Source organism: Mesorhizobium sp. LNHC209A00 (assembly GCF_000502915.1).
GTDB lineage: Bacteria > Pseudomonadota > Alphaproteobacteria > Rhizobiales > Rhizobiaceae > Mesorhizobium.
In genome coordinates this window covers 1-54,676 of record NZ_AYWT01000033.1, presented here as the reverse complement: position 1 = coordinate 54,676, position 54,676 = coordinate 1, and the positions used below count along the sequence as shown (strand labels likewise).

49 protein-coding genes, 10 pseudogenes and 2 riboswitches are annotated in these 54,676 nt (G+C 59.1%); of the genes and pseudogenes, 41 read left to right on the top strand and 18 right to left on the bottom strand.

The window, feature by feature from the left end; genetic code table 11:
* Window positions 1-274, bottom strand: a pseudogene (locus X739_RS1000000168925) (IS110 family transposase); the annotation flags it as partial.
* 519 nt (window positions 275-793) lie between these two features.
* Here X739_RS1000000168925 and X739_RS137305 point away from each other — a divergent pair.
* Window positions 794-1,201, top strand: coding sequence for a hypothetical protein (locus tag X739_RS137305; RefSeq protein WP_023796550.1), 408 nt, complete (start codon window positions 794-796; stop codon window positions 1,199-1,201).
* 229 nt (window positions 1,202-1,430) lie between these two features.
* The gene (locus X739_RS137310; RefSeq protein WP_023796549.1) at window positions 1,431-3,167 is read left to right on the top strand and encodes a DNA methyltransferase; all 1,737 of its coding nucleotides are present in this window, start codon (window positions 1,431-1,433) and stop codon (window positions 3,165-3,167) included.
* Window positions 3,168-3,169: 2 nt separating this feature from the next.
* Here the strand turns inward: X739_RS137310 and X739_RS137315 are convergent, their stop codons facing one another.
* Window positions 3,170-3,379: a hypothetical protein gene (locus X739_RS137315; protein ID WP_023796548.1), complete on the bottom strand. Its 210-nt coding sequence runs from the start codon at window positions 3,377-3,379 to the stop codon at window positions 3,170-3,172.
* 1,051 nt (window positions 3,380-4,430) lie between these two features.
* The gene (locus X739_RS137320) at window positions 4,431-5,396 is read right to left on the bottom strand and encodes an IS1595 family transposase (RefSeq protein ID WP_023796547.1); all 966 of its coding nucleotides are present in this window, start codon (window positions 5,394-5,396) and stop codon (window positions 4,431-4,433) included.
* A 762-nt stretch (window positions 5,397-6,158) separates the two neighbouring features.
* On the opposite strand from X739_RS137320, the gene X739_RS0136245 reads away from it, so the two are divergent.
* Both X739_RS0136245 and X739_RS1000000167430 read left to right on the top strand, forming a co-directional pair.
* Window positions 6,159-6,362 (top strand): hypothetical protein, encoded by a 204-nt coding sequence (locus X739_RS0136245; RefSeq protein WP_023796545.1) that lies wholly within the window; start codon window positions 6,159-6,161, stop codon window positions 6,360-6,362.
* An 81-nt stretch (window positions 6,363-6,443) separates the two neighbouring features.
* Window positions 6,444-7,109 carry an HNH endonuclease gene (locus tag X739_RS1000000167430; RefSeq protein ID WP_023796544.1) on the top strand — a complete coding sequence of 222 codons (666 nt, stop codon included), beginning with the start codon at window positions 6,444-6,446 and terminating at the stop codon, window positions 7,107-7,109.
* Window positions 7,110-7,151: 42 nt separating this feature from the next.
* On the opposite strand, the gene X739_RS137325 is transcribed toward X739_RS1000000167430, so the two are convergent.
* On the bottom strand, window positions 7,152-7,850 hold the full coding sequence (locus X739_RS137325) for an IS110 family transposase (protein ID WP_023796543.1): 699 nt from the start codon (window positions 7,848-7,850) through the stop codon (window positions 7,152-7,154).
* A 443-nt stretch (window positions 7,851-8,293) separates the two neighbouring features.
* Here X739_RS137325 and X739_RS137330 point away from each other — a divergent pair, with 443 nt between their 5' ends.
* The 9 genes and pseudogenes from X739_RS137330 (at window position 8,294) to X739_RS1000000171020 (ending at window position 15,735) form a co-directional block, all read left to right on the top strand.
* Entirely contained in the window at window positions 8,294-9,259 is a 966-nt protein-coding gene (locus X739_RS137330) for a membrane protein (RefSeq protein WP_023796542.1), read from the top strand.
* Between the two features lie 65 nt (window positions 9,260-9,324).
* Window positions 9,325-10,299 carry a quinolinate synthase NadA gene (gene nadA / locus X739_RS137335; protein WP_023796541.1) on the top strand — a complete coding sequence of 325 codons (975 nt, stop codon included), beginning with the start codon at window positions 9,325-9,327 and terminating at the stop codon, window positions 10,297-10,299.
* A complete protein-coding gene (locus X739_RS137340; RefSeq protein WP_023796540.1) occupies window positions 10,296-11,837 on the top strand; it encodes an L-aspartate oxidase in 1,542 nt (513 codons plus the stop codon). The genes nadA and X739_RS137340 overlap by 4 nt, the downstream gene beginning before the upstream one ends.
* The gene (gene nadC, locus X739_RS137345; protein ID WP_023796539.1) at window positions 11,837-12,718 is read left to right on the top strand and encodes a carboxylating nicotinate-nucleotide diphosphorylase; all 882 of its coding nucleotides are present in this window, start codon (window positions 11,837-11,839) and stop codon (window positions 12,716-12,718) included. Before X739_RS137340 ends, nadC begins: the two co-directional genes overlap by 1 nt.
* Window positions 12,719-12,766: 48 nt before the next feature.
* Window positions 12,767-12,967, top strand: a complete 201-nt coding sequence (locus tag X739_RS137350) for a hypothetical protein (protein ID WP_023693535.1) — start codon at window positions 12,767-12,769, stop codon at window positions 12,965-12,967.
* Between the two features lie 354 nt (window positions 12,968-13,321).
* A complete protein-coding gene (locus X739_RS137355) occupies window positions 13,322-14,797 on the top strand; it encodes an NAD-dependent succinate-semialdehyde dehydrogenase (RefSeq protein ID WP_023796538.1) in 1,476 nt (491 codons plus the stop codon).
* A gap of 96 nt (window positions 14,798-14,893) precedes the next feature.
* Window positions 14,894-15,277 (top strand): annotated as a pseudogene (locus X739_RS1000000168915) (MFS transporter); the annotation flags it as partial.
* Between the two features lie 40 nt (window positions 15,278-15,317).
* A pseudogene (locus X739_RS1000000171025) lies at window positions 15,318-15,518 on the top strand (MFS transporter); the annotation flags it as partial.
* A gap of 79 nt (window positions 15,519-15,597) precedes the next feature.
* Entirely contained in the window at window positions 15,598-15,735 is a 138-nt protein-coding gene (locus X739_RS1000000171020) for a hypothetical protein (RefSeq protein ID WP_245273987.1), read from the top strand.
* A 206-nt stretch (window positions 15,736-15,941) separates the two neighbouring features.
* On the opposite strand, the gene X739_RS1000000167425 is transcribed toward X739_RS1000000171020, so the two are convergent.
* Entirely contained in the window at window positions 15,942-16,466 is a 525-nt protein-coding gene (locus tag X739_RS1000000167425; protein ID WP_245271035.1) for a DUF309 domain-containing protein, read from the bottom strand.
* Between the two features lie 174 nt (window positions 16,467-16,640).
* Between X739_RS1000000167425 and pmtA the strand changes: the two genes are divergently transcribed.
* From pmtA to X739_RS137395, 7 genes are all read left to right on the top strand, one after another.
* Entirely contained in the window at window positions 16,641-17,237 is a 597-nt protein-coding gene (gene pmtA, locus X739_RS137365; protein ID WP_023796535.1) for a phospholipid N-methyltransferase PmtA, read from the top strand.
* A 178-nt stretch (window positions 17,238-17,415) separates the two neighbouring features.
* Window positions 17,416-17,532: riboswitch (TPP riboswitch) on the top strand.
* A 102-nt stretch (window positions 17,533-17,634) separates the two neighbouring features.
* Window positions 17,635-19,470, top strand: coding sequence for a phosphomethylpyrimidine synthase ThiC (thiC, locus tag X739_RS137370; RefSeq protein ID WP_023796534.1), 1,836 nt, complete (start codon window positions 17,635-17,637; stop codon window positions 19,468-19,470).
* The gene (gene thiO / locus X739_RS137375) at window positions 19,467-20,468 is read left to right on the top strand and encodes a glycine oxidase ThiO (RefSeq protein WP_023796533.1); all 1,002 of its coding nucleotides are present in this window, start codon (window positions 19,467-19,469) and stop codon (window positions 20,466-20,468) included. Before thiC ends, thiO begins: the two co-directional genes overlap by 4 nt.
* Entirely contained in the window at window positions 20,437-20,634 is a 198-nt protein-coding gene (gene thiS, locus X739_RS137380) for a sulfur carrier protein ThiS (RefSeq protein WP_023768632.1), read from the top strand. Before thiO ends, thiS begins: the two co-directional genes overlap by 32 nt.
* A gap of 3 nt (window positions 20,635-20,637) precedes the next feature.
* Window positions 20,638-21,411 carry a thiazole synthase gene (locus X739_RS137385; RefSeq protein WP_023796532.1) on the top strand — a complete coding sequence of 258 codons (774 nt, stop codon included), beginning with the start codon at window positions 20,638-20,640 and terminating at the stop codon, window positions 21,409-21,411.
* Entirely contained in the window at window positions 21,408-22,013 is a 606-nt protein-coding gene (locus tag X739_RS137390; RefSeq protein ID WP_023796531.1) for a thiamine phosphate synthase, read from the top strand. The genes X739_RS137385 and X739_RS137390 overlap by 4 nt, the downstream gene beginning before the upstream one ends.
* Complete coding sequence (locus tag X739_RS137395) at window positions 22,004-22,765, top strand: hydroxymethylpyrimidine/phosphomethylpyrimidine kinase (protein WP_023796530.1); 762 nt, start codon at window positions 22,004-22,006, stop codon at window positions 22,763-22,765. The genes X739_RS137390 and X739_RS137395 overlap by 10 nt, the downstream gene beginning before the upstream one ends.
* Window positions 22,766-22,786: 21 nt before the next feature.
* Here the strand turns inward: X739_RS137395 and X739_RS1000000169775 are convergent, their stop codons facing one another.
* On the bottom strand, window positions 22,787-22,960 hold the full coding sequence (locus tag X739_RS1000000169775; RefSeq protein WP_023737084.1) for a hypothetical protein: 174 nt from the start codon (window positions 22,958-22,960) through the stop codon (window positions 22,787-22,789).
* A 151-nt stretch (window positions 22,961-23,111) separates the two neighbouring features.
* A pseudogene (locus X739_RS01000000166885) lies at window positions 23,112-23,692 on the bottom strand (IS1595 family transposase); the annotation flags it as partial.
* 103 nt (window positions 23,693-23,795) lie between these two features.
* Here X739_RS01000000166885 and X739_RS137400 point away from each other — a divergent pair.
* Both X739_RS137400 and X739_RS137405 read left to right on the top strand, forming a co-directional pair.
* Complete coding sequence (locus X739_RS137400) at window positions 23,796-24,038, top strand: DUF6471 domain-containing protein (RefSeq protein WP_023796528.1); 243 nt, start codon at window positions 23,796-23,798, stop codon at window positions 24,036-24,038.
* Between the two features lie 236 nt (window positions 24,039-24,274).
* Entirely contained in the window at window positions 24,275-24,958 is a 684-nt protein-coding gene (locus tag X739_RS137405) for a hypothetical protein (RefSeq protein ID WP_023796526.1), read from the top strand.
* A 525-nt stretch (window positions 24,959-25,483) separates the two neighbouring features.
* On the opposite strand, the gene X739_RS137410 is transcribed toward X739_RS137405, so the two are convergent.
* The 3 genes from X739_RS137410 to X739_RS1000000169770 form a co-directional block, all read right to left on the bottom strand.
* Complete coding sequence (locus X739_RS137410) at window positions 25,484-26,176, bottom strand: hypothetical protein (RefSeq protein WP_023747646.1); 693 nt, start codon at window positions 26,174-26,176, stop codon at window positions 25,484-25,486.
* Window positions 26,177-26,419: 243 nt separating this feature from the next.
* The gene (locus tag X739_RS1000000168905) at window positions 26,420-26,707 is read right to left on the bottom strand and encodes a hypothetical protein (RefSeq protein WP_084056619.1); all 288 of its coding nucleotides are present in this window, start codon (window positions 26,705-26,707) and stop codon (window positions 26,420-26,422) included.
* Window positions 26,708-27,029: 322 nt separating this feature from the next.
* On the bottom strand, window positions 27,030-27,359 hold the full coding sequence (locus tag X739_RS1000000169770) for a hypothetical protein (protein ID WP_051410664.1): 330 nt from the start codon (window positions 27,357-27,359) through the stop codon (window positions 27,030-27,032).
* Window positions 27,360-27,690: 331 nt separating this feature from the next.
* On the opposite strand from X739_RS1000000169770, the gene X739_RS137420 reads away from it, so the two are divergent.
* Window positions 27,691-29,283: an MFS transporter gene (locus tag X739_RS137420; RefSeq protein WP_023796525.1), complete on the top strand. Its 1,593-nt coding sequence runs from the start codon at window positions 27,691-27,693 to the stop codon at window positions 29,281-29,283.
* Window positions 29,284-29,354: 71 nt separating this feature from the next.
* Here X739_RS137420 and X739_RS1000000169765 read toward each other — a convergent pair whose 3' ends face one another.
* Entirely contained in the window at window positions 29,355-29,825 is a 471-nt protein-coding gene (locus X739_RS1000000169765; RefSeq protein ID WP_156940066.1) for a hypothetical protein, read from the bottom strand.
* Window positions 29,826-30,706: 881 nt separating this feature from the next.
* Between X739_RS1000000169765 and X739_RS1000000171015 the strand changes: the two genes are divergently transcribed.
* Window positions 30,707-30,898 carry a hypothetical protein gene (locus X739_RS1000000171015; protein ID WP_023727257.1) on the top strand — a complete coding sequence of 64 codons (192 nt, stop codon included), beginning with the start codon at window positions 30,707-30,709 and terminating at the stop codon, window positions 30,896-30,898.
* A gap of 176 nt (window positions 30,899-31,074) precedes the next feature.
* Here the strand turns inward: X739_RS1000000171015 and hemN are convergent, their stop codons facing one another.
* Window positions 31,075-32,436, bottom strand: coding sequence for an oxygen-independent coproporphyrinogen III oxidase (gene hemN / locus X739_RS137430; RefSeq protein WP_023796524.1), 1,362 nt, complete (start codon window positions 32,434-32,436; stop codon window positions 31,075-31,077).
* Between the two features lie 984 nt (window positions 32,437-33,420).
* On the opposite strand from hemN, the gene X739_RS137435 reads away from it, so the two are divergent.
* The 5 genes and pseudogenes from X739_RS137435 (at window position 33,421) to X739_RS137440 (ending at window position 36,814) form a co-directional block, all read left to right on the top strand.
* Entirely contained in the window at window positions 33,421-34,578 is a 1,158-nt protein-coding gene (locus X739_RS137435) for a porin (protein WP_023796523.1), read from the top strand.
* 24 nt (window positions 34,579-34,602) lie between these two features.
* Window positions 34,603-34,858 (top strand): annotated as a pseudogene (locus tag X739_RS1000000171275) (thiazole synthase); the annotation flags it as partial.
* Window positions 34,855-35,438: pseudogene (locus X739_RS01000000166870) on the top strand (thiamine phosphate synthase); the annotation flags it as partial. The pseudogenes X739_RS1000000171275 and X739_RS01000000166870, both read left to right, overlap by 4 nt.
* 7 nt (window positions 35,439-35,445) lie before the next feature.
* Window positions 35,446-35,910 carry a bifunctional hydroxymethylpyrimidine kinase/phosphomethylpyrimidine kinase gene (locus X739_RS1000000168890; RefSeq protein ID WP_245273986.1) on the top strand — a complete coding sequence of 155 codons (465 nt, stop codon included), beginning with the start codon at window positions 35,446-35,448 and terminating at the stop codon, window positions 35,908-35,910.
* Between the two features lie 409 nt (window positions 35,911-36,319).
* The gene (locus tag X739_RS137440) at window positions 36,320-36,814 is read left to right on the top strand and encodes a MaoC family dehydratase (protein WP_031252639.1); all 495 of its coding nucleotides are present in this window, start codon (window positions 36,320-36,322) and stop codon (window positions 36,812-36,814) included.
* An 800-nt stretch (window positions 36,815-37,614) separates the two neighbouring features.
* Here X739_RS137440 and X739_RS137450 read toward each other — a convergent pair.
* On the bottom strand, window positions 37,615-38,091 hold the full coding sequence (locus X739_RS137450; protein ID WP_023796519.1) for a type II toxin-antitoxin system VapC family toxin: 477 nt from the start codon (window positions 38,089-38,091) through the stop codon (window positions 37,615-37,617).
* On the bottom strand, window positions 38,088-38,390 hold the full coding sequence (locus tag X739_RS137455) for a hypothetical protein (protein WP_023774921.1): 303 nt from the start codon (window positions 38,388-38,390) through the stop codon (window positions 38,088-38,090). The genes X739_RS137450 and X739_RS137455 overlap by 4 nt, the downstream gene beginning before the upstream one ends.
* Before the next feature lie 399 nt (window positions 38,391-38,789).
* On the opposite strand from X739_RS137455, the gene X739_RS137465 reads away from it, so the two are divergent.
* From X739_RS137465 to metE, 7 genes and pseudogenes are all read left to right on the top strand, one after another.
* Entirely contained in the window at window positions 38,790-39,026 is a 237-nt protein-coding gene (locus tag X739_RS137465; protein ID WP_023774919.1) for a recombinase family protein, read from the top strand.
* A gap of 345 nt (window positions 39,027-39,371) precedes the next feature.
* Complete coding sequence (locus tag X739_RS0136205; protein WP_031252637.1) at window positions 39,372-39,728, top strand: winged helix-turn-helix domain-containing protein; 357 nt, start codon at window positions 39,372-39,374, stop codon at window positions 39,726-39,728.
* 28 nt (window positions 39,729-39,756) lie between these two features.
* Window positions 39,757-41,094: a serine hydroxymethyltransferase gene (glyA, locus tag X739_RS137470; RefSeq protein WP_023796517.1), complete on the top strand. Its 1,338-nt coding sequence runs from the start codon at window positions 39,757-39,759 to the stop codon at window positions 41,092-41,094.
* Between the two features lie 49 nt (window positions 41,095-41,143).
* Window positions 41,144-42,319 (top strand): methionine adenosyltransferase, encoded by a 1,176-nt coding sequence (gene metK, locus X739_RS137475; RefSeq protein ID WP_023796516.1) that lies wholly within the window; start codon window positions 41,144-41,146, stop codon window positions 42,317-42,319.
* Between the two features lie 105 nt (window positions 42,320-42,424).
* Window positions 42,425-43,042, top strand: a pseudogene (locus tag X739_RS0136200) (adenosine kinase); the annotation flags it as partial.
* Window positions 43,043-43,062: 20 nt separating this feature from the next.
* Window positions 43,063-43,542 (top strand): annotated as a pseudogene (locus tag X739_RS0136195) (adenosine kinase); the annotation flags it as partial.
* A gap of 524 nt (window positions 43,543-44,066) precedes the next feature.
* Window positions 44,067-44,269, top strand: a riboswitch (cobalamin riboswitch).
* 94 nt (window positions 44,270-44,363) lie between these two features.
* Window positions 44,364-46,715, top strand: coding sequence for a 5-methyltetrahydropteroyltriglutamate--homocysteine S-methyltransferase (gene metE, locus X739_RS137480; RefSeq protein ID WP_031252634.1), 2,352 nt, complete (start codon window positions 44,364-44,366; stop codon window positions 46,713-46,715).
* A gap of 444 nt (window positions 46,716-47,159) precedes the next feature.
* Here the strand turns inward: metE and X739_RS137485 are convergent, their stop codons facing one another.
* Window positions 47,160-48,215, bottom strand: a complete 1,056-nt coding sequence (locus X739_RS137485) for a cytochrome-c peroxidase (RefSeq protein WP_023796514.1) — start codon at window positions 48,213-48,215, stop codon at window positions 47,160-47,162.
* 956 nt (window positions 48,216-49,171) lie between these two features.
* On the opposite strand from X739_RS137485, the gene X739_RS137490 reads away from it, so the two are divergent.
* Window positions 49,172-49,525, top strand: coding sequence for a hypothetical protein (locus X739_RS137490; protein WP_023783327.1), 354 nt, complete (start codon window positions 49,172-49,174; stop codon window positions 49,523-49,525).
* Between the two features lie 136 nt (window positions 49,526-49,661).
* On the opposite strand, the gene X739_RS1000000167415 is transcribed toward X739_RS137490, so the two are convergent.
* Together X739_RS1000000167415 and X739_RS1000000171005 are read right to left on the bottom strand one after the other, a co-directional pair.
* On the bottom strand, window positions 49,662-50,630 hold the full coding sequence (locus X739_RS1000000167415; RefSeq protein WP_084056615.1) for a glycosyltransferase family 10: 969 nt from the start codon (window positions 50,628-50,630) through the stop codon (window positions 49,662-49,664).
* Window positions 50,631-50,789: 159 nt separating this feature from the next.
* Window positions 50,790-51,404, bottom strand: a pseudogene (locus X739_RS1000000171005) (ISL3 family transposase); the annotation flags it as partial.
* 413 nt (window positions 51,405-51,817) lie between these two features.
* On the opposite strand from X739_RS1000000171005, the gene X739_RS137495 reads away from it, so the two are divergent.
* Window positions 51,818-52,288 carry a MucR family transcriptional regulator gene (locus X739_RS137495; RefSeq protein ID WP_023796512.1) on the top strand — a complete coding sequence of 157 codons (471 nt, stop codon included), beginning with the start codon at window positions 51,818-51,820 and terminating at the stop codon, window positions 52,286-52,288.
* A 219-nt stretch (window positions 52,289-52,507) separates the two neighbouring features.
* On the opposite strand, the gene X739_RS137500 is transcribed toward X739_RS137495, so the two are convergent.
* The gene (locus X739_RS137500; protein WP_023679670.1) at window positions 52,508-52,720 is read right to left on the bottom strand and encodes a cold-shock protein; all 213 of its coding nucleotides are present in this window, start codon (window positions 52,718-52,720) and stop codon (window positions 52,508-52,510) included.
* A gap of 452 nt (window positions 52,721-53,172) precedes the next feature.
* On the opposite strand from X739_RS137500, the pseudogene X739_RS1000000169760 reads away from it, so the two are divergent.
* The 3 genes and pseudogenes from X739_RS1000000169760 to X739_RS137510 form a co-directional block, all read left to right on the top strand.
* A pseudogene (locus tag X739_RS1000000169760) lies at window positions 53,173-53,490 on the top strand (insulinase family protein); the annotation flags it as partial.
* Between the two features lie 258 nt (window positions 53,491-53,748).
* Entirely contained in the window at window positions 53,749-54,099 is a 351-nt protein-coding gene (locus X739_RS137505; RefSeq protein ID WP_023796511.1) for a transposase, read from the top strand.
* The coding region (locus X739_RS137510; RefSeq protein ID WP_156940068.1) for an IS3 family transposase at window positions 54,048-54,676 on the top strand (629 nt) is incomplete at its 3' end. The genes X739_RS137505 and X739_RS137510, both read left to right, overlap by 52 nt.

Sequence of the window (54,676 nt, the reverse complement as noted above, 5' to 3'; positions counted from 1 at the left end):
GAAGCATCATTCTTCTGCCGCTTCACGTATGGCTTGACGTATGACGCAGGCATCAGGCGAACCTCATGCCCCAAAGCCGTGAGGATACGAGCCCAGTGATGGCTCGTTGCGCAGGCTTCGATGCCGATCAAGCACGCCGGCAAGGATGTAGAGAATGCGACTACATCCTAGGACGCAACTTCCGGCGGACAACCACTGCGCCCTGCGCGTCAACGCAGTGCACCTGAAACACGTGCTTGACGACATCCAGACCGGTGGTGCTAACCTTCTCCATGGACGGCTCTCCCTCATGTGACTTTCGACAGCCACACTTTGGCACACTGCGATGCCGGGAGCGGAGGCCGTCCACCTCATCAGGTCACCTTACGGCGCACATTTTTGATTGGGTTGACGCGCGATACGGGCGCAAGCCCCGCGGAATGTATTCGCCATCGAGCGGCGGGCTGCTGCTCAGTTTGCGAGGGTGATGATGGCCCAGGATGAAATGCTGACACATCACCAAAACCGATTGGTAGCCGAGGCCTCGGTAGATCTAGACGCGGCATCAAGGCTCTTTTGGACGGCATATCATTTGGGCATGCTCGCTGGTGCTTTGAGCAGATGGTCGAAAAGTGCCTAAAAGCTATTGTCCAGTGGGAAGGCGATTATATCGTAGACAAACCTAGATTGAAAATAGGAATATGGTCCTGACAGGCCGGCCCCCGCTCCCATTAGATAAAATTGTACGTTGATTCCCTTTGAGACGGCATCCCGAAGGGTGTAAAAAACTCTCTTCGCTGGAAGGGAGGCCGCGATGGCACAATCACATTTAGAGATTGCACAGTCGGTCATTGAAACCAGCTTCAGGTTGCGACATCATTACATAGCAGGAAGAGCCGCACTTCGCCGGGACATGGATCAATCTCGGAAGGCTATCCAAGCGTCACGCGAACTGCTGACTCGCCTTCGTCAACGTCATCGCGAGGACGTGGCGCACGGTTGGGAAGATGCCGACCCGGCTCCTGTTGCCGTCTCAGCGTTCGATGCCGACATTATCCGCAAGGTCTTCCACGTTCTGGTTTTGGAAACGGGTGCGCCTGAGTGTCAATGGCGCGAACTGGCTACGAGCCTGGTACATGAATTCACCGGATGCGAGCGGATCGAGGCTGGCTTGGTGGATTGGATCATCGGCAGTAGCTACCAGCCGGTATGGAGTAGATAAAATTGTAGGGAACTAATTCTGCCCGCCATTGGTTATTTCCCCGTGGACGCAGCCGCAGCTCCTTAACCAGGTCCGCAAAAGCCCGCTGTCGAATAGGCAGCGGGCTTCCCTTTATGGCGCTATCCAGCCGTAGGCGAATGGCCGGCTAGGCTGCCGTCATTCGTTAACAAACCCTTAATTCTCAAATAGTTAACCGCAACCTGCAACTCTGTTGCCGGGGGCAAAAGCTATGAATGAGCTTCACTTCGGCGATAACCTTGATGTTCTGCGAGCCATGCCAGCAGAGTCGGTAGATCTGATCTATCTGGACCCGCCGTTCAATTCCAACGCAAACTACAATGTTCTGTACGGCACGAAACGAGGTGGTCCATCGCCAGCTCAGTCGCATGCGTTTGAAGACACATGGAAATGGGGACGCGATGCGCAGCGCGCTATTGACGAAACGGCAGATAGACATCTTGAAGCCGGCGCTCTTCTAGACGCGTTCCAGAAGGTTTTTGGAAATAGCAATATGATGGCGTATCTGGCCATGATGACCGTGCGATTGATCGAGATGCGTCGCGTATTGAATTCGACAGGTTCGCTTTATTTGCATTGTGATCCGACAGCCAGCCATTACCTGAAATTGATCCTTGACTCGATTTTTGGGCCAGACCGATTCCAGAACGAAATTATCTGGAAGAGACACAGCGCACACAACAGCGCGAAACGCTATGGTCCTGTCCATGACGTGCTATTTTTCTACAGTAAGAGCAACGTGTTTACGTGGACGAATCCGCGCACCAATTACGCCGAAGATTACCTAGATAAATATTACAAATATCAGGATGGCGACGGTCGCCTGTATTGGCGCAACAGCATGACTGCTGCCGGTACGCGACAAGGCTCATCTGGTCAAGCTTGGCGTGGGTTTGACCCGGCAGCCAAGGGTGCGCACTGGAAGTTTACCGCCGACAACCTTGAGGCTCTTGATGCTGCTGGCAAGCTCTATTGGCCGCCCGGTGGCGGCTGGCCGCAGATCAAGAGATATCGCGACGAATTGAAGGGTTTGGTGGTCAGCGACATTTGGGATGACATCGACAAAATCAACCCCGCCGGCAACGAACGTCTCGGCTACTCGACACAGAAGCCGCTGGCGCTGCTGGAACGCATAATCCTGGCATCATCCAATAAGGGTGACGTTGTTCTAGATCCATTTTGCGGGTGCGGGACAGCCATTGAAGCCTCGCAAAACTTAGGTCGCAGGTGGATTGGGATAGACGTTACCTATCTAGCAATTCACGTTATCGAAGGGCGCTTGGTCAAAGCATTCGGTCCACCAATTAAGGACAGTTACAAAATCTTCGGACGCCCAAGGGACGCTGACGACGCGAGAGCACTCGCAGGCCGAGATTGGTTGGAGTTTCAAAAGTGGGCCGTCTTTTCGCTCGGCGGCATTCCCAAAGATCGCCCCGGTGCAGATGGAGGGATTGATGGCATCATACGCTATCACCGCGTCGGTCTTGAGCAGCCAAATCGAGCCGTTGTTTCCGTGAAGGGTGGGTTGCATGTCGGCGTCGACGCCATCCACAAACTTAAGTCTGTCGTACAGCGCGAAGGTGCAGAGATTGGCGTTCTGGTGTGTCTTGACACTCCAACCCCAGCAATGGTCAAGGAAGCCGCGTCGGAAAGAGATGTCGGTCCACCTTCCAAGCGCGTCCCGAAGCTTCAAATTCTTACCGTTGATATGCTCTTTCGAGCCAATCCTGTAGATTTGCCGGGCATGATCGATATGCCTGAGGCAGGACGTCAACCGGCATTTTCATCGCCAAAGCGGTCGCGCAAAAAAGCTGAAGGGCAAACAGAAATGTTGTTCCCGATTGATGGAAAGCTAACAGGCGAACCATCCAGCCGGTCACCGAAGAACCGGCCAATTAGAACCGTAGAGGTCGAGGTAACTCGCTCGGATAGCCGAAAAGCAAAATAACTTTACGTTTTTTGCTTCTCATCCTTGGGCGGCGGCGCCTTCACCACCTTCTCCAACGCGCGGTCAAAGACTTCCTCTGACTCGTCGGTTTCCAGTTCGCGCGCCTTTTCGACAAACTTTTGATACTGTCTGTCCTTCGCTGACTGGTCGGTTTCGAGCTCGCGCGCACCCCGCTTGAACTTGCCGAGTTGTTGGTTAGGTTGTTTGTTCATTTCAACACCACCTCGGTTCGAGCATGCCTAAAAGGCACTACACCATATACTGCCGTGAATCTTCGAAGAAAGGCCCGCACTTTTCCAATTTTTATGGAAGCGCTCTGATCCAGTCCGCTGATCGCCAGGCTATCGAAAAAGTCCTTCGTGAGAAGAAAGAGGAACTCAATAGTTTTGGGGAGATGAAGTGGACAAAGGTTAGAAGGAATACCAACAGAAATACATCGGGTACATTCGCCTGTTTTCGACTTTTGTCGCGAGCGGCCGGATAAATATCCGCATATGTTCATCCATAATTATCACAAACCGAAAAATCTAACTAATGAGCATAGGGATAACCAGTATTGTCTTTTGTACTTAGATCTCGCGCGTTCATTACAACGTTGCTCGACGATATGCCGGACAATAAAGAAAAGATAGAGCGCTTTCGCAATTACATATGTAGTATTTCTCAGACTAGCGCCTTCGCAGGTTGCGGCGTTTTTTTCCAAAAGCTCAAATTGCTCATGTTAACTCCCATGAGCACGACATCCTACAAGGTTTGGACATAGTTCTTGGATCTATGTACTTCAGACTGAACGACCTGCATATGGCAAAACCGGACGGGGCGAAAAGGCGAGGCAAGCGCACCTTGGCGAAAGAAGCAGTTTACAAAGAGATCAACCGGCTTATTCGCGGGATTTACCCGAATTTCAACATTGGGGCGAACACAGGAACGCCAAACGGGCACCTTGACCGATGGGAGCAGCCATATCGGCACTAGCGGTTTGTGCCCAAAGAATGATTCGATGAGGAAGCGGTAAAGCCCCGCTAGGGCCTACATCAGTACTCCTAGTGGAACTAGAAGCTTCGACCAAAGCAGGGCTCACGAATCAAGATATAGCGTTTTAGGCCGTTTCAACTCCATTAGGCTTGACATAGTAAAGAAATTTCCTATATGGACGCGCCGTCCACAGGTTTCGTTACGTTACCGAAACTTCCTCCTTTGTTTCGCCATCGCACTTCATATTTCCATAACGGTAGCGTCAGTTGGACCGGCTTCCGGTAGTGATCATGCTTCGCTGTAACGAGGCCCATGAAAGGTCAGGCGCTTGCCAGCGGCACCCTTCAAGGCGATCAGCGAGCGAACATTGTCTTCAACGCCCAAGGCCGAACGGTTCGAGTAGCGGAAATCGAACTCGGCAAGGTAGCGGTGCAGGTGGTGTTCGCCGCAATGCTGGTAGACGCCTTTCATGCCGCGCTTGAAATTCGAATAGTTGCCTTCCACGGTATTGGTGTGGACGGTCTTTTCGCCTTCGTAGCGGACATACTCGTCCTTGGAGTGCGTGACGACATCGTGCGAGGAGAATTCCTGGCCGACGCGGCGGTACATGCCAGCTTCGTCAGTCATCAACGCGCTTTCCTTGGCGATGTTGGCGCGAACGATAGGCATCACGGTGCCAATGCGCGCCGTATCGACGTGGAACGAACGGGAGCGGCCACCACGCTCAACCAGCGTGACGACAGAGTTCTTGTGTGCGCCACCGCCGCGCTTAACCGGAGTGCCAGCCAGACGGCCGATATACGTCTCGTCAACTTCCACGGTCTTGCCGTTGCCGCCCATGGGCGAGAAATCGCCAGAGCGCATGGCCTCGCGAATGCGGTGTGCCAGAAACCAAGCCGCCTTGTAGCCGATTTCCAAGGTGCGGTGCAGCTGATGGGCGCTGATACCTTTCTTGGACGAACACATTAGATGGATTGCCTGTAGCCATGTAGTGAGCGGCAAGTGGCTTTCTTCCAAGACCGTGCCCATGCGGACAGTGAACTGGCCTTTGCAGTCGCGGCATTTATAGAGGCCGTGGCGCTCGACACCATGCGGGTTTTTCTTCGAAGGCTTGGTGCGAACGCCTACCAGCTTGTAGGGCTTTTCCATTGAACCACAGTGATGGCAGACCGGGCCATACGGCCAAAGCATACCCTCGACATGCTCGAAAGCAGCGGCTTCGTCGCGGAAGTGAGGGCGGGAGAGAACGGGCATGGCGAAAGTTCTTAAGTTATTGGAATCTTTCTACCTTATGCCGCTTGGTTTGTCAAGGATATAATCGCCAGTGGGAAACGGGAACATATCCCAAACAAGGGCATAAACTGGATGAACTCGTAAGGCAGTCACCCAAACTGATCAGCTGCAACCTTTCGGGCAAGTCCCTGATCGATGCAAGTTGCAGCCCAGAAGCCCGTTTCGGTGAAATCGCGACGTTGCGCGACGAGGCTCTGGCGGCATATACTGCGGCGCTAGAGATCGTTGCCAGAGTTCTAAAGCTGATGCCGGGCAAAAGGCGAATGACGGGATTGGTCATCTATCCCGGGCCTTTTCCAGAAAATGCCTTTGACCCGGTCCAGGATGAAGCCGCCGTCTAGTCGAGGGCTACGGCATCCGAAGAACACGCTGGCCCTTCCGACCTCAGCTTGTCGGCGATTGCATCCCCGGTCGCTATAAGCCTGTGATCCATCCTCTACGTTCTACTGCCACAGTGCAAGATCACCCCCCTGGACATAACCGATCTTCGCATGAAGGTTGCGTGCGCTCGCACGATCCCCGGTTTTGAAGCGCCGAGGTGGCTTTAACTTCGTCAGAGACCAGACCAAAGCGAGACAATTGATACAGGCAACTGGCATTGACGTTTTGCTGGATGAGCCGCCGTGGCTTTTAGGGGAAATTTGATAGCCAGAGTTTGTGAGCTTCTTGTCGGTCAGCGCCACGTGTGGTTACTTCCGGTCGGGTTACAAACGGGAGGTCTCGATGGATATCATGAAGCTCAGTGACAACGGGCTAAAATCTTTCCATTTGTCTGTTCAGAAAGTTGCGGAAGCCGATGCCGCTAACCCGCAAAAAACCGACCCATACTACGGGGTAGCTGAATACGCTGACTGGGCACAACACCGCGATGAAATCGAGGCTGAGCTGGAACGCCGCGGAATCCCTTTCGGCCCTGTCGAATGGTAGCAGGGGATTCTTTGCTCGGGGCTGCTGACACCGTGTGGCGCCGGATGAGCGCCGTGATCGATTTTTGCAAAGGAACGCATTTTGGCAGCAGATATCACGGGACATGAATTCCATGACGTTCTCGAGCATCTCACCCAACGCCCTTTTTCCACACTGCAGTTCATCAAGAAATTGGCCCAACGTCATCCAAGCAAGTGGAGGGCGATTGAGGAAGAATATGGGGCTGGCGGCATTGGCGCGAAAACCCACTTCAGTGCCTATTCCCGTGTAGCGCACACACTGGCGAAATTTGCCCGGAAAGGTTTGCTGGCGAAGTTGGATTACCAACCGGCTCCAAGAGGCTGGGGAAGCCCTAACATTCGATATTGGACCGATCAGCCAGGATCAGTCGGTCAGCTTTTCCCTGATGAAGTCGGCGATGAAGACGGGTTTTGGGAGGGCGCTAGAACAAAGGTCTTCGTCAACGCGTATGAACGAAACGTCGAAGCCCGAGCTGCGTGTCTGCGGCACTTTGGGCTTGCTTGCGTCGCCTGTGGAGAGGATTTCGGCAGGAAATACGGAGCGCACGGGCAGGGGTTTATCCATGTACACCATCTCGTGCCACTGAAGAAGATCGGGAGGGAGTATCAGGTTAAACCAACGAAGCACTTGCGGCCGGTATGCGCGAACTGCCACGCGATGATCCACCGACGCGAGCCCATGCTGACAATCGAGCAACTCAAGGAGTTGCTCGACAGATCCCGCTAGAGTGTCGAATTCAGGCTCGGGACAGTTCAGCTAGGCGACCGGCTATCCCACAAACGTTTTCATGGGCGAAGGGGAAGAGATGCCGGGGACTGTCATTAGCCAGCGTGTGGTTTCGTCTTCACGAGCGAGATGCCGGACCTGCCGATCAAGCTTCTCTTGTTCACAGCAGGCCTGCTCGTGGACAGACAGAAGCGCCTCAACCAAAGGGCGAAGCGGATGGCCGTCGGCAACCAGTTCCCAAACCTTTCGCCGGAACTGTGACCCAATCGATCGACTGAACTGCAGCCCATATTCCTTCAGCATGGACCGTGTCTGATTTTCGAGATCGCGACGGATCTCGACAAGTCTCGACCGGGCGACGAGCATGGACCGGGTGGCCTGACTCTCTGCGCTCTTGACCTTCACTTCTCGATACCAGCCGACGCGAACCAGTTCGGCCAGTCCGCGGGCATCATTCTCATCACTCTTGTTCATTCGCACTGAAAGCGCTGCCTTTGCATGCCGAGCATCAAGGCAGACGACCGGCAACCCGACCCTTTTCAGCTCGTGCCATAGCCAGCTGGACATGGCGCCCGTCTCAAATCCGATGCGCTCGGCTTGAGGCGCACGTTTGCGGAGTAACTCGGTCAGTGCTCCCGGATCGGACTTCGCCTTTCCCTGGAACACCGTCTTTCCAGTATCGTCGACCACACAGACGCTCGTCTCCCTCTGCGACACATCCAGCCCGACATATTGCTTCACTGCGGCCTCCTCGATCTCAATGGTTGGCGGCTTTTGCCGTCAGCCGAATCTTCGTTCAAAGGAGCGACGGCAGCAATTACGTCATCGTTTCCAAAACTGACCCTCGATCGGCGTCCAATTTAAGCTCTATCTCTGCCAATAATACGTGGGGTCGAGCCACGTAGCCGGCGCCCGCTATCTTCGAGGATTCCCGCCCCCGTGCAGGGTTACTTGAGGCCCCGGTCACTCCACAATGGCAGAGCCTCTCGGACCGCCGAGCGCGGCTTACTTGCGCTGCCCCAGGGTCAGGTGCCGCGAACGTCGCTTCTGAAACATGCCGGGTGTAGACCGAAGGTCTAAGCCTTTCATAGAGCAGCCGAGTTGACAGGCGAAATGGCCTGTTACACGCTGGTTAAATCGATTAGGATGCTTCGCAGGGAAAACTCTGCCCAACCCAGGCAACCATGGAAGATCGCCCAAAAGCAACACGCAACGGTAGGGCCGCCGCCAAGGCCAAGCAAGTCGAAGCGGAGCTGATTGCCGTTGTCGTGTCCGTCAATGACGGTGAACCAGCGGTCCTCACCATCGGGCAGGGGGATTGCCTGCCCTCGGGGCCGTTCGCGCTGGAGCATCGATCGCTGCAGTCAGGTCTAAGGGCGTGGGTCGAGAAGCAGACTGGTCATCCCCTCGGCTATATTGAGCAGCTCTATACGTTCGCTGATGCCGACCGCGCCGACGGGCGCCAGCAGCGCGTCATTTCCATCAGCTATCTCGCTTTGACCCGGAAGGAACATGCCACCGGCGCATCCACCTGTGCCTGGCGGAGCTGGTACGATTATTTTCCGTGGGAGGACCACCGCCTCGGAACACCGAAACTGATTGCGGATGTTCTGAAGCCGCGTCTGCTTGCCTGGGCGGCCGATGCCAAGCAAACTGCGACGCACAGTGAGCGGCGGCGGCGGGCTGCCATTGCTTTCGGGCTCGACGAGCGCCCCTGGAATGAAGAGCTGGCGCTTCAGCGCTATGAGCTGCTTTACGAGGCGGGTCTGGTGGCAGAGGCCACCCGCGACGAACGGTCGATCGCATCCGACTCAACAGCCGGGACAACGATGGTTGCCGACCATCGCCGCATCCTGGCCACGGGCCTTGCGCGCTTGCGCTCGAAGATCAAATACCGGCCAGTCGTCTTCGAGCTGATGCCGCCGGTGTTTACGCTGCTGCAGCTGCAACGGACCGTGGAAGCCCTGGCAGGCCGGCTGATCAACAAGCCTAACTTTCGCCGGCTCATCGAGCAGCAAGAACTGGTCGAGGAGACTGGCGAGACGTCTCTGGATACGGGCGGGCGCCCGGCCAAGCTCTATCAGTTTCGCCATGTCGTGCTGGATGAAACTGCCGTTGCGGGGACAAAATTGCCTCTGGCCCGGGGTTGACACGCTTATAGTCAACCTAGATATATACCCCTTATAGTCGAATGGATTATAAACGGGAGGCGCCGGTGAGCGGGACGATACCTTCGGCCGCGTCCCTGTATCAGCGCGTCCAGCACGTCATCCCCCGAGTGGAATGGGCGGCTTTCAGCGACGACGTCGAGGCCATTCTGGCGCTAAAGCGCGAGCGCAACGCCGTTATCCTGGCGCACAACTATCAAACCCCGGAGATCTTCCACTGCGTGGCCGACATCGTCGGCGACAGCCTGGCGCTGGCCCGCAAGGCAATGACCGTCGATGCAGACATCATCGTGCTCGCCGGCGTGCATTTCATGGCTGAGACGGCGAAGCTCCTCAATCCGGACAAGACGGTGCTCATTCCAGATCTCGGCGCAGGCTGCTCGCTGGCTGACTCGATCGCTGCGAACGATGTGCGGCTGATGCGGCAACGCTATCCTGGCGTGCCGGTCGTGACCTACGTCAATACGTCCGCTGCCGTGAAGCCCGAGTCGGACATCTGCTGCACCTCCGGCAACGCTTTGGCTGTGGTGGAGTCGCTTGGCGTTGAGCGGGTGATCATGCTGCCCGATGAATACCTGGCCAGGAACATCGCGGCACAGACTTCGGTCGAGATCATCGCCTGGAACGGTCATTGCGAAGTGCATGAGCGCTTCACGCCAGCCGACATTCGCGAGCTGCGGGATGCCTACCCTGGCGTTACCGTGCTTGCCCATCCTGAATGCCCGCCGGAACTTGTCGCGGTTGCCGATTTCGCCGGCTCAACTGCGGCGATGTCGGATTTCGTCGGACGGCACAAGCCTGCGCGCGTCGTGTTGATGACCGAATGCTCAATGAGCGACAACGTGGCCATCGACCACCCCGACGTCGAGTTCGTGCGCCCCTGCAATCTCTGTCCGCATATGAAGCGTATCACGCTCGCCAACATTCGCACGGCGCTGCAAGAAACCCGCCACATCGTGATCATCGATGCTCGAGTGGTTGATGGTGCTCGGCGTGCGGTCGAGCGGATGCTTGCCGTATGACGCCAGACGTCGGCGACATCAGGGGAGCGCCCGTGATCATCGGCGCTGGCGTTGCAGGGCTGATGACCGCGCTTCATCTGGCGCCGCATCCCGTTTACCTTCTGTCCCCGACGCGGCTCGGGACCGAAACCTCCAGCACACTCGCGCAAGGCGGGCTGGCGGCAAGCCTCGGCGCTGACGACAGTCCAGACCTCCATCTTGCAGACACGCTTGCTGCAGGTGATGGCCTCTGCGACGAGAGTGTGGTCAGACGCGTTGCGAATGCGGCGGACCGAGCCATCGAGAATTTGATGGACTTGGGCGTCGCCTTCGACTGCTCGTGGGACGGGACACTGCGGCTCTGGCTCGAGGCAGCGCATTCCCGTCGCCGGATCGTCCATGCCGGGGGTGACTCTACGGGCCGCGAGCTTGTACGCGCGCTCATCATCGCTGTGAAGCGAACGCCTTCGATCACAATTCTGGAAGGCATGGAAGCCCGCCGGCTCATTGTGGAAAATGGGGCGGTCAGCGGCGTTGTGGCGGCAAAAGGTGGACAGGCGATTATATTTCCGACGCGCCGCGTGGTTCTTGCGAGCGGCGGTATCGGCGCCCTGTTCAGAGACACGACCAATCCGGCCGGCTCATTCGGGCACGGCCTGGCGCTCGCCGCATGCGCCGGTGCGGAACTCGCCGATCTGGAATTCATCCAGTTCCACCCGACGGCGCTCGACGTTTCGCAGCGGCCGATGCCGTTGGTGAGCGAAGCGGTTCGCGGCGAAGGCGCAGTGCTGATCGACGAGTGCGGGCACCGCTTTCTGTGCGACACGCCTGGCGGCGAGCTGGCATCGCGCGACGTCGTGGCACGGGCCGTATGGCAGCAGCTTGGCACCGGACATCGTGTTTACCTTGATGCCCGGCAGTCCCTCGGCCAGAAGTTCGCCAAGCGCTTCCCAGTTGTGACCCGGCATTGCCGGGACGCCGGAATCGATCCTGCCGTTGAGCCGCTTCCGGTTCGCCCGGCGGCACATTATCACATGGGCGGCGTGGCAGTGGATGCCGCGGGCCGCAGCACGGTGTCGGGCTTGTGGGCTTGCGGTGAGGTTGCCTGCACCGGTCTGCACGGGGCGAACCGGCTTGCCAGCAACTCGCAAACCGAGGCCGTGACGACCTCGTTGTGGGTCGCGCAAAGCGTAGCTGCCGCTCCTGCAGGCTGGCAGTGGCCAAGGCTTGTCGCAACGTCACCCCCGCAGCCCGACCCCTCCTCCGTCTGCCACGCGGTCTCCAATGGGCTCGGTGTTATACGGGACGGGCAAGCACTATCCGACACCGTGGAAACGCTGCTGCCGATCGCGGTTCGCAACACTGGCGCTTCCGACCCTGCTTTGATCGCGCTGATGATCGCCATTGCAGCGCTTCGGCGCGAGGAAAGCCGCGGCTCGCATTGTAGGTCGGACTTCCCCACACGCAGGGCGCAGGCCCGGTCTTCGCGCTTGACCTTCGCCTCAGCAATGACGGTTGCGGCCGAACTTATTCTGCGGCCCGCGGAACGAGGTGCCTGATGACGTCACCTCCACCCCTTCCCGGGATCGTGATCGAGCCGATCGTGCGTAGCGCTCTACTTGAGGATCTGGGCAAAGCCGGTGACCTTACCAGCGATGCGATTATACCCTTTGACTGCAAGGCCGCCTTTGCGTTCAGAGCCAGGCAGTCTGGCGTTGTTGCCGGTCTTGATCTGGTAGCCTACGCTTTCATGCTTGTTGATCCGTCGATCGACATACGTTTTGGACGTCTGGACGGCAGCAGGATCGCGGCGGGTGAAACCATTGCAAGGGTGAGTGGACCGGCGCGGGGAATGCTTGCGGCCGAGCGTACAGCGCTCAATTTTCTCAGCCATCTCAGCGGCATTGCGACGGCAACGGCCGAGATCGTCGAGGCGGTGCGCGGTCAGAAAGCACGGATCGTCTGCACGCGAAAGACGACGCCCGGCCTACGCGCGCTGGAAAAATACGCCGTGCGCGCCGGCGGCGGCGCCAACCACCGCTTCGGGCTGGATGATGCCGTGCTCATCAAGGACAAACACATTGCCATTGCCGGCGACATCCGCACGGCCATTGAGCGGGCGCGCGCCGCGGTCGGCCATATGGTCAAGGTCGAGGTCGAGGTCGACACGCTCGACCAGCTCGAGATCGCGCTAGGCGCCGAGGTCGACGCCATCCTGCTGGACAATATGTCCGTCAAGCAACTGACCCGAGCGGTGGCAATGGTCGACGGCCGCGCGACCACCGAGGCCTCGGGTCGCATAACGCCGGCAACGGCACCAGCCGTAGCGGCAACCGGGGTCGACCTCATTTCTATTGGGTGGCTTACGCACAGCGCGCCAATCCTCGACATCGGCATGGACGTGCCTATCGAAGCATGCATCCACAAGCATCTGAACTGAATAGAGCGCGCTCCATATAGGAGCAATCTGCGGAAGTGGGGACGTACGATGATCGACAAGGGATTGAGATCCGACCGGGCCAAGGCGCTTGCCTTCATCAGCGCAATGCTCAGCGAACTGAATCAGATCGCGGGGTCTCACAGGCTGCAGTTCCTAGGATACCTCCTGGAGATGGCGTATATCGAGTCGTACGACATGGTCCGCAAAGAGCGCTCCCACCATCAAAGCAAGGCCATAGATCAGGGATAGCCCTGCTGAACTGAGCGCTGCGGCAGCTTTAAATCTGACCTCGGCACTTCTATTTCCGCAAAAAAGACGCGCAGTGCTCCAGCGCGTTCAGGGGCGGTTGGACTGCAAAAACCAGTTGGAATATTTGACAGCGCGGCAGGACACGATTTGCCCTCCAGTGCGCGAGCAACGACATGGATTCGATCTCCTTGTTTCGAGAAATGGTCGGACTGTTTCGCACAACTGACATCAGTTTCGGTTGAGTGGATTCGAGTGGGTCTAGTGGCCCCTCACTGAGGCCCTATGCGAAATCCTAGGCCAGCGGATAAACCAAAAAGTCGTGTGACACGCCAATTGCATCGAGGAGGATTCGCGTTGCCCTTGTACGAGCCAATGCTTCGCCACCTGAAATCGCGCGAGCTGTTCGGAGCCATTGACCGGGTGCCGGCTCTTGGCATGCCAGTAAGCGAGCGGACCTTCGAGGTATCAAACCCTTCGACCGGCGAGGTGCTCGGGGAACTGCCCGACATGGGTGTTGAGGAGACGCGCGCGGCGATCGACAAAGCTCATGTGGCGCAACCTGAATGGGCCGCACTGACCGCGCGCGAGCGCAGCGACATCCTCTGGCGTTGGCACCAACTGATCGTCGACCACACCGACGATCTTGCAGCGATCCTCACTGCGGAGATGGGCAAGCCGCTGGCCGAAGCGAAGTCTGAGGTGGCGCATGCGGCCGCATATCTGCAATGGTACGCCGAAGAGGCTAATCGCATCTATGGTGAGACGATCTCGCCGCCCTCTACAGACCGTCGCATGCTGGTGATCAAACAGCCGATCGGCGTCGTTGGAACGATCACGCCCTGGAACTTCCCCGCCTCAATGGTTGCGCGCAAGATCTCGCCGGCTCTCGCCGCCGGCTGCACCATCGTGCTCAAACCTGCTGAACAGACGCCGCTGGTGGCGGGTGCAATGTTTGCTCTGGCCCATCTTGCCGGCTTTCCCGAAGGCGTCGTCAACCTCATCTACGCCTCCGAAGGCAATACGGTCGGCCGCGAACTCTGCTCCAACCCCAAGGTCCGCAAGATCAGTTTCACCGGTTCGACCGAGGTCGGCCGATTGCTCATGCGCCAGTGCTCGGACCAGATAAAGAAAGTCGGTCTAGAGTTGGGTGGCAATGCGCCTTTCATTGTCTTTGATGATGCCGACGTCGATGCTGCCGTCGACGGTGCGATCCAGGCCAAGTTTCGCAATGCCGGCCAGACCTGCGTTTCCGCCAACCGGCTTTACGTCCAGTCGGGCGTTCATGACGAATTCGTCGCCAAATTCGTGGAGCGTGTCCGTGAGCTTCAGGTCGGCGACGGCTTCGATCCAGGTGCCGCCATCGGTCCGCTGATCGACGGGCATGCACTGGCCAAGATCGAACTTCACATTGCCGATGCCTTGGCCAAAGGTGGCGCGATCCGATGTGGCGGCGGCCGGATCGGCAGCGATGGCAACTTTTTCCAGCCGACGATCCTCAGCAACGTCTCAAGGCAAATGATGGTGGCGCAAGAAGAGACCTTTGGACCCTTGGCGCCGATCATTCGCTTTGAGGATGCCGATCAGGCCGTGCGTGAGGCCAACGACACGATCTACGGCCTCGCCGCCTACTTCTATGCTTCGAACCTGAAGCGTGTCTGGCGTGTGGCCGAGGCGCTGGAATATGGCATGGTGGGGATCAACACAGGACGCATGTCCTCAGAAGCCGCGCCCTTCGGTGGGATAAAACAGTCCGGCATCGGGCGGGAAGGTTCCCGCCACGGCCTCGAAGACTATCTTGAAATGAAGTACCTCTGCATGGGCGGCATCTGAGGCGGCGGGCGGCGACTGCCGCGATGAAGGCCAGCGGTCGGCCGTACGCCACGGATGGACCCCATAGTTTTCAGATTCGCGGAACAATCCGCACCCACGGTGGCCGAAAACCATTCGTTGACCTGGGCGCTGGAGGGCTCCGCTGGAGCCCTGTTGATCGTCGCTGCAGCCGGCGTTCTCTTTCCTCTTCGAGAGCGCCGCGACTCCGAGCCCGATCCCTTGGAGGAATTCGATGCCCCAGCTGTCTCTCTCAACTTGAAGCCGAGGAGCGGCCCGATCGTGGTCAAGATCGAATATCTGATAGCCGAGAGAAATCTCGAGGCCTTCCTCGACCTCATGCGGCAGCGGCGCCATGTACACAGCCGCGTCGGTGCCCGGAACTGGACGCTCCAGCGGAACTTGCAGAAGCCTATGCATTGGACAGAAACGTTTCGCACGCCGACCTGGACGGACTACCTTCGCCTCAATCATCGTCTGACGGAAGTNGACGTGTGCTCTTCCGATCTGGAGCGGCCCGATCGTGGTCAAGATCGAATATCTGATAGCCGAGAGAAATCTCGAGGCCTTCCTCGACCTCATGCGGCAGCGGCGCCATGTACACAGCCGCGTCGGTGCTCGGAACTGGACGCTCCAGCGGAACCTGCAGAAGCCTATGCATTGGACAGAGACGTTTCGCACGCCGACCTGGACGGACTACCTTCGCCTCAATCATCGTCTGACGGAAGTGGACAAGGAACTGGACGAGCGTNCGCACGCCGACCTGGACGGACTACCTTCGCCTCAATCATCGTCTGACGGAAGTGGACAAGGAACTGGACGAGCGTGTCTTTCAGCTGCACGCGGCCGAGACCCCACCTCAAATGACCCTTTCCATCGAGCGGCCGACAAGCTCGGCCCGCAAGCCCGAGCACTCAGCTTTTCGCCATCCCCGTCATTGAAGCCCGGCCGGCATCTCTGCCATCAATCGATTGGCTACGAGCGCCACCGGTCAGCCCCGACCCTCAGACCATCGACATCGAAGCGGCCGCGAGTTGCCTATAAACATTACTGCACTCTTATTGTTTGTGACGCATGCGGGTGGTGAGCGGTTTTCAAAGGCCCCGTTTCCTGCTGACAAAGTTAGCTTGGACCACTGAATTGCCGATCAAACGCTCTCGGATACTGGTGCGAGTATGAAATCAAAGACGGGCTCAGGCTGGGCAGGCTTTGGCTCCCGCAGAACAACCGGGTAAGCTACGATCGCTTGGGCATGTTCAGCGAGCGCGGCGGGTGTCATTCCCAGTGCTTTCTCAAACAGGCCGCCCGGCACTCTCACCACCTGACGAAAAAGCCCTGCAGCTCTTGTCGCATGGCGCGCCGCAGCGACCCGCTTTCCCTCACGGATCTTCACGCCGGCCGCCGCCAACAGGATCAGTCCCTTGAAGAACAGGCGGTGCTGAGCGCTTTGTTTCGCAGCCTGCCAGAGAGGCTCCCAGGCTTCATGGGCTTCCCAGTAGTAACCGTGGTTGAAAAGGTCGATTCCCCAGAGAAACACATCTGAGCCGAGCGCTTCGCCAACGGCGACGGTCACCGGATCTGATCGGTAACTGTGGCCCAAAGGATCACGCACCGGATGCGGATATTTGCCGGGCAGATACGCATAGCTCGGGAAACTTTTTTCGGGCAGCAAGCGAGGGCGAGACATAGGCCCAGCAAACATGAAAGTGCGTTAAGGGGCAATTCATGCTGACCGCGTCGTGACACGCAAGCAGTCTTAACGGGCTTGTAAAGGGTGTCGAGATTGGCCAAAACGCGCTTTGCCAAATTCATGACGTTGGGTAAGCGGCTGACGCAAGGAGAAGATATGATTTTGCGACTGAAGGAGCGGCTCGGCAAAAGGTTTGAGGAAGAAGTTGAATTCTTCAAAGGCTGGCAGAAGGACAAGAAGGGCGTGGGAGCCCTTATTCCCACTTCGGTTTATGCGGCACGCCGGATGGCAAGCGTGGTGAACCCACGGTCAGGATTGCCAATTCTGGAGCTTGGCGCGGGAACCGGTGTCATCACAAAGGCGATCCTGGCTAGGGGAATCAAGCCGCACCAGCTGGTTTCAGTCGAATATTCCAGGATTTTCTACGACGGCCTGGTGCAACGCTTCCCGAATGTGGACTTCAGATTGGGCGACGCATTTGCGCTGGACGAAGCTCTGGGTGAGCGCAAAGGTGAACAGTTCGATTGCGTTATAAGTGCAGTCCCGCTGTTGAGCTTTCCAATGCAACAGCGTGTCGCGCTGGTTGAGGATCTGCTCGCCCGTATTCCTGCCGGCCGGCCCGTGATTCAGATCACATACGGACCTCTGTCGCCGGTGATCAAGATGCCAGACCGTTACGTGGTTTCCCACTATGACTTCGTCGTCCGCAACATACCGCCGGCACAGCTCTGGACTTATCGTCGAGCAGTCTAGCCAAATCTGGACGGTTTCCTTCTCTGAGGGTTCCGCTGAGTGGTGGCCTTGCACCCAAATAGGATGTGGAACAGAGCAGGGGCAGATGCCTGATTGCCAAGAAGACGACGCGGTCCTTGATTTGACAGTGGGCGGGCCAAATGCGCTTGACAAAGCCGCGCCGGCCCGTTCAACCTGAGGCATTCACCAGGGGAGTCCCGGCAAGGGGCTGAGATACTGCTGGCTTTCGCGGCGCAGTGACCCGTTGAACCTGATCCAGTTCATACTGGCGTAGGGACGGTGCAAGCGCTTTGCGGGAGTTTACGCCCGAGGTCCTGTTTCGGCAGGTCTACAGAAGCGTCTTTTCATCCTTCCGGCACAGAACTGGGTCTCCAATGCATGAGCAAAGGAGCTCAAGATGAATGCCCTCACCCCCGCAGTGTCGACGGGACCGCTGCCCGCCTCCCGGAAAATCCACAAGCTCGGTACCATCCACTCGCAGATCAGGGTGCCGATGCGCGAAATCTCCGTCCATCCGACGGCGGGCGAACCGCCCGTCATCGTCTACGATCCGTCCGGCCCCTATACCGACCCGACAGTCGAAACCAGCATCGAAAAGGGCCTCGCGCGGATTCGCCATAAATGGGTTATCGCGCGGGGCGATGTCGAAGCCTATGACGGCCGCCATGTCCGGCCGGAAGACAACGGATTCGCGGTGGGCGAACGCCTGACACCGGAGTTTCCCGTTCGCAACCGGCCGCTCAGAGCCAAGGCCGGCAAGGCGGTGACACAGCTTGCCTATGCGCGCGCCGGCGTCATCACACCCGAAATGGAGTTCGTCGCCATCCGCGAGAACCTTGGTCGCGAGATCCTGCGCGGAAAGCTTGAGCGCGACGGCGAGGCTTTCGGCGCGACGCTGCCCGATTTCGTCACACCCGAATTCGTGCGCGACGAGGTGGCGCGCGGACGCGCGATCATTCCCGCCAACATCAATCATCCCGAGAGCGAGCCGATGATCATCGGTCGCAATTTTCTGGTCAAGATCAACGCCAACATCGGCAACTCCGCCGTCACATCGTCGATGGCCGAAGAGGTCGAAAAGATGGTGTGGGCGATCCGCTGGGGCGCCGATACGGTGATGGACCTGTCGACCGGCCGCAACATCCACAACATCCGCGAATGGATCGTTCGCAACTCGCCGGTGCCGATCGGCACGGTGCCGCTCTACCAGGCGCTCGAGAAGGTTGGCGGCATTGCCGAGGATCTGACCTGGGAGGTGTACCGCGACACGCTGATCGAACAGGCCGAGCAAGGCGTCGACTATTTCACCATCCACGCCGGCGTGCGGCTGCATTACATCCCGCTGACCGTCAACCGGGTGACGGGTATCGTCTCGCGCGGCGGCTCGATCATGGCCAAATGGTGCCTGCACCATCACCGGGAAAGCTTCCTCTACGAGCACTTCGCGGAGATCTGCGACATCTGCCGCGCTTATGACGTCTCCTTCTCGCTCGGCGACGGCCTTCGTCCCGGCTCGATCGCCGATGCCAACGACGCGGCGCAGTTCGCCGAGCTGGAAACGCTTGGCGAGCTGACGCAGATCGCCTGGGCGAAGGATTGCCAGGTGATGATCGAGGGGCCTGGCCACGTGCCGATGCACAAAATCAAGGCGAACATGGACAAGCAACTCGCCGTCTGCGGCGAGGCGCCTTTCTATACGCTCGGACCGCTGACGACCGACATCGCGCCGGGCTACGACCACATCACCTCAGGCATCGGCGCCGCGATGATCGGCTGGTTCGGCACCGCCATGCTCTGCTACGTCACGCCCAAGGAGCATCTCGGCCTTCCCGATCGCAACGACGTCAAGATCGGCGTGATCACCTACAAGATAGCCGCCCACGCCGCCGACCTGGCGAAGGGCCATCCGGCAGCGAAAGTCAGGGATGATGCGCTTTCCCGCGCGCGCTTCGAGTTCCGCTGGGAGGACCAGTTCAACCTGTCGCTCGATCCCGAAACGGCGCGGTCCTTCCATGACCAGACCTTGCCCAAGGAGGCGCACAAGGTGGCGCATTTCTGCTCGATGTGCGGGCCGAAATTCTGCTCGATGCGTATCTCCCACGACATCCGCGCCGAGGCACAGAAAGAGGGCATGGCGGCGATGGCGGCGAAATACCGCGAGGGCGGCGATCTCTACCTGCCGGCGGACGAGACCGGCGCACCGCTCATACCTCAGCCACGTGAGCCATCATGAAGGTCTTGGTCAAAGGGGCCGGCATTGCCGGCCTCACCGCCGCCTTCGAGTTCGCCGCACGCGGCGCGGCGGTTACCGTTGCCGAGACAAGGCCTGCCCTTGGGGGCAATGCGTCGTGGTTCGCCGGTGGCATGCTGGCGCCGTGGTGCGAGCGTGAAAGCGCCGAGCAGCCGGTGCTGGATCTCGGACGTGACGCCGCCGACTGGTGGGACGCCGCAACGCCCGGCTTGGTAGCACGACGGGGAACGCTGGTCTTGGCCGCGCCGCGCGATGTGGGCGAGCTCGACCGGTTCGCCAGCCGCACGACGGGCTATCGGCGCGTCGAGGAAGATGAAATTGCCTTGCTGGAGCCCGACTTAGCCGGCCGCTTCCGCCGCGGATTGCTCTTCCCCGCTGAGGGCCATCTTGATCCGCGCCAGGCGATGGCAGCACTTCATGACAAGCTCGCGGCCACGGGTGTTGAATTCCACTTCGGCGCCGACGCCCAGCATGTTTTTGGTTTCGATCGTCAGATCGACTGTACGGGAATGGCGGCACAAAATGACTGGCTGCGCGGCGTTCGCGGCGAAATGCTCACCCTGCGTACCCCTGATATGTCGCTGTCGCGCCCTGTCAGGCTGCTGCATCCGCGCTTTCCACTGTACGCAGTGCCGCGCACCGACCACCGTTTCATGATTGGTGCGACGATGATTGAAAGCCAGTCCGGCGGACCGGTCACGGCGCGCTCCATGATGGAGCTGCTGGGTACCGCCTATGCCCTCCACCCGGCCTTTGGGGAGGCCGAGATCGTTGAAACCGGTGTCGGCGTCCGCGCAGCCTTTCCCGACAATTTGCCGCGCGTCGAAACGAACGGTGAAATCATCGCGATCAACGGGCTCTATCGTCACGGTTTTCTCCTGGCTCCCGCCATGGCGCGCCAGGCTGCCGACCTGGTTTTCAGTCAAGACAGAACCAAGGAGCTTGCTCATGAAACTGATGGTCAACGGCGAAGCGCATGAGGTTGCCGCCACAACGCTGGAGGCGCTGCTTGCCGCGCTTGACTATGAGGGCGATTGGCTCGCGACCGCCGTCAACAACGACCTCGTGCACAAATCCAACCGGGCGGAATTCCAGTTGAACGACGGCGACCGGATTGAAATCCTCTCGCCCATGCAGGGCGGCTAGGCCATGATCGAGCTTTATGGAGCCGAGCTTCCGTCGCGCCTGCTTCTTGGCACGGCTCAATATCCTTCGCCGGCCATCCTTGCCTATGCAGTCAGGGCTTCGGGCACGGCGGTGGTGACCGTCTCGTTGCGCCGTGAAATGGCAGGCGGCAGGGCTGGCGAAGAATTCTGGTCGTTGATCCGCTCGCTTGGTGTCAGAATCCTGCCCAACACTGCTGGCTGCCACTCCGTCAAGGAAGCGGTCACGACCGCACAAATGGCGCGCGAAGTCTTCGGTACGAACTGGGTAAAGCTCGAAGTGATCGGCAACCATGACACGCTGCAGCCGGATGTTTTCGGTCTGGTCGAAGCCGCCCGCATCCTGTGCGAGGACGGTTTTGCTGTATTCCCCTATACCACCGCCGACCTTGTCGTTGCCGAGCGGCTGCTTGCGGCGGGCTGCAAGGTCTTGATGCCGTGGTGCGCACCGATCGGTTCCGCTCTCGGACCGATCAACATCACGGCGCTGCGCTCGATGCGCGGACATTTCCCTGATGTTCCGCTGATCGTGGATGCGGGGCTCGGACGGCCATCGCACGCGGCAGCCGTCATGGAGCTCGGCTTTGACGCCGTACTCCTGAACACCGCGGTCGCCAAGGCGGCCGATCCGGTCGGCATGGCGCGTGCGTTCGGCAAGGCGGTCGAGGCCGGTCGTGAAGCTTTCAGCTCGGGAATGCTCGAACCGCGCGACGTCGCCGTGCCGTCGACGCCGACAATTGGCAGGGCGGTTTTTTCATGAAGCTCGATCCGTTCTACCTGATCGTCGACAGCGCCGCCTGGATCGAACGCCTGGTGCCGCTTGGCGTCAAGCTGGTTCAGTTGCGCATCAAGGATAGGGACGAGGCCACGCTGCGGACGGAAATCCGCCGCGCGAACGGCGTCTGCGCGGTCCATGGTTGCCAACTGATCGTCAACGACTATTGGCGCACGGCAATTGAGGAAGGCTGCGACTTCGTCCATCTCGGCCAGGAGGATTTGGCTGCGGCCGACCTGCTGGCGATTAAGTACGCCGGATTGAAGCTCGGGCTTTCCACGCACGATCATCTAGAACTGGAAACGGCCATCGCTGCCGAGCCCGACTATATCGCGCTCGGCCCCATCTATCCCACCGTCCTGAAGCAGATGAAATGGGCGCCGCAAGGGCTCGAGCGGATCAGCGAGTGGAAGCATCGGGTGGCGCCGATCCCATTGGTCGCCATTGGCGGCCTCAACCCCGACCGGCTCGACGGTGTCTTCGAGGCTGGTGCGGACAGCGCGGCGGTGGTCACCGACATCACGTTGAATGCCGATCCCGAAGCGCGCACGCGAGAATGGATCGAAAAGACAAAGCCATGGCGCTGAGGCGAGAACCGCATGTGCTCGTGGTCGGCGGATCTGACTCCAGCGGTGGAGGCGGAATAGCACGCGATATCGAGACGATCTCTTCCATTGGCGTGCGCACCTGCCTTGCTGTCACCGCGCTAACGGTGCAGACGCACCATGCGGTCATGGAAATCCACTCTATGCAACCCGGTCTGGTGGCCGGTCAGATGCGTGCGGGGTTGCAGGCCAACAAAGTGGCGGCCATCAAGATCGGGATGCTCGCCACGGTGGAGATCGTCATTGCGGTTGCCGGAGTGCTGCGCGAAAACCCGCAGGTGCCGGCAGTGCTCGACCCGGTGCTGGCGTCGACGTCAGGCCGGGCGCTCCTGGAAGCCGGCGCCATCGCCGCCATGAAACGCGACCTGATGCCCCTTTGCCGTCTGGTCACCCCCAATCTCTTCGAGCTGGCACTCCTTGTTGGCTCGGAGCGGGCAGTGGATGAGGACGGCGTAGTGTGGCAAGGCCAGGAATTTCTGACAGCCGGCGCGCGGGCTCTGCTGATCAAGGGCGGCCATGCATCGGGACCGCAATCAACCGATATTCTGTTGCGCCCCGATCACGAACCAGTCCGCTTTGACACGCCGCGTCTTGCCGCATCGATGCGCGGGACGGGCTGCATGCTGGCCAGCTCGATTGCGGCACATCTGGCGAAGGCGCAATCAATCGAGTACGCCGTGCGCCAGGGCAAGCTCTTTGTGTTAGAAAAGCTTCGGAAAACCCCAGCCGAATAGCCGTAGAGCCGGCTCAAGCGTTCAGCGGCTGACGCTGAAATGGAAGCCGTAGCCCTCCTGCCCTTTTTTCACAGGGCGTGACGGGATGAGGCCGCTTTGCAGATCGGAATTCAGCGGCGCCGAGACAAGCTGCCCTGCCAGGCCGGGAAAGTAACGGGACTCTTCCTGCGGCGAAGCGCACTGCCAGTCAGGCATGGGGATGCACTTGTGCGGTCTTATGTAGCAAAAGCACCAACTTCCCGCGCGCTCTTTTTGGTGGGTTCCCATAAAATCCGGGGATGCCGAGAGTTGCCCCTATCCTTCGCTCGACCGATACGAACACGCCATCAACACGCTCTTCGCGATGACGGATGAACGTCAAAGTGCGGCCGGCGCGCTCGCGAAGGGCGATTACAACGCGGCGGCGGTCTGACTGGTTCTCCTTCATGCGGCGGTCCTTGCGGTCCTCTACGCGGTTCTCAGGGCGCACCACGCCACCAAAGTATGCGCCATCAACCTCGACCTCGCCTTTGAGGGTTTCGTTCTTGGTTTCAGCCGACAGGGCTTCGCGCAGCTTGTAAGCCAGCACGAACGCGGTCTTGTATTGAACGTCCAGATCGCGAGAGAACTGGACCGCCGACATGCCCCTTGGCTCCGTTGACGAACAGGCAGATCGCGGCGAGCAGATCAACAAACGACAGCTTGCGCGAGGCGAAGATTGTGCCGCTCGTAACCGAGAACTGCGCACCGCAAGCGGCGCACTTGAACTTGCGACGGGTCGGAATGTCGTAATGATCCAGGCATCCGCATTTCGGGCAAACAGGCTCGCCTTGCGCCGAAGCCCAACGAAGGCGCTTGAACGTGTCGTAAGCCTTTTCCTCGCCGCCCTTGAAATCTCTTTTGAGAAAGGGTGCGGCTTTCGGCGGAAAGGAGGAAGTGTTGGGCCATTGTCATCATATCCGGTGATATTGTTCACCGTATATGCGACTTTCATCAATCAAATACAAGGGCATATATCATCGAATGTGATGGTATTTTTTGAGGCGAGGATATGGCACGCAAGGAGGACCCGCAGACCGTCGAATACGAGACGAAAGCCAAGAACCTTTTGAAGTCAGAATTGAAGCGGAAGGGCGTCACCTATGCCCAGCTCGCGGAAAAATTGGCGACTATGGACATTCACGAGACGGAGCGTAACTTAAACAACAAAATAAGCCGGGGGGGCTTTAGTGCTGCGTTTTTACTGCAATGCTTAGAGGCTATCGGGGCATCCTCATTGCGGCTATGGGAGTAGTTTTACTCGGAGCCGCTTCACCACCAGAAAGCGGCGGGCAGGCAGAACAGGCTAAGCCCGAACAACACAAGCAGACCGCGCCCAGTCCGCCGCCAGTAAGTCAGCCTCCAGTCGAGAGCGCCAACAAACCCGAAAACCCCAATCCACCCTGCGAGGCCGGACAAGACAATCGCAATTCCGACCTTTGCGCCCAATGGAAGGCTGCCGATGCCGCCAAGGAGTCGGCGGATTGGACCATGCGCTCCTACTGGCTGATCTTCGCCGGTACCGTTGTGGGAGCTTTCACTCTGTTCGCCGCTATAGCCGCTGCCCTGTATCCGAGAGAGGCCGCCAAGCATACCGAAACTGGTGCCATTCAGGCCGAACGAAGCGCCAAGGCGGCGGAAGACGCTATCGGCATCACTCGCGAAATGGGCGAGGCTCAAACCCGCGCCTATCTCTCCGTAATTAGCGGGAAAGCCATTTTCAAAGGCGGAATAGACCCGGAACTGATCCTTAGGATTAGAAACGCTGGCAATAGTCCGGCATTCGATGTCACGGCTGATTTCCACAGATCCACAGGCGTTGTGTTCGATGAAAAACCAACTGGTGACATCTCTGGCATGAGCGTTGCCAAAGTACGCATTGCGAAACTGATCGGCGCAGGCAGCGAGGACGACTTTTCGCTTGGAGTTGTTAGCAGCCCCCCAAAGGCCAAGGACGAAGGCGGCTTGGGGTTTGTTCTGGAAGGCATCCTTGAATATCAAACCGTCTTCGACGTTAAGACCGGCAACATCGATATGGACACGCCGTTCTTGTTCATGTTTGGACCATCCAGACCCGTTGTAGAGACCGCCGTGCGTGTGGGGAAAATCTTGACGGTCGAGATGAAGCGGTTCCCGGCCTTCAGTCCGGATGGATTGTCGATTACCGCCGCATAGTTCGGTCCGCTCGCGATAAAGAGCGACGCGAAAAGCAGGACAAGCAGACCTAGCCCCGGCATCAGCGGGGGGCCTTTGGTGCGTTTGCTACATAAGACCGCACTTGTGCCTCCTGGCGAGTGTGAGGCCGCAGGAGCGAGGCATTTCAACGCGGCGGGGGCCGCCGGATCTGGCCCCGCAGTGCTGGAGCAAAGCAAAGGCCGGTTTGAGTGGGTGGGGAGAGAGGGCCGCGCGCCTCTCTTCCCGCTACATAGGAAAGGTGCCGCTAGGCACATCCATGTCGGCGCAGCCGTGCCGCGAAGCGGCCAAAGAAAGAAGAGCGTACAAAACGGAAGCACCGAAATGCCCGCCAGCGGGACCAAGTCAGATCGGTGCAGGAGAAAGACCGTGGCCCTGAGACCGGCTCAACAGGGCGGCCGTAGGAGCATCAGCAACGCGCCGCCGTCAGGCGGGATGCGGAACGGACGGCCCCCGGCGAAGGGCGCCGTTCTCTTTGAGCTGCGACCCTGGTGAGCGCCTTCGTGCCTAAAGCTGTGCCGTCGGGCTAAGCTTCAGCTTCAGATCGTTCTGAAAAGCCGAACATGGTTCGTCGAGGTAACCTTTGAGGGAAGGATCCTTGTCGGGTTCCCTGTTTTTCGACAAAATCGCCCTGCAGAATTTATATTGCGATTTGGCGGCATCGCACTGCTGGGTGTCCGCCTTATAGCAAGCGTGGACCAAAACGGCTCCCACGTAATCATGCTCGACGTTGTTGGAAGAAAGGTGGGTCTGAATGTCTTGGAGAATGGCAACTCCATGGGACATCCCATCTGCTCCGGAGTAGGTCATTACGAGTTGACCGGGTCGTTCAAAGCCGCTTACCGAGCCGCTCCCTGCAACGTTCTCGTAGGTGCCAGACAAATCCGGGGCCGACGTGAATGTCACCTTGAAGGGGTGCCCCAGGCCGACGGGGGTGACATCCGTAAAGTCGGGACCGTAGTACACCGAGAGATACCACTCGCCCTCTGTAAGAGCGTTGGGGGCTTGCCCGAGCCCAAGGCGCTGCATGCTCTTGTCGATGACAGTCCGAACGACGTTGGACGTGCCCTGCTGGATGCCTTCGCCGAAGCCGGTCCAGATGAAGGCGCCTACGGCCAACACAGCCACACCCAGCAGGCCGAACCTCGCACCTGTTGACTTCGTTTCACGCCCGGGCTCGATTTCCGGCTGGTCCTGCATCCGCCCCTCGCAACGCTCGTCGGGAACAACTTGGGACCCGATTATGGGCCCCAAGGCATCGGTCAGCAGGCTTCCAGATGAACTTTCTTCTTCATGTGCATTCCTCCTCGACTCAAGGGCACTTGCCGTGCGGAGCCGAACATACGCAGTATGGAGATGATAACCCGATTGCGGCTTTCAAGTGTCCTCGCATCCCCCGAGGGCGCCACCTGATCTCTCGGGCAACCTTGTTCGGCGCCGCAGTTATTGAGGCGGTCGGCTTGGAAGCAGTTCCTTATGGCCCTCATGCATAAACCAGAGCACCCGTTTGAGATGACTGCGAAGGGCCTTACGGGCGCGGATTGGCTCTTTGACCGGATCGATACCCAGTACATCCAGCGCCATCTCCTCTTCGCTGGCACTGTCGGCGCAAGCGTCCATGAGCTTCAAATAGAGCTCGAAATGCTTGTCATCATATGCGGTTAGGCTTTCCGACCAGGGGACTTCCGTTGCAAAGGTTGGATCAGGCGTTGGGCGCGATCTGCTTTTCATCCATGTCTCGCTTTGGCGATGAACCAGGCCCCCGTTCCGATTCAGAATATCTCCATCTAGCGCACTTTCAACAGTTCTCGGCCTTCTTTCGGACAGTGCCCAATCGTCGCATATGGTCGTGGGTTCCAAATTGGCGCGCGGCTGCTCGCGACCAATACATCCTCAGCTTGGCGAGGCGATGTAACGCCCGGCTGAACCAGAATGGCGCGGCTATTGAGCATCGCCCTGGATCGAACCTCTTATTTTAGCTTCGCGATAATCTAGTCTGGATGCTTGCAAGCGTCCATCATGCCGCCGTACATACGCTTAAGGATCTCGCCCATCACCGTACGAGCAGCAAACATTTCCAAACTCGATCTTGCAACTTGAGGCTTTGCGGTGGAACCCGTTCTGCCCGGCCGACCCCTCCCGACAACAGTCTGACCTTCGCCAGCCTTCTACGGGCAAGCGTTCGCGCCAAAAGTTCAAAGCCGCGTCCGTAACATTCGACGATGAAAGCCAATGTCATGAGGTCGAGCAGAAACTCGTCGATCGCATGTGTGAGCGCATCAGACTTTTGTCCGAACTGAAGGAGCAGGGCGCGCGCGTCTTCGATCGCGGCCTGGCAATCGTGTGCATCTATCAGGGAACTGATCCTGTCAAAGATCTGCAAGCGTCCTCACTTTTCGGAAGCCACACTCAGCATCGAACGCCGCTGATGAGTGAGTTTCCAACAAAAGAACAGGGTAGCGTTTCGCGAAAAATCGCTCGGCAGCGCGTCGAACGAGCATGATGCCTCAAATGACATGTGAATTCCGGCTCAGCAACATGTCGCCGAAGGCGAGTGAGCCGGCCCATTTCTGCGTCTCGGCCGCCAGACCACTGGTCAGGAGGAACTGTGGCCACATCGTCGGAGACAAATGGGTCCATCTATTCTTCCATCCGCCACGGTTCAGCCTAGATTACATGGGAATCGACAATAACGGAAAGCAAAGGATCGCAAAATGAGTAGGGTGGCTGGATCAAACGAAGATTTGGCTGCACCAACGACCTTTGGGCCACTTCTGCAGCCCACCTTTCGCTCGATCTGGCTCGCCACGCAGGTTTCAAGCCTCGGCTGGTTGATGCAGACTGTTGCCATCAGCTGGCTGATGGCAACGATCTCAACTTCCGATCTGATGGTTGCGCTGGTGCAGGCTTCATCGAACCTCCCCGCCTTCGTCCTGTCCGTTTTTGCCGGAGCTCTCGCCGACAATTTCAGCCGGCGCCGGGTCATGTTCGCCGGTCGGTGCCTTATGATGATTGCGTCCGCGATGCTGACCGCGTCCGTGGCGCTGGGCTTTGTCAGTCCGTGGATGATCCTCGGCTTCAGCTTCTTGATCGCAAGCGGCGGTGCTCTCAATGATCCGGCCTGGCAAGCGTCGGTTGGCGATATCGTGGATCGACGCGATGTTCCCGCTGCCGTCACCCTGCTTTCTGTTGGCTTCAACACCGTCCGGACTGTGGGTCCGGCGCTCGGCGGCATTGTGGTTGCCTCATTTGGCCTTATGGCGGCATTCGCCGTAACCACGCTCACCTATTTCGTACCCTTGGCCACTATTTGGCGCTGCAAGTGGAAGGTTCGCTCGTCGCCTCTTCCCCGCGAGTCGATGAGGACGGCGATCTATGACGGGCTGCGCTTCACGGCGATGTCATCGGAAATCAAGGCAGCGATCGCGCGCGGAACCCTCTTTGGCCTGGCGAGCATTGCCATACTCGCGCTGCTGCCGGTGGTTGTCCGCGACCAGCTGGGAGGAGGCCCGCTTGCCTATGGCGCGCTCATGGCTGGCTTCGGGACCGGTGCCGTTTTCGCCGGCCTCTCCAACAGCCTGTTCAGACGGAGATTGTCGCAAGAAAGGCTGATGAGGCTCTCCTGCGTCGCCTGTGCGGCGTGTTCTCTCTCCCTGGCACTGACATCTTCGATCGGGGTGGCGGCAATTGCACTCGCCTTGGGCGGCGCGGGCTGGGTGACCGCCTGGTCCGGGGTTGGTGTGAGCGTGCAGCTGGCGAGCCCGCGCTGGGTCGTGGGGCGCACCATCTCGATCTACTATGCTTTGATAGACGGCGGCATCGCGCTCGGCAGCTGGGTGTGGGGCACGGTGGCCGAAAACCATTCGTTGACCTGGGCGCTGGAGGGCTCCGCTGGAGCCCTGCTGCTCGTCGCTACAGCCGGCGTTCTCTTTCCGCTTCGAGAGCGCCGCGACTCCGAGCCCGATCCTCTGGAGGAATTCGATGCCCCAGCTGTCGCTCTCAATCTGAAGCCGAGAAGCGGCCCGATCGTGGTCAAGGTCGAATATCTGATAGCCGAGAGAAATCTCGAGGCCTTCCTCGACCTCATGCGGCAGCGGCGCCATGTACACAGCNCCTCAAATGACCCTTTCCATCGAGCGGCCGACAAGCTCGGCCCGCAAGCCCGAGCACTCAGCTTTTCGCCATCTCCGTCATTGAAGCCCGGCCGGCACAGAAAACGCGATTTGTCTATCGCGCTCAAACCGGTGCGGGAGACGGACAATCCACCAAAATTCGATGATGGGTGGCAGAGAAGAACCCCAGGCTGAGAGTGCGACCGATCGGTCCCCACGGTGAAGCGGAGCCTGGGGCTACAGCGGCACGCGACTATTGCCGCGTGTCACCTTTTGAATTTAAAGTCTTCCTCAGTCCGCCTCGCTGATCCGGCCAACGCTATCTTGAGGTTGGCATTTTGTCCCGCCAGCTCGCTGAGACGATCACGTTCGGCGGCGACCACATCCGGACTGGCGTTGGCAACGATGCACCCGCGCGGAGCGTGCTGTTGCTGGAAGCAGGAAGGCATGATCGGCCAAAGCCGGGAGAGGTGCTGCCGGCAGTAGCGAATGGGCTGCTGCGTCAGCTTGGTGTCTGGACGCCGTTCGCCGAGGCCGGCTTCGTTGAAAATCGTGCGCTTGTTTCGGTGTGGGCCAATGAAGTTCCCAGCGAGCGGCACGGCATGTTTTCCGCTTACGGTGCCGGCTGGCAGCTCGACCGGACGCGATTCGACCGGCTGATGGTACAGGCGGCCAAGGCGGCAGGTGTGGACACGCGGTTTGGCTCGGCCGTGGGTTCGGCAGTGCGCGACGATCAAGGCTGGCTGCTCAAGCTGGCCGATGAAGCTATCGTTGCCCGCGCCGTGGTTTGGGCGACCGGTCCAGTTGGAGGCTGGCCCGATGTTTCGGCGCCAAGCTCACCATGCACGGACATCTTGCCGCCTACACACGCTTTTTCGACCGCGCACCGGGCGATTGCAGCATGGTCGTCGAGGCGCGTCCCGAAGGCTGGTGGTACAGCGCCGACTTGCGCGTGCCTCACCGATCCGGATCTGGGCAGCGAACTGCGCAAAGCCGGACATTGGTACCGCGCTTTAGCCGCAACGCAGTCCGTCGCGCCGCTCGTGCCGCCCAACGCAATCGAGACCGCCAGCAATGATCAAGGCGGCGGGAACCGCAACGATCGATCCCGCCGCCGGTGACCGCTGCGTCGCGGCGGGCGACTGCCTGTTCTGTGCCGATCCACTGTCATCACGCGGGATCGTGCATGCACTCCGCTCAGGGATCCTGGCGGCCTACGCGGCATCGGACATGCTGGACGGGCGTGGCGATTCGCCTGCGCGCTATGCAAAATCGCCACACGCGGCTTTGCCGATTAGCTCCCGGCGCTCGCTGCCCACTATGCAGCCGCCGCGCGACGGGACACCCCTTTCTCGCAGCGGCGGCGCAGCCATGTCTTCCACGCGTCTAGCATCGAAGGAGGGAGGTCAGAGGTGGTCTCGGGACGGGGTGCTCGGCATTTATGAAGCGACCGAGCGCCAGCGAGTGGTCGTCGGCGGGCTCGATGGCGGCATCAGGTCAGGGAACTCGGCCTCCATGATCATCTCCGATTTGCTTCAAATTTTTCTGTATATATTGACGATTGCACTACCTTCACCTCGTAGACGGCAATGCGGGCGGGTAGAGAGGGTTCTATGATATGACAAGCGATTTTTCCGCCGCCCGAGTGCATTTAGATCGAGCGTATGACTACCTTTGTGGGGATGACCCGATGAGTCAAAGGGGCCGCGAAGCCTTGGACCTGCTAATTGAGGCGGTTGCCGTCGAAGAGTTCAAGCAGCCACGCCAAAGCGCTGAGGTACTAAGGTTTCCGATCGGGCGCCGCTGCTGAGGTAATCTCCACGGCCGCCATGTAGCCTCGCGGGTGAGGCGCTCACGGCAGGGACTCGCCGCCCCGTGAGGGCCGGGAACGAACGCATTGGCAAACGGAAAGCCCACTTGCCAGACCAGCGCCCGGCCGGCGTGGCAAGTAGGCCGGCGGTTCCAAGCGGAGACATTGATGCCGGACTATGTCGTGCTTTGCATCGCATTAAGCTGCTGCGGGATATACGTAACGCCATCCCTAAACACATCGAATGCGGCAGCGACAGCGCGAATCCCAAAGCGATGCTCCCGCCGTACGCGGACAAAGCCGTTTTCGAAGTCCACTATCCCGTCCTTGGCCAGCATGGCCAAGCGCTCAGCCGAATCGCGAAGACGGATCGGATCAGATCCGTGGGCGACACAGATTGCCGGCACGTCAGCCTCGAAATCGCACATTAATCGCTCGATAATTGCGGCTCGCACGCGGTCGTCGTCTGTGAGGCGATGGCCCTTCGATGTAGCCAGTCGGCCAGCTGCGATGTGCTGGATGTAGGAATCCCGTGTAGCTTCGTTTTGAACGTATCCCTGGCCGATGCGGCCGATAGCCGACGCGCCGAAACCGATCAGGGTTCTGCAGGTATCGGCCGAGTAGCCCAACGAGTTACGTCGCAGGCGACCTGTTTCCTGTGCCAGCGCGAGCTCGTCGTCCGGCAAGGCGAAATGGTCGAGCCCGATCTGTCGGTAGCCGGCGGCAATCAGCGTCACGGCGACAGCCGCATACTGTTCAGCGCGGGCAGCGCTGTCGGGAAGAAATTCCGCCTCGATGAGGCGCTGATTCTTTACTTGGGATGGGATGTGCGAGTAGCCGAACAAGGCAAGCCGGTCGGGGCGCATGGCGACCGCCGCCCTCACTGTTTCGACGCACGACTCCACCGTTTGACGCGGCAGGCCGTAGATGAGGTCGAAGTTGATGCGGCTTACTCCATGCCGGCGCAGCACTTCCACGGCAGCCGACGTCTGGGCCTCGCTCTGGATTCGGTTGATCGCTTTTTGAACAATGGGATCGAAGCTCTGTACGCCCAGGCTCGCGCGGTTCACGCCGGCCGCTCCCAAGCCTTCCGCCATCTCGGGCGTGAGTGTTCGTGGATCGATCTCGATGGCGACCGTAGCTGTTTTCGAGATGGCGAAGCGGCATCGCAGGAACTCCATCAGAGCGAGGAACTCGGCTGGTCCGATGAGAGACGGCGTTCCGCCGCCGAAATGTATGTCGCTCACGGGCAACGTCTTCGGCACTCGCTCCGAAACCAGACGGATCTCGTCTCGCAGCGCCGCCAGATAGTTGAGGATGGGCGCATCACGGCGGGTGATGGTGGTTGGGAAGCCGCAATACCAGCAGGCTGATCGGCAGAACGGAACGTGCAGATAGAGTGACACCGGATCATCAGCCGGCAGGTTCCTGAGCCATTCCTCATAAGCCTCGGCGCCGACCGCCCCAGAGAACTCCGACACAGCCGGATAGATAGTGTACCAAGGCAGCCGGGCCTCTCGAAATTTCGTGGTCTGCAACGGTTACCGTCCCATGCTGATAACATCCAACCTTACCGCTGCGCTCGCCTGCGTCTTTGCGCTATGTCAGTCCGTTCCGCTTTGGGCTCGAAATTTTTAGCAATGGGCGCCGTTCAGTCTTGGCTGGACAGCGATGGTCTGAGCGCACTCGGTCAGCGACTGACGATGGTGTTCCCGCCGAAACCCTCACGCGCACCGTTTTGTTCGACGTCCCTTCCCTTCATCTGCGCGTGGGAGACTCTTCTGAGCGCAGATGCCGCATCCGATGAGACAATACGGTGTTGGGTCCAGACTTTGCACGCCAGCTATCGCCGCCCATAATGATCTCTGCCGTCTCGATGAGCTCGTTGTGTGAATTGCTGGCAAGAAGCATTAGCTGTGCCGCGCCGCTTTCAGCACGAAAACCTTCTCGACGCGACCGTCAGGTCCGCCGCAATGCCAAGGCTGGCGCCTACCGACTCAGTGGTGCAAGGCTGCGGCGCGTGGTTATCGACCATCAGCTCGCCAAAGTGACGGCGTCGTACCGAGCGGTGGCCGCCGCATGATGCCTCAACGGCGGGGCTCACAGCAAACAATGCCGTCGCCATTAAGCCAAACTGTCGCCAAGCGAACAGACGAACCGTTTGCCGTTCGTGCTTGGGTGGATCCGCAAGGCAAAAAGAACAGAAGCGCGAACCAAGGTCCGCCCGCACATTTGAGCTTCAAGCCGCAGCTGGGTCGTCAGGGTGGCACGTCATTTGCAGTAGCACCCTTTGTGAAGCCCGCCGCGGAGTGAAAAGGGTGATTGTACAAAAATGTTGTATGATCGTCTGGAGTGATAACTACTCAATAAATGTGACAGCAAGTCTCAACCACATTCTAAATTCTCCTAAGTGGCAGATGCAGCAACATTCCTAGATTAAGATTGATTCGCTATCAATCGTTTGCTTAGCAAAAATCAGTTATCGGTCTCGATTCCTTTTACTATTTAGGCGGAGATCAACAATGACCATTGGGAGCCTCCTCCTCGGCTCAACTGCGGCACTGATCGCCGCTTCCGACGCTCGCGCCGTGATCATCGTCCCCGAGCCTGATCCCACTGAGTACCTCAAGATCTGCGACGTCTACGGCTCCAGCTACGTCTATATTTCAGGCACCGAGACCTGCCTGCGCATCGGCGGCTATCTTAGCTACTACGTGGGCTTGGGCGATGTCGGATTGTTTTACCACGCAAGAACCTCAGATGTGAGGACTGGTGAGGATCAGGGTACATGGCAAAACAACACGCGCTTCACACTGAAAGCTTGGACCGGCCAGGAGACCGAACTCGGCACGCTGAAGACCTACACCGAAACCCGCGTGAATTTCGGTAGCCGCCACACTTCGGTTTCGGACAGTTCTCGGTCCTATGCCTTCAACGGAGACAGCATCTTGACTTTCGCCTGGATTCAGCTTGGTGGCCTCCGAGTTGGTAAGGACTGGTCGGCCTTCGACATGTTTATTGGCGGCGCGGGTGACGTACTCAACCAGACGCCGGTTCCGTACGGCGCTTTGGATACCAATGTGGTCCAGTACTACTTCGACGCCGCGAACGGCTTTTCCGCCGTGGTTTCGCTCGAAGAAGGCTCAGGCGTGGTGGGCACAATCGACAACTACGCTCCGCACATAGTCGGCGGCTTGAAATACACACATGGCTGGGGAGCGATCACCGGCGTTGCTGGTTATGATAGCAACTACGAATCGGTGGCCTCTAAGGTCCGTGTCGACATCAATGTCACCGACGAACTGTTGCTGTTCGGAATGTTCGGCTACGGTTCCAATGGCAAGCTCAACGACGACTCCATCAACGCGATCGACGCTCATGGTCGCGGCTTCTATAAGATTTGGGGCGGGAACTGGGCTTTCTGGGCTGGCGCCACTTACGAGCTCAACGAGACAACTTCGTTCAACCTTCAGCTCTCGGGTGATCAGCTCAAGAACTATGGTGTCGCTGCGAACGTCGCCTATGCTATTCTTCCAGATTTCACAGTTACGGCTGAACTCGACTACGACCGCTACGGAGGCTCCGCCGTCGGAAAGGTGAAAGCTTCCGAAGTGAACTGGGTCAATGCCAACAAGAAGAGCAGTGTCGGCGGTGTCCTTCGTTTCGAACGCTCATTCTAATGCGATGAAGCGTTGAGCTCCGAGGTCCAGTTGATGCGCGGACATTTCCCCTACATTCCGTTTGATTGTGGATGCGTGGCTCGGACGGCCCTCGTACGCGGCTACGTCATGGAGCTCGGGTTTGACGCCGTGCTCCTGAACACGGCGATCCCGAGGGCGGCCGATCCGGTCGGCATGGCGCGTGCGTTCGGCAAGGGCGGTCGATGCCATTCGTGAAGCTAGCACTGGAATGCTCCAACCGCGCTACTCACCGACGGTCGGCAGGGCTGTCTTCTCATGAAGCTCGATCCCTTCTATCTGAATTTCGACGTGCCGGCTGGGTTGACCGGCTGGCGCCGCTCGGCGTGAGTCTGCTGCAGCTCCGGATAAAGGATATGGACGAGAAGGGACTGCAGACGGAAATCCGCCGCGCGAACGACGCCTGCGCGGTCCATGGTTGCCAAGTGAGCGTCAACGACAATTGGCGCACGGCAATCGAGGAAGGCTGCGACTTCGTCCATCTTGGTCAAAAGGATTTGGCTGCCGCCGATGCTGACGATTAAATACGCCGGATTGAAGCTCGGCCTTTCGATCCACGATCACACCGAACTGGAAACGGCGCCAGTGGCCGAGCCGGAGTATGTGGCGCTCGGCCCAGTCTATCCAACTAGCCTCAAGAAGATGAATGGGCGTCGCAAGGGCTCGAGCGGATCAGCGAGTGGAAGCACCAGGTCGCGCCGATCCCATTGGTCTCCATCGGCGGCCTCAACCTGACCGGCTCGAAGGCGTTTTTCGAGGCTGGCGCGGAAAGCGCAGCCGAGGTCACCGACTTTGCGCTGAGCGACGCCCCAGAAGCGCGCACGCGAGAATGGATCGAAAGACAGAACAATGGCGCTGGGGCGAGAACCGCATCTGCTCGTTGTTGTCGGGTCAGATTCCCGCGGTGGGGCTGGAATTGCCCGCGAGATCGAGACGATCGCTTGCCTTGACGTGCGCACCTGCCTTGCTGTCAGCGCGCTGACGGTGCAAACCCAGGAAGACGCCTTGGAAATCCAAGTTACGCAACCCGGTCTGGTGACGGATCAGATGCGCGCTGCGCTTCAGGCTAACAGAGTGGCCGGCACCAAGGTTGGCATGCTCGCAACGGCTGAGATCATCGTCGCTGCGGTTGCCGCTGTGCTGCGCGAATATCGGGCGCATATCGACAGTCCAGATCCGGTGCTGGCTTCCACGTCAGGCCGAGCGCTTCTTGAAGCAAGCGCCATCCCGGATCATGAAGTAGCATCTGATGCCGCTTTGCCGTGTGGACACCCAATGTCATTGAACTGGCGCTTCTTGCCGGCTCAGAGCTAGCGGCCAATGAGGTCGGCGAGCTTCAAAAAGGACCACAAGCCACCCCGTCTGCTGGACTACTCCTCCACCATTCGAGACACGGATGGTTCCTATCCAGACAATTGATTTTATCAATCTGCGACAATACCGCATAGCGGCGCCGGCGGAATGATCATCCGTAGCAAGACGAGCTGCTTTCGGCGGCCTGCAGGACGCGCACCGCGACCGAGTACAAGCCGGCTCGTCTGCAGCCATGTTCGGATCGGCCGCATCGGTGCGCCGAATGAGATGCCGGCGGAACGCTCTATTCGTGCAGCTGTGACGGCAGTCATCTCACCGGGGCCAGCCTGCCGATGGACGGCCGGCAGTCGGTGCAGCATGGGCTGACACTGTTCACGGAATGAAGCCGCTCGCGCTTCGGACGGTTGAAATGGAGGACATTAGCTTGGAACCGATCAGTCTCGACGAGCTTCTGGCCAGCGTCGGCAAGGAAGTCGGCGTGTCGCCGTGGCGGGTGGTCTCGCAGCGGATGATCGACCAGTTCGCCGAGTCCACCGATGACAACCAGTTCATCCACTGCGATCCGGAGCGCGCCAAGCGCGAGACGCCGTTCGGCGGCACCATCGCACATGGCTTCCTGTCGCTTTCGCTTTTGTCGGCGATGACTTTCGAGACCATGCGGCCGCTCGAAAACTGCAAGATGGGTGTCAACTATGGCTTCGAATCGCTTCGCTTCCTGGCGCCGGTGAAAACCGGATCGCGCATCCGCACCCGTTTCGTACTGGCCGACGTCAAGGTCAGGCCGTCGGGCTGGGTGCAGACGGCGCTGGGCGTGACGATTGAGATCGAGGGCTCGAAAAAGCCGGCGCTGACCGCGCGCTGGTTGACGCTGACGCTGATCAAACGCCAGCCGGAGGCGGCCTGAATTGTCAACGAGCGTCAGCAGAGACGATCTTCACGTGCCGGGGCGATGTAGGCGACCAGTGCGCACCGATCGGCAACGCGGCCACGGGGGTCGGCTAGATAGAGTGGCAGGAATGCCTAATCGGGGCTCCGTCTCGGAAGGGGCGTCGATGGATCGGAAGCGCTTCTGGCTTTCGGCGCTGCATTCCTTCTTCACGAAGTCCATGGAGAATTCCCGACCACGGGGTCGAAAGATCGGCTTGTGATCGGAGTGGGCAGATCCTCCCGACTGAATCTGCCAATAGGGTGTTATCGAGTTAACCGGGTCGAACTTGAGGTCGCGGGTGTCGCTGATCGGCTGCTCGTCGAGCTCGAGAGCTGCCAGCTAAAGGCAGAACACGGCGATGCCAAGAGCTCCGCAGTTGATGTGGACGCCCAGAGCTGGGCGTACAGACCGACGAGTTCCCGGCGGGCGAACTTGCCATTGGTAGCGCGCCAGACCAGTCGCGAGAAAGCCTCGATGAGAAGGCCCCGAGCCGCGCGCGGCATCGACTACAGTGGCGTTTGGCGAGAGGCCTTCGAAGACGAGATCGAGTGTAAGATGGACGAGCTCGACACGCATATCGCGCAGTCCCTGCAATCGCGCCTTGTCCGCGGCGCTCGTGCGTGCGAACTGTTGGTAGATCGAGCTGACTAGATGAACCGGGATGGCATTAAAGCGGAACTGGAAGAGACGCCCCTGGCCGAACTAAGCAAGATCAATCCAGCCATCGCTAAAGGTAGGCGAACACGAGACGTTCGGACTCCGTGCCGCTGAAATCCTCAAATTGAATCGGCCGGACCGTTGGAGCTATCATCACCCGCTTGGCTTCCAGAGCTACGGAGCGGGTTGATTATCTGAACGTCCTCGAAGTCCTTTTCATTGTCGGTCACTACGACACACTCGTTGGCTTCAGCTATAGCGGCAATGATTGTGTCTAGGGCGCTCCGCGAACGGCCTCTGGCTTTGCCGTTGGCCATCAGCCGCGCCCACACGAGGCCGGCTTTCTCGCCGAACGATAGCACGCGGCCAGCGAACAGCGCTTGCGGGCCTTCGGAGCCCTCGAACCAAGTTTCAAGGCTGCTGCGCTTCTTCCCCTTCGGCTTCTCTAGGATGCCTCGGCGAATTTCGGCGACAGTAAGCGAAGCAATGAAGAGGTCTTCGTCCTTCTGCGCGCCCATCCAGGCCAGCAACGAGCCCGAAGGCTCCGGCTTTATGACGTTGCTGATGATATTGGTATCAAGAAGGTAGCGCGTCACAGGTCGATCTCGCGCCCCTCTTCGCGCGGCCGGCTGAGGTCGAGGTTGGAGCCAACCAGAGGCGAGCGACGCAATGCGGCGAGAATGCTGCCCGCTTTCGGTGGCTCACCCGCCACGGCTTGCTGTATGGTCCGACGAAGCTGTCGGGCATCCGGCCCGCTCTCCGTTAATTTTCGGGCAAGAGTTCGCAGTAGATCGCGGTCTGCGTCGAACGCCTGGATCTCGAACCGCGCGATGCCGCGCTCAGCCAGGCGAGAGCGATAATTCTCGATGGCTCTCTTCTGTGCAGTGTTGCCCATCGCGTGCCTCCGTTCTCTATCCGGATATATAGCCATGGCTTTTTCGGAGCACAAGGTGCCCCGTCATCGGCCAGCACTGGCTCCTGCGCGACGCGCGTTATTGATCACAAAGAATTTCCATCTTGTCGAAGCACTGTGACTCGGCATCCTTGTCGCGAAAAGGAGTATTTCGCGTCAGGACAGGAACGCGATCATAGCGCGACCGAAACGTGCAACAGCCGAAATGCTTCGTGTGGTCGCCGGCGCCGCCCGCGAATCGGCTGTGCCTGCGTCGCCGAAGCCCGATCGACGCTTCGTCAATCTGGTCCATTTGCTGGCGCGACAGGCCCCACGGGATTTCGTTCAAGCCGAAACGGATAGCCAAACGCGAGACCGGGTCCCGGAGTAAGGGGCCGCCTCATGAAGGTCGCGCTTGGCGCTCGCTACTCAACTGACAATCACCGAGACGCCTCGATCGAGGATCAGTTGCAGCTCTGCTGCTTGCGTGCTGAAAAGCAAGGCTGGACAGTCGTCGACAGCAATACCCACCGCGCGATCTGCGGCGCGTCGCTGTTGCGTCCCGGCCTTCAGGAGCTGATCAGCGATGCGATGCAGGGCAAATTCCTGATCGTGCTCGCAGAGGCGATGGATCGCTGACCATGACCGCTGCAAACCGGGAGCAGGCCAGGCTGGGCAAACGTTGCAACAGATCCTTCAAGGAAATTCATAGACTCTTAGCAACTCCGGCTCGCTGTGAATGGTAGGCTTTCGCAACGTCTGAGGTCAGTGGTTCCAAACCGTGGCCCCGCTTATCTTCGACTCGCCGAACTGCTTGCAATTTCGGCTAAAGGCCCAAGAAGAGCGCCCATTTGTTTGTTCGACACAGGATATCGCCGGTCGTCACGGCCACCGAGATTTGTCCGGTCGTTGGACACCCTTCGAAATCTGCAACTTCTGTGGAGAACGCGAAATGAGAAATTCGGTAGGACTTGGTCCTGAGCCATGATGACACTGGTTAGTCGCCTACGCATGGCAGCGCATCCTGACCGCCTTCGGATCCTGGGCCTTTGTGCGCATGCGGACCTAACTGTCTGCGAGCTAGCGGAGATTCTGGGCGTGTGTCGAGAGCGGGTTGCGCGACACGTCCGGCTGCTCGCCAGAGCCGACTTTCTTTGCTGCAACGGACAGCCTCCGTGGCGCTCGTACCGTCTCAACGCAGGATCCAACGACGGCGGGCTGGTCCAATTATTGGTCGATCTCCTGCCCCATCGCGACGGCTATCATAAACAGGACCTGCAGCGGCTCGAAGCGGCACGAGACACGCGGCCGAAGGGGACCGCGTGCTTGATCGTGAAATAGGTCAATCCAATTGGAGCGCGAAGCGACCATGGACAACTCCGCCGACGGCGCGATCGCACAGCCCGACACCCACGGGCGGTCTTCCTTGGCCGCGGTTGATTGCCGCGTTCACGAGCTGCTTCTGAAACAGGAGCGGCAGGAGCGGACGACCCTCAAGCTCATCGCCTCAGAGAACTTTGCGTCCTCGGCCGTTCTGGAAGCGAACGGCTCGATTTTCACGAACAAGTACGCCGAGGGGTACCCCGGTGCGCGCTACTACGCTGGAAACGAGATCGTTGATGAGCTTGAGAATCTGGCCATTGAGCGCCTGAAAACACTATTTGGCAGCGAGCATGCCAACGTCCAGCCTTATTCCGGCTCGCCGGCCAACCAGGCTGTCTATCGTGCGCTTTTGAGTCCCGGTGACAAAGTCATGGGCTTGCCCCTTCCGGAAGGGGGCCATCTGACTCATGGTTGGGCCATCAACTTTTCCGGAACTGACTATCAACGCGTGCCCTATGGACTAGATGAAAAGACACAGCAGATTGACTATGACCGCTTGCGCGAGATAGCCAAGCGGGAACGGCCGCGGCTCATTTGGGTCGGCGGAACTGCTTACCCGCGTGTCTTTGACTACGCGGCAATGGCAGAAATCGCCCTGGAAGCGAACTCCTATCTCGTAGCCGACATTGCGCACATCAGCGGCCTGATTGCCGCGGGAGCGCACCCGAATCCCGTGGGCCATTGCGACGTGGTCAGCAGCACGTCGCACAAGTCGATCCGCGGTCCCCGCGGTGGCTTCATTTTGTCAAGGAACGAAGATCGCTATCAGGCCCTGTATCATACAAAGAGCAAATACAATCTCGCCAGACGAATAGACCGGGCGGTCTTCCCTCACCTGCAAGGCGGGCCCCACATGAATGCCATCGCTGCGCTAGCGGTTGCCTTGCACGAAGCCGCGAACCCGTCCTTCCGAAGCTACGGCCAACAGACGGTCAAGAATGCCAAGGCTCTGGCGCATGCACTGCTTGAGCGAGGTTATGACCTGGTGACCGGGGGGACGGACAATCACATGCTGATCCTTGATCTTCGCGATCGGCCACTATCGGGCAAGGCCTATGCCGAGCGACTAGCAAAGGCAGGAATCATCACAAACTTTAATATGGTGCCTGGCGACCCGCGGAATCCGGCGGTCACAAGCGGAATTCGCCTGGGGGCGCCAGCAGTGACGTCAATGGGCATGCGCGATGTGGAAATGATGCAGATTGCTGGCTTCATTGACTCCGTCCTCCAGCGGCCAGACGACGAAGATCTCCATGCCTGCGTGCGAAGAGACGTTGCCGACTTGTGCGCTGCGTTCGAGGTCCCGGGCATCTGCGACAAGTAAGGTGGGTCAAAATGCCCATACCACATCCAACACCCGAAGCGAGGTATTCATGGCTAGGCAGTTCGTGTTCTCTTCCGAATCGGTTGGCGCGGGGCACCCGGATAAGTTGGCCGACAACATCTCGGATGCCATCCTCGATGCCATCCTCCGCACAGATCCCAAGGCGCGCGTCGCCTGTGAAGCGTTGGTAAAATCAGGGATAGTCGTTCTGGCTGGCGAGATTACCAGCGATGCCCAGGTGGATTACAGCCAAGTTGCGCGCGATACGATTCTCGACATTGGGTACGACGACGAGGCCGTCGGCTTTGACGGCCGGCGTTGCTCCGTCGTTCATGCCCTCACCGAGCAGTCGCCCGACATCAGCCAAGGCGTTGACGAGGGAAGAGGGCAAGACCTCCAGCAGGGAGCGGGAGATCAGGGCCTCATGTTCGGCTACGCATGCCGCGAAACCGATACCCTGATGCCTTTGCCGATCCAGCTCGCTCATCGCTTGACGAAACGGCAGGCGTATGTCCGGAAGGCACAACAGCTTGGCTGGTTGCGTCCTGACATGAAATCCCAAGTCTCAGTGAGGTATGAGGGGTTGCGCCCGGTCGCGCTGGATACCATCGTCGTGTCGACGCAACATGACGAGCAGGTCTCGCAAGAGACTGTCCGCGAGGGCGTCATTGAGGAAATCATAAAGCCTGTCCTGCCGACCCACCTGGAGACGGAAGGCATCAGAATTCTGGTCAACCCGACGGGGCGGTTTGTAGTCGGCGGGCCGCGCGGCGACTGCGGTCTCACTGGACGCAAGATCATCGTCGATTCCTATGGCGGGATGGGTCGTCATGGCGGCGGCGCCTTCTCGGGCAAGGACCCGTCCAAGGTTGACCGCTCAGCTGCCTATGCGGCCCGCTATGTCGCAAAGAACATCGTCGCTAGCGGACTTGCGGACGTGTGCGAGGTGCAGCTTGCTTACGCAATCGGCGTGGCCAGTCCGGTTTCCGTCATGGTCAACACGTTCGGGACAGCCAGGGTTGAGGAAAGCAGGATCGAGAGCCTCATTCTCGAGTTGTTCGATCTCAGACCGAAAGGCATTATCAAGATGCTTGATCTCTTACGCCCTATATACCGCAATACAGCGACCTATGGCCATTTCGGCCGTGAAGAGCCTGATTTCACTTGGGAGAAGACAGACAGGGCGGACGAATTGCGTCGCGAGGCAGGACTCGCCGCCCCGTGAGAGCCGCCGGCGAACGGATTGGCAAGCGGAAAGCCCATTTCCACCGGGCAGACCCGCGCCCGGCCGGCGTGGCAAGAAGCCGGCTGGTTTTTGGCGGAGACTTCGATGCCGGATTATGACGTGCTTTGCATCGGCAATGCCATTGTCGACATCATCGCCCAGTGCGACGAGGAATTCCTCGAGACCAACGGTATCATTAAGGGTGCGATGAACCTCATCGATACCCATCGCGCCGAACTGCTCTACAGCCGCATGGGCCCGGCGATCGAAGCGTCTGGCGGCAGTGCCGGCAACACGGCGGCCGGCGTCGCCAGCTTCGGCGGCCGCGCCGCCTTCTTCGGCAAGGTCTCCGACGATGCGCTCGGCGAGATCTACGTCCACGACATTCATGCGCAAGGCGTCGCCTTCGACACCAGGCCGCTCAAGGGCGAGCCGCCGACGGCACGTTCGATGATCTTCGTCACACCCGACGGCGAGCGCTCGATGAACACCTATCTCGGCGCCTGCATCGAACTCGGGCCGGAGGATGTCGAGGCCGACAAGGCTTCCGGCGCCAAGGTGACCTATTTCGAGGGCTATCTGTGGGACCCGCCGCGCGCCAAGGAAGCCATCCGGCAGACGGCGAAACTGGCGCACGCGGCCGGTCGCGAAGTATCGATGACCTTGTCGGATTCGTTCTGCGTCGACCGCTACCGCGACGAATTCCTCGACCTCATGCGTTCGAGATCGGAAGAGCGTCGTNGACGGCGAAACTGGCGCACGCGGCCGGTCGCGAAGTATCGATGACCTTGTCGGATTCGTTCTGCGTCGACCGCTACCGCGACGAGTTCCTCGAACTGATGCGCTCGGGCACGGTCGACATCGTCTTTGCCAACAGCCATGAGATCAAGTCGCTCTACCAGACCTCGTCCTTCGACGAAGCGGTGGCGCAGATCCGCAAGGACTGCAAGATCGCCGCCGTCACACGCTCGGAAAAAGGCTCGGTTATCGTGCGCGGCCACGAGACCGTCACCATCCAGGCGACGACGATCCGCGAGTTGGTCGACACCACCGGCGCCGGCGACCTCTATGCCGCCGGTTTCCTGCATGGCTACACGCAGGGACGCAACCTCAAGACCTGCGGCGACCTTGGCTCGCTGGTGTCCGGCCTGGTGATCCAGCAGATCGGCCCAAGGCCGAGGGAGAATTTGCGCCGCGAGGCGGAACGGGCTGGGTTGCTGTAGTGGGCGAGCAACTAACCAGCTGCCCTGCTGAGACGATCATCGCAGTGGCCGAACTGTGTCAAACCTCGCTCATATCGACAGCCATTCGATGTGGAAGGCCAATAAGGTTCCTGAGGTAACGGAGAACTCGCGGCGACCGTCGGAGCACTTGAACTTGCGATCACGTCCCGCGTAGCAGCGAAGGATGCCGAATGCGGGCAGACTGGTTCGCATTGGTCTGGGACCAGCGGAACTGGCAGCTGGGCTTCATCCTCGTCAATCTCATTACAGGACGGGACGGGCCAACTTCGGCTTGTTGTTCTGCCAAGCACGGACGAGTGGATGCCAATAATCTATGAGAACAGGTCGTTCACCCAAGCTGCGTCGCAGCCCGACACGAATCCGCCAGTTGGACAATGGTGGCGGCGGAGCAGCGCCGCCAATGGGAGACTGAATATTTCACAATGTTAGACAAGCGAAAAAGCGCGATCACATAACGACATAAACATTTCGTTATGCGTCATTGACAAAAGAGCGGACTGCTGTGATTGTCTGCGTGTCGTGGTTCTCGCGTGCGGCGCTGCCGCAACGGAGCTAAGAGGGAAGCCGGTGCGATGCCGGCGCTGCCCCCGCAACTGTTAGCGGCGAGCCAAACCAACTCATGTCACTGAGGCGAATACCCTCGGGAAGACCGGTAGAGGCTATGACCCCGCGAGCCAGGAGACCTGCCACGGCGAATTACGTCCACGGGCGGGGTGTCTCGGTGGCCGCTGCAAGCCGGCGTTCGTGCCGGCCTGCTAGCGCCTTCCTTGTCATCGACGCCCCAACCATCGGGGTATGACATGACTGACTCTCAGCAAATTCCTGTAGCAACGCTCGGCGTGCCGCGCTTCGGTCGTCGGCGAGAACTGAAATTCGCGCTTGAAAGCTACTGGTCCGGAACATCGTCCGCTGGCGACCTTCTTGCGACGTCGAAGGCGCTCCGTGCCGCTAGCTGGGAAGAGCAGCGCAATCGCGGCGTGTCGAAAATCCCGTCAAACGACTTCTCGCTTTACGACCATGTGCTCGACACCGCAGCCATGGTCGGCGCCATTCCCTCCCGTTACGGCTGGAATAGCGGCGAGGTCCCACTTGACATCTACTTCGCAATGGCGCGCGGCAACCAGGGTCAGAAGGAGGATTGTGCACACGCTGGTCACCAGGAGGCGGCTCATGGGCCCGGTGTAACCGCGATGGAAATGACCAAGTGGTTTGACACAAACTACCACTACATTGTGCCGGAACTTGATGATGATCAGACGTTCGCCCTCTCGTCGACAAGACCCGTCGATTACTTCCTCGAGGCCCAAGCTCTCGGCATTCACACACGCCCAGTCATCCTTGGACCCATCACCTTCCTCAAGCTGGCGAAATCGCCTGCCGAAGGGTTCGATCCTATCGCGCTCCTACCGCGGCTGCTGCCTGTTTACGAGCAACTCCTGCAGAGGCTGAAGCTGTCGGGAGCCGACTGGGTGCAGATCGATGAGCCAGCGCTTGTCCTCGATCTGAACTCCAACGAACGAGCTGCGTTCGAGTTCGCCTATGGCCAGCTGTCGAAAGCCGCGCCCGAGCTGAAGATCATGCTGGCTACATATTTCGGGCATCTGGGAGACAATCTCGAAACCGCGGTTTCTCTGCCCCTGGCCGGGCTGCATATTGATCTCGTGCGCGCTCCCGAGCAGCTGGAAACGGTGGGTCGGCTCGCTCCGAAGGATCTGGTGCTCTCGCTTGGCTTGATCGATGGCCGCAACGTCTGGCGTGCGAACCTGCCCGCCATTCTCGACCGCATCAAACCGATCGTCGCCGGCTGGCCCTTGGACCGCGTCGAGATCGCGCCTTCTTGCTCGATGCTGCATGTGCCGATCGACCTGCGCATGGAGACGGAACTCGACGCCGACATCAGCTCGTGGCTCGCCTTCGCGGCCCAGAAGACCGACGAATTGGTGTTGCTGGCCCGGGCCCTGTCCCAAGGCAGAGATGCGGTGGCTGGCTCGTTGAAAGCGTCTGCCGAGGCTGCCGCCACGCGCGTGACATCCACGAGGATCCATGACCCGCTTGTTCAGGGGCGGATCGCTAGCATTGACGACAGCGCGAAGCGACGAGAGAGCGCTTTTGCCGAGCGCTCCAGAGTCCAAGCCGGCTCACTCGGGCTGCCGCCGTTCCCGACGACGACCATCGGGTCCTTCCCGCAGACGCCGCAGGTACGCAAGGCGCGGGCCGCTCATGCGAAGGGCCAGCTGAGCTATGTCGACTACGAGACGTTCCTGAAGAAGGAGATCGAGGCTGCAATTCGCTGGCAGGAAGAGATCGGGCTGGACGTGCTGGTGCACGGTGAGTTCGAGCGAAACGACATGGTACAGCATTTCGGCGAGCAGCTGTCTGGCTTCGCCTTCACCCAGCATGCCTGGGTACAAAGCTATGGGTCGCGCTACGTGCGTCCCCCCATCATTTTCGGCGACGTATCGAGGCGCAATCCGATGACAGTGCTCTGGTGGCAATTCGCCCAGTCGCTTACGGAAAAGCCCGTGAAGGGAATGCTCACAGGCCCAGTCACCATTCTCAACTGGTCTTTTGTTCGCGACGACGTACCCCGCTCCGAAGCCTGCCGCCAGATCGCGCTCGCCATCCGCGACGAAGTGAGGGATCTCGAAAGGTCGGGCGCAAGGATGGTGCAGATCGATGAGGCCGCGTTTCGCGAAGGATTGCCACTGCGCCAGTCTGACTGGAAAGTCTATCTCGACTGGGCTGTCGAATGCTTCCGGATCGCTTCAACGGGTGTAAAGGACGCGACTCAAATCCATACCCACATGTGCTATTCGGAGTTCAACGAGATCATCGACGCGATCGCTGGAATGGATGCGGATGTCATTTCGATTGAGACGTCGCGCTCGAAGATGGAACTGCTGGACGCCTTCACGAGCTCCAAATATCCGAACGAGATCGGTCCCGGCGTCTATGACATTCACTCACCACGCGTCCCGGAAGTCGGCGAGATTTCGGACTTAGTCATGCTTGCCCGGGAGCGACTGTCCGACGGCCAACTGTGGATAAACCCGGACTGTGGCCTCAAAACACGCAAATGGGAGGAGGTCCGCCCTGCCCTCATTAACATGGTCGCGGCAGCACGCGCGCTCCGGCAGAAAGTGCAGGCGTGAGGCTTCTCTTCCTCACCGTGTGGGGAGTTGCCGGCTGGCGGATGTCGGCCGGGAATATGCCAAACCGATCACACTCTTGGAAATAAGCCACTCGGCGAAAATGTGCGATTTTCCTTCGGCACGTGTCCTCATCCCGCAGAAATATGAATGTGACACTACGCTATAGTATTGGTCCTTGGGAACATACAGGCCCCGCGCCTCGAACAAATCGTACACACGTCGTTTCTCAAAGTAGACTGCTTGGCACGTTCGCTCAGGCGGCGACAATATATGGTGCTGCGCGTCTGTCCGCTTCCCCAGTTGATTCGCGCAGACGACGGGCGAGGTGGCAGGTTTCGGGTATTGCTAGCGTGTCCGGCCAATTCGGAGATGGACGTGGCAATTCGTGTGGCCCAAGTAGAAGCCGCAATCATTTTCGATTGCGATGTCCGCAGCCAGTTGGCCTTATTTTCCTGAGATCTGCGTTACAGGCCGGGGCGTTGTCGCCGTTTCGGAGGGTAAGATGGGATAGGCGACCTCGGGTGCCTCTCCGGTCAGCGAGTTGAGGAAGGCAACAAGCAGGTCAACTTCTTCGTCCGCCAGTACTACGCCAAGCTGGGTGGTCCCCATGATAGCGACGGCCTGTTTCAGATCCCAAACCTTGCCCGAATGAAAGTATGGCGCGGTGAGTGCAACGTTGCGCAGCGGCGCCACGCGGAAAACATAGTAGTCATCGGCTGCATTGGTGACCGCAAATCGGCCCTTGTCTTTTTCCGGCAGGACCTCGGCGCTGGGCTGTTCCACGAGGCCGAATGGGTAATAGGCTTGCCCACCAACGTTGATGCCGGCATGGCAGGACGAGCAGCCTTTGTCCATGAAAAGCGCCAGGCCCTGTTTCTGTTCGGAAGTCATGGCAAGCTCATCACCATTCAGGAAGCTGTCGAAGGGGGCCGGCGTGACCAGTGTCGCCTCGAAGGCTTCGATTGCCTTGGCGAAGTTGTCGAAGGTGACCCGATCCGCTTCAGCCGGAAAAGCTGCATCGAACCACTCGACATATTGCGGCATGGACTTGAGCGTGGCGATGACTTGGCCCGGTGTATTGGCCATTTCCATGCCGGCTTGGACCGGTCCCTTCGCCTGAGCCTTCAGGTCTGCGGCACGACCATCCCAGAACTGAGCGATGTTGAAGACAGCGTTCAGTACAGTCGGCGCGTTGCGCTGTCCCTTCTGCCAACCATGGCCGATCGAGGTTTCGTGATTGTCGTCGCCGCCGGTGGCCAGGTTGTGGCACGAGTTGCACGACAAGACGCCTGACGCCGAGACGCGTGGATCGAAGAACAGTGCCTTGCCGAGAGCGATCTTTTCCGAGGTGACCGGGTTGTTGGCGCCTGTCGGCGTGGTGGATGGCAAAGCGCTGAAGGTGGCCAATGCCGTATCTCTGAGGTCGGCGGGGATCGAATCCGCAGCAAAGGCGGTGGGTGCCAGCAAGGTGACAGCCATCGTTCTGAATAGGATTTTCATAAATGGTCTTCCTGCGTCGTGCACGCAGCCACTATGCGATCTGCGGATCATGAACGCCCTGAGCTAGATCAGCTGAGGGAGAGGGTCGGGGTCTGACACCTGTTTTCGCGGCTGAGCTGGGACCCTCTTGGAAGTGATCGCTGTTCTCGATTGGACTTCAGGGAGGAGGAGTATCCCTGCTCGGCAACCGGTTGGATGTAGCAAAGCACGCACTGAGTGCGCTTCGAAGATTCGGTCACTGCGATCTTCCAGCCATCGTTTAGAAAGTCGATAGCATCTGCAAGACTTGGCAATCTCTTGCACCATGTGCGCTGCACGCCTTGCGAAAAGTGAGCTTCTGAAACCTCAGGGTACATTCGTTCCTCCTGACCTGTTGATTGCGTGAATCGGCCTTATCGACACCCGCAGACTGCACATTGTGATGTCACCAGCGATGGCGGTCTCAATACCTAAGCAGCGACGGTCTATGCGACAGTATGGATGTCCGGTCGGAATAGCCGGTTCGCCTTATCGACGTCACACCGGCATATAGCTCCGCTTCTACGAACATCCCATCACGCGAGGAAAGACATGGCCAACACGCGCAGTATCGCCAATCTAGCCCTTGTGTCGGCGCGGCGCTTGAGCAGGTCCACCGGCTGTAAGTGCCTCACACCTTGATCCACAGATCCTAGGCGATGACCACGTTGTCATCATAATTTGACGGGCGCGGGGCATTGGCCCATAAGCGAGCCACCGCAATCTGTGCGGTTGCCAATGCGAAATGAAGTGAATTGGAATGAATCTCCGGTTTGCGAAACACGCACGTCCGACGCAGCTTGCGTTGACAGAGGCGGTTTTACGCGCAATAGCACTTCCGCCGGCCTATTTTTGTGGAGTTCAATTGTGGTTCGGCCAAGGGCGCTGGGCGCCGGACGGGCCCCGTGTAAACCTCATTAAAGAGAGAGAGACCCTGCATGGAAGAATTCTTACCGCGCATCGCCACTGGTGCGGGCATCGGCCCGGCTGTCGCAGAGAAGGCCGTTGGGTTAATGCTGGGTTTCCTGCAAAGCCACGCGGCCGACGGTCCCGTTGCGCGCATGATCGAGGCCATTCCGGGAGCTTCAGAATTAGTCGCGAAGTATCATGGAGACGACCCAGAGGGTGGCGGCCTTATGGGGCTCGGCCAGCAATTGATGAGTGAGGGTCTGAGCATGGCAAAGATCGCCGGCCTCGCCAACGAGACGATCGCCTGCGCGAAGGAACATGCCGGCGACGAACTCGTGGACGAGGTCCTCAATTCCGTTCCTGGCCTTCCCCAGTTCGTCTGATCAGCGGTAGCCGGGGGCGCATGACCTCGTGCGCCCGTGCCGGCCGTCTGCGCAGCAGACATTCTCCGCCGAGCGTTCCGTACCGATCTCGCCAGACCACCAACCGCCGGGCACGCGAAGCGAGCGTTGGAGTACTTCATTCGTCCATTGCAAAATCGACTTCAGGCGAATCGATGTGTATAATTTCCGGCGGTAAGGGTTTATCCTCAACGCTTTCGATGAAGCCCGCGAGATAAGCAAACGTATTGTATTTCTCGAGGACCAACCGCTTCGCCTCTCTTATTGCGTCGCGACGTTCCTTCCAGAGGTCCGAGTCGATGATTTCTTGAATTTTTGGGATTACGTTCTTGTCCTCTGGGTCAATCAGAACCATAGAGTCCGAAGGGAAGAACCTCCTGATTGCCGGGCTGCCGTAATAGATCGGCATTGTTTCAGCAACGAAGCAGTCCATAAGCTTCTCTGTAAAATAGTAATCAGCACGAGTATTCTCGAACGCTATACTGTAACGGTAGGGTGCGAGTGCGTTCCATTTATCTCCAATCAGCCGAAAACCTCGGCCGAACAGGTCAAAATCGACCTCCTTTCTCAGCCGCTCCAGAAACGCCAGCCGATATCGATGTCCTTTAAGCAGGGCGATGTCACTGGTAATCCATGAGAGCCGAAGCGGCTTATCCACGACTTCGCTGACCAGAAGTTGGTCATATGTCTTGTTTACAGACCAAGACCGAGTGATAGGTGGAGACAAAACGAATCGGCGCGCTGCATTCTGCCGAGCAGCCAGCTCTGCGTCACACGTCAGGACGATAGTATTTTTCCCCTGCCCTTCATGAAACGCGCGATGAGCTTTCGTCGGCGGTTCGCCGATTGCAAAAATTGTCCTGTTTGGGCTCGCCTCGATATCAACAGGGAGCCCAAAAAGAGAAGCAGAGTTAAAGACGATATGCCAATCGGGCACGAAGGATGTCGTGCGAACAAAAGCGACATTGTTCCAGATTCCACTGCCCTTTGGAGTGAGATGGTGGATTGCATCATCCAAAACGCCCCAAGAATCTAGACATGTAGCAACAATGGGCGCCGGGCGTTCCGTCAACAATTTGGCCGACAAAGCAGTTCCACTCCCTCACTCGTGAAGGTACTCAATGGCCATTCCGGATTGCGGTAACGTTGGGCAGCATAAACCTTCCGGGACCCGCTGTCGAGGCAATTGTCGCTTTGCACTTGACCAGGTTCTTCCTCGCGTTGTGCGGTGATCAGGCCGGCTGAGTGGCAGCATGCGTGCCCTAAGGAGTTCGCAGCCCGCTCTGCCTAAATCGTACGTTTAATCGTCTTCAGGCGGTTGATCAGCCCTTTCGCCTGGCCCTTGCTCCACGGTAGTTCAATGGCATCGCGAACGGCGTCAACGTCACGGCGTAGGACCAGACCGAAACGCGTGATGGCGACGAGCCCGGAGTTGACGCCACGTCGATCGAAGTGTCGAGCTTGCCGAATTCACAGGCCCCGCAAAATGCCGCGGAAGCGCATGGCAAGCCTGCGCATAGTGGCAAACTCATGTGATCCCTGCTTCAGGACGTCGACTTTGTGGCCTTGTTGATCGTCAGCACATCCCGAGTTTCGTGCAGAGGGCCGGGGCGACTACCGGCGAGATCACACGGCCGGTCGCGGGATTCCGTATGGGACAGCGTCGCTGGCTGGTTGACGCGTATGATTGAAGCAGGCGACGCACTGTCCTTGCCCGGCCTCTCGGCACGGCGCCAGCTTGCGAGAAGCCGCTCCAGATTCGAGAAGCTGCCCGTGTCGCCGCGCTGTTCGATTCGTGGAACAGGTGTCGTCCGCAAGGATTGCCGTCTCTCGAGGACCGGCTAAGAAACGCCTCGAAATACATTGATGTCCTTGGTTACCAGCGGCGGTTCCCAGCCCCTTGGAAGAGCGGCTCACCGGGCGATGAACTTACATTTGGCCATTGCCAATGAACGTCCATCGTCCTGACGCCCACCAGCAAGCAATCACGATCCCTCGATTTCACAGTCCAAAGAAGTAAAGCGGGACACAAATAGCGCGCTTAGCCTCGACTACTAGCAACTTCGGCGCAAAGTTACAGCCGGGACGCGCCACGCACCACGGCAGGGTCGCCAACAACGAGTGGCTCAGCGGTCACGACGGGAAATATGGCGCATCGATGTCGCTTCTGGATGAGCATTGGCAATAACGCTGTCGAGACATTGTTGCTTTCAGCGGCAACCGGCCCTATGAAGCGACGCTTCGCTGACTATGTTTCACCGCCTGGAGAGTTTCATGACAGAAGAAGCCGGAAAAAACGTCGACACCCTCATTGAGCTTGCCGCCGATGTCGTGTCGGCCTATGTCTCCAACAATCCGATCCCGGTGGGGGATCTCCCTGCCCTCATCGGCCAAGTGCATACGGCTCTGAGAGCGACGGCCGGAGGTGTCTCTGCGCAAGAGCCGGTTGCCCTTACGCCTGCAGTCCCGATCAGGAAATCGGTGACACCGGACTACATCATCTCCCTTGAGGACGGGAAGAAATTCAAATCGCTAAAGCGCCATCTGTCGACCCACTATGGGCTGACGCCGGATGGATATCGGGCCAAATGGGGCCTGCCGGCGGATTATCCCATGGTCGCGCCGAACTACGCCGCGGCGCGCTCGACATTGGCCAAGACGATGGGGCTCGGCCGCAAACCGAAGGCGCCGGAAGCGCCGGAGCCTGCGCCGACGAAGCGAACCCGCAAGAAGGTCGCGGCTTGATTTCGGCAATCGAGATTCGTTCTGGAGCGTTGCAGCCATCGGCTTAATCTGCGCGTCATATAAAAAGGCGGGGCCAACCCCGCCTTCCTTTCAAACAACTTTGTTTCATGAGGAATTCGCGACGCCTGCAGCAATCTGCTGCCCTCAGTTTTTGCTCGGTCCCATCGAGCGGCCGTGAGGACCTACGTGCCTACTCTTGCCAGGACGCAGGAGAAAATTTCAACCAGCTTTGCTGAGGCTGCCAGCGGAGGACTTGCCAGTGCGGCGATCCTGCTCGATCTCATAGTTGATCTTCTGGCCGTCAGCGAGGGTCGAGAGGCCCGCGCGTTCGACAGCGGAAATGTGGACGAAAACATCCGGACCGCCATTGTCGGGCTGGATAAATCCAAACCCCTTGGTGCTGTTGAACCACTTTACCGTTCCAGTCGGCATATACTTGTTCCTTCTCTTACAATGCAACGTGGGCAGGCCATTAGGCCTGTCCGAGTCATAGCCGAGAGTTGGGCGCAGCAAAAAGCGAAAAATTGTTAAGCCCCGATCAGCTGGCGCATTGTCAGCGTAGCCGCCAGCAAGCACTGTCCTACACTACCGCTCGAGCGTGGCCGGAAGCGCCCAATTTCTTCCAACGCTCCTCAGCGCCACGTCGATGGCTCGTGTTTGGAGGCACGGGACGTAAGGCCGACCGCTGCTCGTGCCGCAGGTCAAAGGCCGGGTAGTTCACGGAACTGCCTTCGAGCATAACGGCTTGGCAAGCGCATGAAGGAGTTTCGATTTGGATTGTTTCAAGAGGGTCGAGGGGTTGATCGATGCGACCAGCGTGGAAGCGATCGATAGCGCGCGCGTTTTGCTGGACCAGTTCAAGGGCAAGTCAGAAACAATCGCCCAACCTCATCCTCAACGAGGATGTTATCAAGACCGAGCGAAATGTGATCCTGGAGGAGCGCCGTTGGCGCAGAGAGACGAACCCGCAGGTCTGCTGGACGAGGAGGTCAACACGACATTGCGGCCGAATCAGCCCTACCGCGTTCCGGTCAAACGGCTGGATGCAGGAGATGGAAAAGCTGAACGGCACCGAAGCATTCACGATCTACAACAAATATTGACGACCGAACGACGCGATGGCCGGCACGTAGAAGCAGGCGCTGGCAGCGAAGACCTTTGGCAGGGTTGTGCGCGGGCCGGACCTGCCCGCGCGCAACCGCCGGTCGAGCCCGGCTAGTAGAACCGCGACTCATCTTCTAGCGAATTCAGGTATTCTCCCTTTCCAGTTGGGAACCGTGGTCTGCTGGCTGTCTGGCCGAGGTCCTATGAGGAGCTTGGACGTCCGGACTACACACCCAACCTGCTATATACGCCTTGAGGAGGAAACCGATTGCCCCTGTGTGGAGTGGGCCCTGCGGGCCGGACAGAGTCAGGCCGCTGATTTGACCGTTTGCCGGGCTTTCAGAGGATGAAGGCCCATGGCAAAGCACCGAACCCACAGCGTCGATTTCAAGCGGCAGGTTTCGCAGGAGTATTTCGGCGGCGAGACCCTGCATGCCCTCTCGAAGCGCCACGACATCTCACGCAATCTGATCCGGATATGGGTCGAGAAGTTTCAGGCGGGCGCTCTCGATGAGGATGCCGCAACGGCTGACCTTCTCCAGGCTTATGAGGCGCGCATTGCCGCGCTCGAACGGCTCGTCGGCAAACAGGCACTGGAACTGGAGTTTCTAAAGGGGGCTCTGCATGCAGGACCGCGGCAGAGAAACGGGCCTACATCCGCGACCACCGGTCCCATGGTCTCTCCGTCGCCGAAGGATGCCGCCTGATGGGCCTCTCGCGTTCGACCTACTACGACCGTCCGGAGAAGACGGCCGACGACACCGCGATCGTCGAAGCGATCGCAGCGATCTGTAACGAGTTCGAGCACTATGGCTGGCGCCGTGTCCGAGCCGGTCTTCGGCAAAAAGGCATGATCGTCAATCACAAGAAGATCCGCCGCCTGATGCGCGAGCATGACCTTCAGCCGAGAATGCGCCAGCGCTACACGGTGACCACGGATAGCGATCACAATCAGCCGATCTTCCCGAACCTCGCCCGGGACATCATCTGCGATGGGCCAAACCAACTCTGGGTGGCCGACATCACATACGTCACCGTCGTCGGCGGCTTTGCCTATGTTGCCGTTGTCCTGGATGCCTGGTCGCGGCGGGTTGTCGGATACGCCATCAGCCGCTCGATCGACGCACGGCTCACGCTGGCGGCTTTGACCGCCGCAGTCGAAGGACGCAAACCGCCATCCGGCTGCGTGCATCATTCTGATCGCGGGTCAAAAGGCGGATTCAAACGGTCGTCGCAACACTCTGACATTGGAGGTTGCGATGACTATTCAAAAGCGGCGATCAC

Coding starts and splice junctions, on each gene's coding strand:
- X739_RS137305 (WP_023796550.1), top strand. CDS start 794: ATGGCACAATCACATTTAGAGATTGCACAGTCGGTCATTGAAACCAGC.
- X739_RS137310 (WP_023796549.1), top strand. CDS start 1,431: ATGAATGAGCTTCACTTCGGCGATAACCTTGATGTTCTGCGAGCCATG.
- X739_RS137315 (WP_023796548.1), bottom strand. CDS start 3,379: ATGAACAAACAACCTAACCAACAACTCGGCAAGTTCAAGCGGGGTGCG.
- X739_RS137320 (WP_023796547.1), bottom strand. CDS start 5,396: ATGCCCGTTCTCTCCCGCCCTCACTTCCGCGACGAAGCCGCTGCTTTC.
- X739_RS0136245 (WP_023796545.1), top strand. CDS start 6,159: ATGGATATCATGAAGCTCAGTGACAACGGGCTAAAATCTTTCCATTTG.
- X739_RS137330 (WP_023796542.1), top strand. CDS start 8,294: ATGGAAGATCGCCCAAAAGCAACACGCAACGGTAGGGCCGCCGCCAAG.
- X739_RS137340 (WP_023796540.1), top strand. CDS start 10,296: ATGACGCCAGACGTCGGCGACATCAGGGGAGCGCCCGTGATCATCGGC.
- nadC (WP_023796539.1), top strand. CDS start 11,837: ATGACGTCACCTCCACCCCTTCCCGGGATCGTGATCGAGCCGATCGTG.
- X739_RS137350 (WP_023693535.1), top strand. CDS start 12,767: ATGATCGACAAGGGATTGAGATCCGACCGGGCCAAGGCGCTTGCCTTC.
- pmtA (WP_023796535.1), top strand. CDS start 16,641: ATGATTTTGCGACTGAAGGAGCGGCTCGGCAAAAGGTTTGAGGAAGAA.
- thiC (WP_023796534.1), top strand. CDS start 17,635: ATGAATGCCCTCACCCCCGCAGTGTCGACGGGACCGCTGCCCGCCTCC.
- thiO (WP_023796533.1), top strand. CDS start 19,467: ATGAAGGTCTTGGTCAAAGGGGCCGGCATTGCCGGCCTCACCGCCGCC.
- thiS (WP_023768632.1), top strand. CDS start 20,437: ATGAAACTGATGGTCAACGGCGAAGCGCATGAGGTTGCCGCCACAACG.
- X739_RS137385 (WP_023796532.1), top strand. CDS start 20,638: ATGATCGAGCTTTATGGAGCCGAGCTTCCGTCGCGCCTGCTTCTTGGC.
- X739_RS137390 (WP_023796531.1), top strand. CDS start 21,408: ATGAAGCTCGATCCGTTCTACCTGATCGTCGACAGCGCCGCCTGGATC.
- X739_RS137395 (WP_023796530.1), top strand. CDS start 22,004: ATGGCGCTGAGGCGAGAACCGCATGTGCTCGTGGTCGGCGGATCTGAC.
- X739_RS1000000169775 (WP_023737084.1), bottom strand. CDS start 22,960: ATGCCTGACTGGCAGTGCGCTTCGCCGCAGGAAGAGTCCCGTTACTTT.
- X739_RS137400 (WP_023796528.1), top strand. CDS start 23,796: ATGGCACGCAAGGAGGACCCGCAGACCGTCGAATACGAGACGAAAGCC.
- X739_RS137405 (WP_023796526.1), top strand. CDS start 24,275: ATGCGCTCCTACTGGCTGATCTTCGCCGGTACCGTTGTGGGAGCTTTC.
- X739_RS137410 (WP_023747646.1), bottom strand. CDS start 26,176: ATGCAGGACCAGCCGGAAATCGAGCCCGGGCGTGAAACGAAGTCAACA.
- X739_RS1000000168905 (WP_084056619.1), bottom strand. CDS start 26,707: ATGAAAAGCAGATCGCGCCCAACGCCTGATCCAACCTTTGCAACGGAA.
- X739_RS1000000171015 (WP_023727257.1), top strand. CDS start 30,707: ATGACAAGCGATTTTTCCGCCGCCCGAGTGCATTTAGATCGAGCGTAT.
- X739_RS137435 (WP_023796523.1), top strand. CDS start 33,421: ATGACCATTGGGAGCCTCCTCCTCGGCTCAACTGCGGCACTGATCGCC.
- X739_RS1000000168890 (WP_245273986.1), top strand. CDS start 35,446: ATGGCGCTGGGGCGAGAACCGCATCTGCTCGTTGTTGTCGGGTCAGAT.
- X739_RS137440 (WP_031252639.1), top strand. CDS start 36,320: ATGGAGGACATTAGCTTGGAACCGATCAGTCTCGACGAGCTTCTGGCC.
- X739_RS137455 (WP_023774921.1), bottom strand. CDS start 38,390: ATGGGCAACACTGCACAGAAGAGAGCCATCGAGAATTATCGCTCTCGC.
- X739_RS137465 (WP_023774919.1), top strand. CDS start 38,790: ATGAAGGTCGCGCTTGGCGCTCGCTACTCAACTGACAATCACCGAGAC.
- X739_RS0136205 (WP_031252637.1), top strand. CDS start 39,372: ATGATGACACTGGTTAGTCGCCTACGCATGGCAGCGCATCCTGACCGC.
- glyA (WP_023796517.1), top strand. CDS start 39,757: ATGGACAACTCCGCCGACGGCGCGATCGCACAGCCCGACACCCACGGG.
- metK (WP_023796516.1), top strand. CDS start 41,144: ATGGCTAGGCAGTTCGTGTTCTCTTCCGAATCGGTTGGCGCGGGGCAC.
- metE (WP_031252634.1), top strand. CDS start 44,364: ATGACTGACTCTCAGCAAATTCCTGTAGCAACGCTCGGCGTGCCGCGC.
- X739_RS137485 (WP_023796514.1), bottom strand. CDS start 48,215: ATGAAAATCCTATTCAGAACGATGGCTGTCACCTTGCTGGCACCCACC.
- X739_RS137490 (WP_023783327.1), top strand. CDS start 49,172: ATGGAAGAATTCTTACCGCGCATCGCCACTGGTGCGGGCATCGGCCCG.
- X739_RS137495 (WP_023796512.1), top strand. CDS start 51,818: ATGACAGAAGAAGCCGGAAAAAACGTCGACACCCTCATTGAGCTTGCC.
- X739_RS137500 (WP_023679670.1), bottom strand. CDS start 52,720: ATGCCGACTGGAACGGTAAAGTGGTTCAACAGCACCAAGGGGTTTGGA.
- X739_RS137505 (WP_023796511.1), top strand. CDS start 53,749: ATGGCAAAGCACCGAACCCACAGCGTCGATTTCAAGCGGCAGGTTTCG.